The sequence below is a fragment of the Streptomyces sp. NPDC055254 genome, from assembly GCF_053606025.1.
Map to the genome: position 1 here is coordinate 456,906 of NZ_JBSGQV010000001.1, position 41,317 is coordinate 498,222.

40 protein-coding genes and 1 riboswitch (1 of these 41 running past the window's edge) are annotated in these 41,317 nt (G+C 71.6%); of the genes, 24 read left to right on the top strand and 16 right to left on the bottom strand.

Features of this window, described 5'->3' with window-relative positions:
* Nucleotides 1-591: the 5' portion of an ABC transporter substrate-binding protein gene (locus ACWFQ8_RS01985; protein ID WP_453784235.1), read on the bottom strand. The gene continues 369 nt to the left of window position 1, outside the view; 591 of the gene's 960 nt are visible here — the first part of the coding sequence; the start codon lies at nt 589-591; the stop codon falls past the left edge of the window.
* 521 nt (nt 592-1,112) lie between these two features.
* Here ACWFQ8_RS01985 and ACWFQ8_RS01990 point away from each other — a divergent pair.
* The 4 genes from ACWFQ8_RS01990 to ACWFQ8_RS02005 all read left to right on the top strand — a co-directional run bounded on the left by ACWFQ8_RS01990 (nt 1,113) and on the right by ACWFQ8_RS02005 (nt 4,413).
* A complete protein-coding gene (locus ACWFQ8_RS01990) occupies nt 1,113-2,315 on the top strand; it encodes an NAD(P)-dependent malic enzyme (RefSeq protein WP_453784236.1) in 1,203 nt (400 codons plus the stop codon).
* Nucleotides 2,316-2,550: 235 nt separating this feature from the next.
* Complete coding sequence (locus tag ACWFQ8_RS01995; RefSeq protein ID WP_453784237.1) at nt 2,551-3,513, top strand: zinc-binding dehydrogenase; 963 nt, start codon at nt 2,551-2,553, stop codon at nt 3,511-3,513.
* 118 nt (nt 3,514-3,631) lie between these two features.
* Nucleotides 3,632-3,841: a helix-turn-helix domain-containing protein gene (locus ACWFQ8_RS02000; RefSeq protein ID WP_384536013.1), complete on the top strand. Its 210-nt coding sequence runs from the start codon at nt 3,632-3,634 to the stop codon at nt 3,839-3,841.
* Complete coding sequence (locus tag ACWFQ8_RS02005; RefSeq protein ID WP_453784238.1) at nt 3,841-4,413, top strand: Clp protease N-terminal domain-containing protein; 573 nt, start codon at nt 3,841-3,843, stop codon at nt 4,411-4,413. Before ACWFQ8_RS02000 ends, ACWFQ8_RS02005 begins: the two co-directional genes overlap by 1 nt.
* Before the next feature lie 34 nt (nt 4,414-4,447).
* Here the strand turns inward: ACWFQ8_RS02005 and ACWFQ8_RS02010 are convergent, their stop codons facing one another.
* Together ACWFQ8_RS02010 and ACWFQ8_RS02015 are read right to left on the bottom strand one after the other, a co-directional pair.
* Nucleotides 4,448-5,386, bottom strand: a complete 939-nt coding sequence (locus ACWFQ8_RS02010; protein WP_453784239.1) for a helix-turn-helix transcriptional regulator — start codon at nt 5,384-5,386, stop codon at nt 4,448-4,450.
* Nucleotide 5,387: 1 nt separating this feature from the next.
* Nucleotides 5,388-6,323, bottom strand: a complete 936-nt coding sequence (locus tag ACWFQ8_RS02015; RefSeq protein WP_453784240.1) for a DUF4097 family beta strand repeat-containing protein — start codon at nt 6,321-6,323, stop codon at nt 5,388-5,390.
* Nucleotides 6,324-6,490: 167 nt separating this feature from the next.
* On the opposite strand from ACWFQ8_RS02015, the gene ACWFQ8_RS02020 reads away from it, so the two are divergent.
* The gene (locus ACWFQ8_RS02020; RefSeq protein WP_453784241.1) at nt 6,491-7,309 is read left to right on the top strand and encodes a hypothetical protein; all 819 of its coding nucleotides are present in this window, start codon (nt 6,491-6,493) and stop codon (nt 7,307-7,309) included.
* 382 nt (nt 7,310-7,691) lie between these two features.
* Here ACWFQ8_RS02020 and ACWFQ8_RS02025 read toward each other — a convergent pair whose 3' ends face one another.
* Nucleotides 7,692-8,627: a LysR family transcriptional regulator gene (locus ACWFQ8_RS02025; RefSeq protein WP_453784242.1), complete on the bottom strand. Its 936-nt coding sequence runs from the start codon at nt 8,625-8,627 to the stop codon at nt 7,692-7,694.
* 206 nt (nt 8,628-8,833) lie between these two features.
* On the opposite strand from ACWFQ8_RS02025, the gene snpA reads away from it, so the two are divergent.
* Nucleotides 8,834-9,508: a snapalysin gene (snpA, locus tag ACWFQ8_RS02030; protein ID WP_453784243.1), complete on the top strand. Its 675-nt coding sequence runs from the start codon at nt 8,834-8,836 to the stop codon at nt 9,506-9,508.
* Between the two features lie 81 nt (nt 9,509-9,589).
* Here snpA and ACWFQ8_RS02035 read toward each other — a convergent pair whose 3' ends face one another.
* From ACWFQ8_RS02035 to ACWFQ8_RS02045, 3 genes are all read right to left on the bottom strand, one after another.
* On the bottom strand, nt 9,590-10,204 hold the full coding sequence (locus ACWFQ8_RS02035) for a GNAT family N-acetyltransferase (RefSeq protein WP_453784244.1): 615 nt from the start codon (nt 10,202-10,204) through the stop codon (nt 9,590-9,592).
* Nucleotides 10,205-10,328: 124 nt separating this feature from the next.
* Nucleotides 10,329-11,378, bottom strand: coding sequence for a family 2 encapsulin nanocompartment cargo protein polyprenyl transferase (locus ACWFQ8_RS02040; RefSeq protein ID WP_453784245.1), 1,050 nt, complete (start codon nt 11,376-11,378; stop codon nt 10,329-10,331).
* Between the two features lie 41 nt (nt 11,379-11,419).
* Nucleotides 11,420-12,826 (bottom strand): family 2B encapsulin nanocompartment shell protein, encoded by a 1,407-nt coding sequence (locus tag ACWFQ8_RS02045; protein WP_453784246.1) that lies wholly within the window; start codon nt 12,824-12,826, stop codon nt 11,420-11,422.
* Between the two features lie 225 nt (nt 12,827-13,051).
* Here ACWFQ8_RS02045 and ACWFQ8_RS02050 point away from each other — a divergent pair, with 225 nt between their 5' ends.
* The 4 genes from ACWFQ8_RS02050 (at nt 13,052) to ACWFQ8_RS02065 (ending at nt 16,546) form a co-directional block, all read left to right on the top strand.
* Complete coding sequence (locus ACWFQ8_RS02050; RefSeq protein ID WP_453784247.1) at nt 13,052-13,507, top strand: RrF2 family transcriptional regulator; 456 nt, start codon at nt 13,052-13,054, stop codon at nt 13,505-13,507.
* A gap of 163 nt (nt 13,508-13,670) precedes the next feature.
* Complete coding sequence (locus ACWFQ8_RS02055) at nt 13,671-14,867, top strand: globin domain-containing protein (RefSeq protein WP_453784248.1); 1,197 nt, start codon at nt 13,671-13,673, stop codon at nt 14,865-14,867.
* A 154-nt stretch (nt 14,868-15,021) separates the two neighbouring features.
* Entirely contained in the window at nt 15,022-15,612 is a 591-nt protein-coding gene (locus tag ACWFQ8_RS02060; RefSeq protein WP_453784249.1) for an N-acetylmuramoyl-L-alanine amidase, read from the top strand.
* Between the two features lie 37 nt (nt 15,613-15,649).
* The gene (locus tag ACWFQ8_RS02065; RefSeq protein WP_453784250.1) at nt 15,650-16,546 is read left to right on the top strand and encodes a 1-aminocyclopropane-1-carboxylate deaminase/D-cysteine desulfhydrase; all 897 of its coding nucleotides are present in this window, start codon (nt 15,650-15,652) and stop codon (nt 16,544-16,546) included.
* A gap of 279 nt (nt 16,547-16,825) precedes the next feature.
* Here the strand turns inward: ACWFQ8_RS02065 and ACWFQ8_RS02070 are convergent, their stop codons facing one another.
* The gene (locus ACWFQ8_RS02070) at nt 16,826-18,406 is read right to left on the bottom strand and encodes a Na+/H+ antiporter (protein ID WP_453784251.1); all 1,581 of its coding nucleotides are present in this window, start codon (nt 18,404-18,406) and stop codon (nt 16,826-16,828) included.
* A 65-nt stretch (nt 18,407-18,471) separates the two neighbouring features.
* Here ACWFQ8_RS02070 and ACWFQ8_RS02075 point away from each other — a divergent pair, with 65 nt between their 5' ends.
* The 3 genes from ACWFQ8_RS02075 (at nt 18,472) to ACWFQ8_RS02085 (ending at nt 20,401) form a co-directional block, all read left to right on the top strand.
* Nucleotides 18,472-18,732, top strand: a complete 261-nt coding sequence (locus tag ACWFQ8_RS02075; protein ID WP_453784252.1) for a UBP-type zinc finger domain-containing protein — start codon at nt 18,472-18,474, stop codon at nt 18,730-18,732.
* 212 nt (nt 18,733-18,944) lie between these two features.
* Nucleotides 18,945-19,358, top strand: coding sequence for an ATP-binding protein (locus tag ACWFQ8_RS02080; RefSeq protein ID WP_384535975.1), 414 nt, complete (start codon nt 18,945-18,947; stop codon nt 19,356-19,358).
* Nucleotides 19,359-19,375: 17 nt separating this feature from the next.
* The gene (locus tag ACWFQ8_RS02085; RefSeq protein ID WP_453784253.1) at nt 19,376-20,401 is read left to right on the top strand and encodes an RNA polymerase sigma factor SigF; all 1,026 of its coding nucleotides are present in this window, start codon (nt 19,376-19,378) and stop codon (nt 20,399-20,401) included.
* A gap of 132 nt (nt 20,402-20,533) precedes the next feature.
* Here ACWFQ8_RS02085 and ACWFQ8_RS02090 read toward each other — a convergent pair whose 3' ends face one another.
* Nucleotides 20,534-20,977: a hypothetical protein gene (locus ACWFQ8_RS02090; protein WP_453784254.1), complete on the bottom strand. Its 444-nt coding sequence runs from the start codon at nt 20,975-20,977 to the stop codon at nt 20,534-20,536.
* Between the two features lie 107 nt (nt 20,978-21,084).
* Here ACWFQ8_RS02090 and ACWFQ8_RS02095 point away from each other — a divergent pair, with 107 nt between their 5' ends.
* Nucleotides 21,085-22,050, top strand: coding sequence for a diacylglycerol/lipid kinase family protein (locus ACWFQ8_RS02095; RefSeq protein ID WP_453784255.1), 966 nt, complete (start codon nt 21,085-21,087; stop codon nt 22,048-22,050).
* 318 nt (nt 22,051-22,368) lie between these two features.
* On the top strand, nt 22,369-22,626 hold the full coding sequence (locus ACWFQ8_RS02100; RefSeq protein ID WP_003953983.1) for a WhiB family transcriptional regulator: 258 nt from the start codon (nt 22,369-22,371) through the stop codon (nt 22,624-22,626).
* A 180-nt stretch (nt 22,627-22,806) separates the two neighbouring features.
* On the opposite strand, the gene ACWFQ8_RS02105 is transcribed toward ACWFQ8_RS02100, so the two are convergent.
* Both ACWFQ8_RS02105 and ACWFQ8_RS02110 read right to left on the bottom strand, forming a co-directional pair.
* Nucleotides 22,807-24,276 (bottom strand): sensor histidine kinase, encoded by a 1,470-nt coding sequence (locus ACWFQ8_RS02105; RefSeq protein WP_453784293.1) that lies wholly within the window; start codon nt 24,274-24,276, stop codon nt 22,807-22,809.
* 377 nt (nt 24,277-24,653) lie between these two features.
* Nucleotides 24,654-25,247 carry a TetR/AcrR family transcriptional regulator gene (locus tag ACWFQ8_RS02110; protein ID WP_453784256.1) on the bottom strand — a complete coding sequence of 198 codons (594 nt, stop codon included), beginning with the start codon at nt 25,245-25,247 and terminating at the stop codon, nt 24,654-24,656.
* A gap of 83 nt (nt 25,248-25,330) precedes the next feature.
* Between ACWFQ8_RS02110 and ACWFQ8_RS02115 the strand changes: the two genes are divergently transcribed.
* Nucleotides 25,331-26,092, top strand: a complete 762-nt coding sequence (locus tag ACWFQ8_RS02115; RefSeq protein ID WP_453784257.1) for an SDR family oxidoreductase — start codon at nt 25,331-25,333, stop codon at nt 26,090-26,092.
* A gap of 153 nt (nt 26,093-26,245) precedes the next feature.
* Nucleotides 26,246-27,031, top strand: coding sequence for a glucosamine-6-phosphate deaminase (nagB, locus tag ACWFQ8_RS02120; RefSeq protein ID WP_453784258.1), 786 nt, complete (start codon nt 26,246-26,248; stop codon nt 27,029-27,031).
* Between the two features lie 117 nt (nt 27,032-27,148).
* Here the strand turns inward: nagB and ACWFQ8_RS02125 are convergent, their stop codons facing one another.
* The 4 genes from ACWFQ8_RS02125 to ACWFQ8_RS02140 all read right to left on the bottom strand — a co-directional run bounded on the left by ACWFQ8_RS02125 (nt 27,149) and on the right by ACWFQ8_RS02140 (nt 31,949).
* Complete coding sequence (locus tag ACWFQ8_RS02125) at nt 27,149-28,642, bottom strand: glycoside hydrolase family 3 protein (protein WP_453784259.1); 1,494 nt, start codon at nt 28,640-28,642, stop codon at nt 27,149-27,151.
* 7 nt (nt 28,643-28,649) lie between these two features.
* Complete coding sequence (locus ACWFQ8_RS02130) at nt 28,650-29,528, bottom strand: carbohydrate ABC transporter permease (protein WP_453784260.1); 879 nt, start codon at nt 29,526-29,528, stop codon at nt 28,650-28,652.
* Nucleotides 29,525-30,544, bottom strand: a complete 1,020-nt coding sequence (locus ACWFQ8_RS02135; protein ID WP_453784261.1) for a carbohydrate ABC transporter permease — start codon at nt 30,542-30,544, stop codon at nt 29,525-29,527. Before ACWFQ8_RS02135 ends, ACWFQ8_RS02130 begins: the two co-directional genes overlap by 4 nt.
* Nucleotides 30,545-30,668: 124 nt before the next feature.
* Nucleotides 30,669-31,949: an extracellular solute-binding protein gene (locus tag ACWFQ8_RS02140; protein ID WP_453784262.1), complete on the bottom strand. Its 1,281-nt coding sequence runs from the start codon at nt 31,947-31,949 to the stop codon at nt 30,669-30,671.
* Nucleotides 31,950-32,238: 289 nt separating this feature from the next.
* On the opposite strand from ACWFQ8_RS02140, the gene ACWFQ8_RS02145 reads away from it, so the two are divergent.
* The 5 genes from ACWFQ8_RS02145 (at nt 32,239) to ACWFQ8_RS02165 (ending at nt 39,570) form a co-directional block, all read left to right on the top strand.
* Nucleotides 32,239-33,003, top strand: a complete 765-nt coding sequence (locus ACWFQ8_RS02145; RefSeq protein WP_453784294.1) for a GntR family transcriptional regulator — start codon at nt 32,239-32,241, stop codon at nt 33,001-33,003.
* Between the two features lie 130 nt (nt 33,004-33,133).
* Entirely contained in the window at nt 33,134-35,362 is a 2,229-nt protein-coding gene (locus tag ACWFQ8_RS02150; RefSeq protein ID WP_453784295.1) for a carbon starvation CstA family protein, read from the top strand.
* Nucleotides 35,359-35,556 carry a CstA-like transporter-associated (seleno)protein gene (locus ACWFQ8_RS02155; RefSeq protein WP_453784263.1) on the top strand — a complete coding sequence of 66 codons (198 nt, stop codon included), beginning with the start codon at nt 35,359-35,361 and terminating at the stop codon, nt 35,554-35,556. The genes ACWFQ8_RS02150 and ACWFQ8_RS02155 overlap by 4 nt, the downstream gene beginning before the upstream one ends.
* Before the next feature lie 297 nt (nt 35,557-35,853).
* Nucleotides 35,854-35,986: riboswitch (cobalamin riboswitch) on the top strand.
* Nucleotides 35,987-36,151: 165 nt separating this feature from the next.
* Nucleotides 36,152-38,557: a ribonucleoside-diphosphate reductase subunit alpha gene (locus ACWFQ8_RS02160; protein ID WP_453784264.1), complete on the top strand. Its 2,406-nt coding sequence runs from the start codon at nt 36,152-36,154 to the stop codon at nt 38,555-38,557.
* Entirely contained in the window at nt 38,557-39,570 is a 1,014-nt protein-coding gene (locus tag ACWFQ8_RS02165) for a ribonucleotide-diphosphate reductase subunit beta (RefSeq protein ID WP_453784265.1), read from the top strand. Before ACWFQ8_RS02160 ends, ACWFQ8_RS02165 begins: the two co-directional genes overlap by 1 nt.
* A 77-nt stretch (nt 39,571-39,647) precedes the next feature.
* On the opposite strand, the gene ACWFQ8_RS02170 is transcribed toward ACWFQ8_RS02165, so the two are convergent.
* The gene (locus tag ACWFQ8_RS02170; protein ID WP_453784266.1) at nt 39,648-39,863 is read right to left on the bottom strand and encodes a hypothetical protein; all 216 of its coding nucleotides are present in this window, start codon (nt 39,861-39,863) and stop codon (nt 39,648-39,650) included.
* 98 nt (nt 39,864-39,961) lie between these two features.
* On the opposite strand from ACWFQ8_RS02170, the gene ACWFQ8_RS02175 reads away from it, so the two are divergent.
* Nucleotides 39,962-40,930, top strand: coding sequence for a helix-turn-helix domain-containing protein (locus tag ACWFQ8_RS02175; protein WP_453784267.1), 969 nt, complete (start codon nt 39,962-39,964; stop codon nt 40,928-40,930).
* Between the two features lie 138 nt (nt 40,931-41,068).
* Complete coding sequence (locus ACWFQ8_RS02180) at nt 41,069-41,251, top strand: hypothetical protein (protein WP_453784268.1); 183 nt, start codon at nt 41,069-41,071, stop codon at nt 41,249-41,251.
* The last annotated feature ends 66 nt before the right edge of the window (nt 41,252-41,317 follow it).

Below are 41,317 nucleotides of genomic sequence, written 5' to 3' on the forward strand. Positions count from 1 at the left end.
AACCGTCTCGTAGGTCGTGCCGCGCTGGACGGCGACCTTCTTGCCGCACAGGTCGTCGAGGGTCTTGATGCCCTCGGGGTTGCCCTTCTTGACCAGGATGGCGGTGGAGGACGAGAAGTAGTCGACGAAGTCGACACCGGCACCGGTCTTGGCGCCCTTGTCGTCCAGGCCCTCCTGACGGGCCTTGGTGTCGGTCAGCGAGGACATGACCACGTCGCTGCGGCCGGTCTGCATGCTGCCGACCAGCGTGTCGAAGGTGCCCGACTCGAAGGCGAACTTGACGCCGAGCTGCTTCTCCATGGCCGCCGCGATGTCGGGGTCCACGCCGACGATCTTGCCGCCCTCGGTGAACTCCATCGGCTTGTACGTCGCGTCCGTGCCGACCTTGATCACGCCGGCGTCCCGGATCTTCTTCGGCAGCTTCGCGAAGAGCGGCGCGGTGCTGTTCGCCTCGCCCGAGGGGGTGGCGGAGGCCCCGTCGGTCTGGTCACCGCAGCCGGTGAGCATCAGGGCGCCCGCGACCGCGATCGCGCCGACCGCGGCGATCCGGGACCGAGCGGCGGTCGTACGACGGGTGGTGCTTGCGGTCATGAGCGGTTCCTCCGGCAGGTGGAAAAGCATCCGAGAGTGGTCGGGCACGCACCATCGAGTGTCGCGACCTTGTGTGATTAGGGGCATCTTGCCATTCGGACTGACGCATTCAGGCTGCCCATCAGGTCAAAATCAGATAACGGGCGACCCCGGGTACCCGACATGCCTCCGGGGAACGCGTCCCGCGACGGGATGATGCGCCGCCCCAGGCCCCGTACGGCTCACTTTTTGCGGCCCGTCTCGACCATCGGGCGCCTGCTCTTGGACTTTTAACCAAAACCGGGACAAGAGGCTTATGGTCGAGCCGGAATCGACTCGTCTGGGTGAGCGTTCTTCGGGTAGAACAGATCCTTACACCCCTCATCCGGGGCTCAGGGCGCGCGTGCGGCGCGCCCGCGCGTACGAACCTCCCCTTCGCGGAGGCGGGCCAACCGCCGATGCGGAGTACGGACGCGGTGCCTGCCCACCCCTTAACCAGGAGTGGCCAACCCTCACGATTCAAAGACTTAAGGGGCCAAGAAGTGGCAGCGGAGATCGTCAATCCTCGCAGCGACAGCGTGACGGACAACAACCCGGACGCCGTGTTCGCACTGCACCGGGGCGGCAAGATGGCCATTCAGGCCACCGTGCCGGTCCACAACAAGGACGACCTGTCCCTCGCGTACACGCCGGGCGTGGCGAAGGTCTGCAGCGCCATCGCCGAACAGCCCGAGCTCGTGAACGAGTACACCTGGAAGTCCAACGTGGTCGCCGTCGTCACCGACGGCACGGCCGTGCTCGGACTCGGTGACATCGGTCCCGAGGCCTCCCTCCCGGTGATGGAGGGCAAGGCGATCCTGTTCAAGCAGTTCGGTGGTGTCGACGCGGTTCCGATCGCGCTGGCGACCAAGGACACGGACGAGATCATCGAGACCGTCGTCCGTCTGGCGCCGTCCTTCGGCGGGGTGAACCTGGAGGACATCTCGGCGCCCCGCTGCTTCGAGATCGAGCGCCGGCTGCAGGAGCAGCTGGACATTCCGATCTTCCACGACGACCAGCACGGCACGGCCATCGTGACGCTCGCGGCGATGCGCAACGCGGCGAAGCTGACCGGGCGCACCCTCGGCGACCTGCGTGCCGTGATCTCGGGCGCGGGCGCGGCGGGCATCGCCATCGCCAAGATCCTGGTGGACGCGGGCATCGGTGACGTCTGCGTCACCGACCGCAAGGGTGTCGTCTCCGCGGACCGCTCCGACCTGACGGACGTCAAGGCGGAGATCGCGGGGCTGACCAACAAGACCGGGCAGACCGGCTCGCTGGAGCGGGCCCTCGCGGGCGCGGACGTCTTCATCGGCGTCTCCGGCGGCACGGTCGCGGACGCGGCGGTGGCCTCGATGGCGAAGGACGCGTTCGTCTTCGCCATGGCCAACCCGAACCCGGAGGTCCACCCGGACGTCGCGCACAAGTACGCGGCGGTCGTGGCGACGGGCCGTTCGGACTTCCCGAACCAGATCAACAACGTGCTGGCGTTCCCGGGCATCTTCGCGGGTGCCCTCAAGGTCCGCGCCACCCGGATCACCGAAGGCATGAAGATCGCCGCCGCCGACGCCATCGCCGGTGTCGTGGGTGACGAGCTCGCCGCCGACTACGTGATCCCGTCGCCGTTCGACGAGCGCGTGGCCGAGGCCGTCTCCGCGGCGGTCGCGGCCGCCGCCAAGGCCGACGGCGTCGCCCGCCTGGTCTGACCCGTCCGCGTACGAGAACGGGCCGTGCCGCCCCTCCCCCGACGGGGACGGGCGGCACGGCCCGTTCTCGTAGGACCGGGGGACCACGCACGGAGACGGCTGTGACGCCCGTCACCGGCGGCGGGTCGAACGCCGCGAAATGCCCCGCCCTGCGGCTCCGGGCGGCCGCGAACCCCGCGGGTGTGGTGAAAGAGGGACTGGAACCGCCCCCTACCGAGCGGTAGCGTCTGGCCGCATGTTCGCTGCCTACGCCGCCCGAATCGACCGTGACCAGCCGCTGAACGGCCTTGAGCTGGGCGACCGCCCGGCGCCCGAGGCCCGCCCCGGCTGGGTGACCGTGAACGTCAGGGCCGCCTCGCTCAACCACCACGACCTGTGGTCGCTGCGCGGAGTCGGCCTCGGCGAGGAAAGACTCCCGATGATCCTCGGCTGCGACGCCGCCGGGATCGACCAGGACGGCAACGAGGTCGTCCTGCACTCCGTGATCGGCCAGAGCGGTCACGGGGTCGGCCCGGACGAACCGCGCTCGATCCTGACCGAGCGCTACCAGGGGACCTTCGCCGAGCAGGTGACCGTGCCCGCCTGGAACGTCCTGCGCAAGCCGGCCGAGCTGTCCTTCGAGGAGGCCGCCTGCCTGCCCACCGCATGGCTGACGGCGTACCGGATGCTCTTCACCAACGCCGGGGTGCGGCCCGGGGACTCCGTCCTCGTCCAGGGCGCGGGCGGCGGCGTCGCGACCGCCGCGATCGCCCTCGGCAAAGCGGCGGGCCTGCGGGTCTTCGCCACCAGCCGGGACGAGGCCAAGCGCGCGCGGGCGGTGGAGCTGGGCGCGGTGGAGGCGTTCGAGCCGGGCGCGCGGCTGCCGCAGCGGGTCGACGCCGTGATCGAGACCGTCGGCGCGGCCACGTGGTCGCACTCGGTGAAGTCCCTGCGCCCGGGCGGCACCCTGGTCATCTCCGGTGCCACGAGCGGGGACCGCCCGGCACACGCCGAACTGACCCGGATCTTCTTCCTGGAGCTCAAGGTCGTCGGCTCGACGATGGGCTCGAAGGACGAGTTGGAGGACCTGCTGGCGTTCTGCGCGACGACGGGTCTGCGACCGGTCATCGACGAGGTACTCCCGCTGGACCGGGCGCGCGAGGGCTTCGAGAAGCTGGCGTCGGGCGACCTCTTCGGCAAGATCGTCCTGACTCCCTGACCCGAGACCCCGCGACCCCGGCACCCTGTCGCCCGACATCCTGGCGCCCGACCTCCCGCGACCCATTTGTCGTCAACCGGGGTTGACATCCGTCCCGCGTCAACCTAAATTGACATGCATGACGGAAGCTACCGATCTCGCCGAGCGGGCCGGCGACCACGACCCGCGCGTGGGCCTGCGTTCCGTGGCCGCCCTCCGCAGGCTGCTGGAGCAGCTGGAGGCCGTACAGGTACGCAGTGCCCGCGCGCAGGGCTGGTCCTGGCAGGAGATCGCGGCCGAGCTGGGCGTCAGCCGGCAGGCCGTGCACAAGAAGTACGGGAGGCTTTGATGTTCGAACGCTTCACCCCCGACGCCCGGTCCGCGGTCACCGGGGCGGTGACCGCGGCGCAGGATGCGGGGGCCGCCTCGGTCGCCGAGGAGCACCTGCTGCTCTCGCTGCTCGCCCTGGGCACCCTGGACCCGCTGGGCGTGGACCGGGCCGCCGTCGCCGCCGACCTCGCGGCGGCCCGCCGCCGGGGCGGCATGTCGAAGGCGGACGAGGAGGCACTGGCCGGCCTCGGGATCGACCTCACGGAGATCGTCTTCCGCGTCGAGGAGACCCACGGCGAGGGCGCGCTGGCGTCCCCGGCTCCCCGCAGGCGCGGCCTGGGCGCCTCGCTCCGCTCGGCCCTGGGCCGCGCCGACCCGCACGACCGCGCCGGCAGCTACCGGCCGCCCTTCACCTCGGGCTCCAAGCAGGTCCTGGAGCAGTCCCTCCGGATCGCCCTGGGCCGCCACGACCGCCGCATCGGCGCCCTGCACCTGCTCCTGGCGCTGGTCTCCCGCCCCGGCACGGTCTCCGAGGTCCTGGCGGACCACGGGGTCACCTACGGCCGTGCCGAGGCGGGCCTGGCCGCCTGATCCGGAGCCGGGACCGCGCGCCCGGCCCCGCGGCTCAGCCCGTACGGAAGGTTCCCGCGAGGCGGGACGCCGCTTCGGCGAGGTGGGTACGGGCCTCGACCAGCCGGGCCGGGGTCACGCCGTGGTCTCGGGCCGCGTCCCGGACCTCGTCGCGGAAGCGGTCGAGCAGGCGGTCCAGGTCCCGGCCGGGATCGCCGGTGACCGCCAGGTCATCGGCCCAGTCCGTGTCCACCACTCGGTACGCGGCCGGGCCGGCCGCAGCGTGGGGCCCGGAGGCCGTCCCGTCGGGACCGGCGGCGGGGGTGCCGGAGCCGGCCGGCGCCGAACCACCGCCCAGCCAGGCACCCGCCAGGCTGCCCAGGACTCCGCCCGAGCGGGCGAACTGCTCCTGGAGCTGCATGGCGATGCGCTGCACCTCCTCGCGGGCCCGCTCCTGGGCCTCCTTGGCCTGGCGGCGGGCCTGCTGGGCCTCCTCGCGGGCCCGACGGCTCTCGTCCTTGGCGCGGCGGGCCTGCTCCTTCCACTCCTGCTTCGCCTTGCGCAGCTCCTCCTTGGCCGCCTTCCACGCCTCGTCCTCGACCGGGGTCGCCGACGCGGAGGCCGCCGCCCGCATCTCGCGGCGCAGAGCGCCCGCCGCTCCCCGGACGTCGTCACGGATCTCGGCGGCCAATTCGGACACCGAATCGCGGATCTCCAGCTCCAGGTCGGCGAGTTCGCCGCCGCGGTCGGCCAGTTCGGCACGGCCCGCCTCGGTGATGGAGTACACCTTGCGCCCGCCCTCGGTGGCGTGCGTGACCAGGCCCTCGGCCTCCAGCTTGGCCAGCCGCGGGTACACGGTGCCCGCGGAGGGCGCGTAGAGCCCCTGGAAACGCTCCTCCAGCAGGCGTATCACCTCGTACCCGTGGCGCGGGGCCTCGTCCAGCAGCTTGAGGAGGTAGAGGCGGAGGCGGCCGTGGGCGAAGACGGGCGGCATGTCAGAGCACCTTCTTGTCGAGCGCGAGGGGGGTTTCGGCGGAGTCCTGGGTGTCGGCGGCCGGGCGCCGCAGCAGGGCGATCCCGCCCGAGACGGTGGTGGCCCGCAGGGTGCCCGTACCGGAACCGAGGGTGCCGGTGATCCGCTTGGCCCCCAACTGCCCGCTGACCCGCAGGTCCTCGAAGGCGTTGGAGACGCCGCCGGTGGCGGTGTTGGCCTCCACCCGGGCGTCGGCGGGATGCGGGAGCCGGATGGCGACCTGCCCGGAGACGGAGTTCAGCGTGATGTCCACGGGACGGTCGGCGGCCGGGTCGAGGTCCAGGTCGATGAGCATGTCGCCGCTGACCGAGTCGGCCCGTACGCTCACGCCCGCGCCGTCGACCACGGTCAGGCCCCCGGACACCGAGTGGAAGCCGAGGTCGCCCGTCACGGACTGCGCCTCGACGGCGCCGGAGACGGTGTGCGCCTTGACCCGGCCGGACAGGCCGACCAGCGTGGCGTCGCCGGAGACCCCGTTGACCTCGGTGCCGCCGGCGATGCCGGAGACGAAGGCGGTGGCGTCCACCGCGGCCAACCGGACGTGGGTGGCGGCGGGGACGGTGAGGGTGACGACGGCGCTGCGCTCCCAGGCCTTGCGGCCGGAGGCGGAAGCCGCCCAGGCCTTCCAGGGCTTGCCCTCGAACCACTTCTTGAAACCCTGTGCGCCGTTCCAGGGCAGGTCCTCGTAGGAGACGGTAAGGACGCCTTCCTCCTGCACCACGTACAGGGGCGGCCCGTCGATCGCGCTCGCCTCCAGGCGGGCGGGTCCCTCCTCGGCGGCGACGACGTTCACCGTGCCGCTGACGAGTCGGACGCGGAGCTCGGTGACGGGCTCCTCGAAGGTGAGCTTCCGGTCTTCGGCGATGTGCCACGTCGACTGCGACGCCTGCTCTGACATGGTGCTGCTCCTCCTCGTGCGTTCACGGACCGGACTCGACGCACGCAACATATCGCGTCTTATGAACAACACGATATATCGCGGATAGGGGAAGTCAAGTGAAAGTCGGACCAGCTCCTCTTCACCCGCATGGGGTGGGTTTCGGCGATTTGCCCTAGCGTGTGTGCATGCCGATCTCGAAGACCACGGCCGGCGGACTGCTGCTCTGCCGCGCCGAACCGCTCGTCGCCCGACCCGCCGCGCACCTGCTGCGCGTACGCCTCCTGCTCGCCCCGGCCGGCGAATGGAGCGCGCTCGTCCCCGAGGGCAAGCCGTGGCGCGACGGCGAGGAGACCGTGGCGGAGGTCCTCGCCGGCTGGGGCTCAGCAGTTGCGGTCGGCGCCAACTGGCCCGTCATGAGCCTGTGGTGGGAGGACGGCCGGACCGGCTTCGCCCTGTCGAGCGGGTTCCGTCGCACCGCCTCCTACGCGTGGGACGCCGACGGGGCCCCGGTCGGCGAGCCCGACACCATGCGGACGCTGGCGGCCCGGCTCGGCCTGGACCCCGTCCTCGACCTGGAGGAACTGGAACGGCTCACCCGCCCCGACACCGATGCCGCCGTCAACGGCGAGAGCCGCCTGCTCGTCCTGATCGCGCTGCTGGCCCGGGCCGGACTGGCCCTGCCCGCCGGCCTCTCCCCCGGCGAACCGGCCGACCGGCTGCGGGAGGCGGCCCGGTGCGCGCCGGGTGCCGAGACGGTGGAGTGGTCCGGCTGGCGCGACGCGGTGCGGGCGGAGTTGGACGTGGTGGAGGACGGCCCGATGGGCCCGTGGGTGCGGGGGCCGAGGGCCCGGCTCCTGGGCGCCGCCGAGCTCGCCCTCGGGGGGCCGCTGGTGGTGTGGGCCGCGCGGGGCCGCCGGCCGGGGTGGCTGGCGGCGGGTGCGCTGCTGACCGCGCACGGCGCCCTCGCCCTCGCCTACGACCACGCCCGCACCCCCCACCCCTGACCCGGGGCCCCGCCCCGTCCCCGCCGGACCGCCGTCCGGGGCCCCGCCCCGTCGCCGGCGCGGCCGAAGGTGCCCGTACGCGGCGCGGCGCACCGGACCACCCCGCCCCGAACCTCCGGGACTCCGCCCCGCACCCGCGCCTCAATCGCCGGCGGGGCTGGATGTGCCGACCCGGACCCAGAAGTGGCCCGGGCCCGCGCCTCTCGCCGGCGGGGCCGGCCTCCCGGGAACCGCCGCCCCGCAGGGAACCGGCCCCCAGGGGCGCCGACCAGCCGCCCGCCCCCGCCAGGGCAACCACCCCGCAGGGCACCGGTACCGCACCCCGCAGGGGACCGGCACCCCGTAGGGGACCCGCGTCGTCCGCCCCGCCGCCCGCCCAGGGCTACGCGGCTTCCAGCAGCGGACTCGCATGGTGCCTCAGCCACGCCCGGTACGGCGACGCCCGGAGCGCCGCCTCGCGATAGGCAGCGCGGAGGTCCTCGTAGACGTCCGCATGCGCACCCGGCGCGGTCGCCAGCAGCAGCCGCACCGCCAGCGGGTCGCCGGACAGCGGCCGGATCGCCATGTCCTCCCTAGGCCCCGACGTCGGCTGGCACGGAGCCACCGCCTCGCCCGAGATGATCAGCGACGTCGCCGTGTGGTAGTCGGCGTGCAGCACCGGCGGGTCCAGCCCCGCCCCCGCGAACACCCGCCGCAGCCCGTCCCACTCCCCGTCGACGGAGGGGTCCACCGTCCAGCGGTCGGCGGCCAGGTCGCGTAACGAGACCACTTCCTGCCCGGCGGCCGGATGGTCCCGCGCCATCGACACGAACTGCGGCTCCCGCTCCATCAGCACGTGCAGCTGGAGCCCGGCCGGCACCCGCAGCGGGCTCCCCTCCACCTCGTGGACGAACGCCACGTCCAACTGCCCCGCCGCCACCATCCGCAGCAGCGCGTTGGCCGAGACGTCCACGACCAGCGAGGTCTCGGTGTCGGGCAGCCGCCCGTGCAGCCGCCGCAGCCACCCCGGCAGGGCCCGGCTGGCGGTGGAGCCGATGCGCAGCCTCGGCCCGTGGGCCAGCGCGCGGGCCTCCGCCACCAGCGCGGCCATCTCCGCGAGCAGCGGCCGGGCCCGGCCCAGCACGGTGCGGCCGAATGGCGTCGGTCGGCATCCGGTCCGCTCGCGCAGGAACAGCTCGCCGTCCAGGGCCCGTTCGATGCGGCGCAACTGGGTCGTCAGGGAGGGCTGGCTCACACCGAGCTGCCGGGCGGCCTTGTGCAGACTCCCGGCGTCGGCGATGGCGCACAGGGCGCGCAGGTGCCTGACCTCAAGCTCCATGCCCCGAGAGTAGGCCGGTCCCGGTGGACCGCACCAGCCACTGGGAGCCCATCGAATCCCGCCATTCTCACGGAAGTTCATCCGCCGAAAACGTCCCGATAGCCCTGCGTTATCGGTGGCTGACATCATCCCCCGGCGCCTTCGGCTCCTCCAGACTCCGGTACCGAACGACCCACCCCCCACGTCGGATGAGCAGGAGCCCCCACATGCGCCACTCCCGAAAGGCCGTTCTGGCCACCGCGGCAGGCCTCGGCCTCGCCGCCGCCCTCGGCGCCGTCCCCAGCGCCAGCGCGGCCACCGCTCCGATCGTCTCGGGCACCGAGGCGAGTTACACGGCGTACGAGCGTTCCCAGGAGAACGCCACCGCGAACCGGGCCTTCTTCGACGCCGTGCGGCGCTCGGTCGCCGAGCAGCGCGCTGCGAACCCGGGCGCCCTCGCGGTGACCGTCACGTACAACACCCGCAACGCGCCGAGCTTCCGCACCCAGATAGCCCGCTCCACCCAGATCTGGAACAGCTCGGTGACCAACGTCCGGCTCCAGGAGGTGTCCACCGGCGGCAACTTCTCGTACCGCGAGGGCAACGACTCGCGCGGCTCGTACGCGAGCACGGACGGGCACGGACGGGGTTACATCTTCCTCGACTACCGCCAGAACCAGCAGTACAACTCCACCCGGGTGACCTCGCACGAGACCGGCCACGTGCTGGGCCTGCCGGACCACTACTCGGGCCCGTGCAGCGAGCTGATGTCGGGCGGCGGCCCGGGCACCTCGTGCCAGAACGCCACGCCGAACAGCGCCGAGCGCTCGCGCGTCAACCAGCTCTGGGCCAACGGCTTCGCCTCCGGCCTGGACACGAAGGCGGCGGCCACGAAGGGCTGACCCGACGACGGTCCCGGACGCCCCGGCGCCCGGGACCGTCGCCCGCCCGCCCCGGACGGGCGCGGGCGCGGTGGTCGGCGGCTACGCCGCGGCCCCGCCCCTCGGCTTGCGCCACATCGGCCACATCAGCGGCCCGTCGGGCAGCCTCACCGCGTCACCCGTGAACTCCCAGCCGAGCCGCTCGTACAGCCCCTTGCTGCGCTCGCTGCTCGCCTCCAGGTACGCCGGCACGCCCTCGCGGTCGCAGCGCTCCAGTACCGGCCGCATCAGCGCGCTGCCGAGCCCCTCCCCCTGCCGCTCGGGGGTCACGGCGATCATCAACAGGTACTCGTGCTCCTCCGCCGTCGGGTGCACCTCCCCCGTCAGCCGGCCGACCAGCTCGCACCGCTCGTTGTCCGGGTCGGCCGCCGCCCGCATCTTCGCCGGGACCTCGTCCTCGACGGCCTCCGCCCCCGGGTCGCCCGCCGGGATCCGCAGCCACAGCGCGGCCGCCGAGCCGTCCACCGCGTAGTCGATCCGGCCCTCGGCCAGCGCGACGTCCACGAAGACGCCGAGGAACCTGCCGTGCACGGCGGCCCGGTGCTCCGGGTCCGGGAAGACCCAGCTGCTCACCGGGTCGTCGCGGAAGGCCTCGTCCAGCAGCCGCGCGACGGCGTCCCGGTCCGACTGATCAGCCCGACGTATCTCCAGCGCCACTGGTCACACCCTTCACTCACGTGTCAACAACCGGGAGTGATCCTAGAGTTGGCCCGCGAACGGCGTAAGGCCCGTTCCGGCACCGTACGGTGCCGGAACGGGCCGCCCCCGGGCTCCTACGGGCTCACCTGGTGCGGCGCGTGACGAACTCGGCCAGGGCCAGCAGCCCGCCCGCCGCCCCCAGGTCGGGAACGGCCCGCGACAGCTGCTGCACCGCCCGGCCCATCCGGTCCGCGGCATGGGCCTGCGCCCAGTCGCGGCCGCCGGCCCGGTCCACCGCGTCGGCCGCCCTGCGCACGTCGTCCCCGGTCATGGGGCCCGCGTACAGCTCGGCCAGCTCCTCCCCCGCCGCCGTGCCCGAGGTGAGGGCCGCGACGACCGGGAGGGACTTCTTGCGGGCGATCAGATCCGCCCCGGCCGGCTTGCCGGTGTGCGCCGGGTCCCCCCAGATGCCGATCAGGTCGTCGATGAGCTGGAAGGCCAGCCCGGCCTCCCTTCCGAAGGCGTCCATCGCGTCGGCCTCGTCCGGTCCGGCCCCCGCGTACAGCGCACCGAGCGCGCACGCGCAGCCGAGCAGGGCACCGGTCTTGGCCGTGGCCATGGACACGCACTCGTCGAGGGTGACCTCCTCGCGCCGTTCGAAGGCGCAGTCCGCCTGCTGACCGGCGCACAGCTCGATGACGCAGGCCGCGAGCCGGGCCGAGGCCGCCGCCGACGCCGGGTGCGGATCCTCGGCGAGGAGCCGCAGCGCGAGCGCCATCATGGCGTCGCCCGTGATGATCGCGTCCGGCGTGCCGAAGACGGTCCAGGCGGTGGCCCGGCCGCGGCGCCGTACGTCGTTGTCGATGACGTCGTCGTGGAGCAGCGTGAAGTTGTGCGCCAACTCCACGGCGGCCGCGGCCCGTACGGCGTCGTCCGCGGTGCGGCCCGGACCCAGCAGGGCCTGCGCCGCGGCCAGCACCAGGGCGGGCCGGACGGCCTTTCCGGCGTTGCCCGCGGCCGGTGTGCCGTCCGCGTGCTCCCAGCCGAAGTGGTACATCGCGACGCGCCGCATCGAGCCGGGCAGGCTCTCCACCGCCCGGCGGATCTCCGGGTTGACCGTTTCTCTCGTCCGCTCCAGGAGGGCCGTCGCCTCCTGGCCCTCGCCGGTCGTGACCGCCTCAGTGGTCGCCATGGCGTGTCCGTCCCGCCTGTCCGCGTATCCGGCCGGCCGCCTCAGCTCCAGCGGCCGATCTCGACGTTCTCCAGTACGCCCAGCGCGTCGGGCACCAGCACCGCGGTGGAGAAGTAGGCGGTGACCAGGTAGGAGATGATCGCCTGCTCGCTGATCCCCATGAAGCGGACCGACGTGCTCGGCTCGATCTCGTCCGGGATGCCCGGCTGGTGCAGGCCGATCACACCCTGCTCGTCCTCGCCGGTGCGCATGCACAGGATGGAGGTGGTGCGGGCGTCGCTGATCGGGATCTTGTTGCTCGGGAAGATGGGGACCCCGCGCCAGGCCGGCACGTGGTGCCCGCCGATGTCCACGGACTGCGGGTACAGCCCGCGCCGGTTGCACTCGCGGCCGAACGCGGCGATGGCCTTCGGGTGCGCGAGGAAGAACTTGGAGCCGCGCCGCATGCTGAGCAGCTGGTCCATGTCGTCGGGGCTGGGCGCGCCGTCGTGGGGCTGGATGCGCTGGTCGTAGTCGGCGTTGTGGAGCAGGCCGAAGTCGCGGTTGTTGAGCATCTCGTGCTCCTGGCGCTCGCGCAGCGCCTCGACCGTGAGCCGCAACTGCTGCTCGGTCTGGTTCATCGGCTGGTTGTAGAGGTCGGCGACGCGGGTGTGCACGCGCAGAACCGTTTGCGCGATGGAGAGTTCGTACTCCCGCGGGCGGGCCTCGTAGTCCACGAAGGTGCCCGGCAGGACGGCCTCGCCCTGGTGGCCGGCGGAGAGCTCGATGGCGGCCTCGCCGTACTTGTTGGTGCGCTGGGCGGGCAGCGTCCGGACGTGCTCCACGTGCTCGCGCAGCGACTCGACGCGGTCGGCGAGCAGCTGGAAGTCCTGCCGGGTGAGGACGAGGGCGGTTCCGGAGGTGACGGCGCGGGCGGTGTACTCCCAGATCGCCTCCTCGTCGACGAGGGAGTCCTCGCCGAAGTAGGTGCCGTCGGCGACGGTGCGCAGGACGGCGTCCTCTCCGTAGGGGCCCGGGCCGACCTGCTCGACGCGGCCGTGGGCGAGCAGGAACACCCGGTCGGAGCCGCTGCCGAAGGAGGTCAGCTCCTGGCCGGCCTCGAAGTCGATCTGGCTGCACCGCTGGGCGAGTTCGCCGAGGACGTCGAGGTCCTCGTACTCGCGCAGGAGCGGGAGCTCGCCGAGCTCGGCCGGGATGACCTGCACCTGGGTCCCGGTCTTGATGAACTCGACGCGTCCGTCACCGACCGAGTAGCTCAGCCGGCGGTTGACGCGGTACGTGCCGCCCTGGACCGACACCCACGGCAGCATCTTCAGCAGCCACCGCGAGGTGATCTCCTGCATCTGCGGCGCGGACTTGGTCGTGGTCGCCAAGTTCCGTGCGGCGGACGTGCCGAGGCTGCGCTGCGGTGCCTGGATCTCGGATTCGGGACCAGCCTGGACCGACATGTATTTCCCTTTCGATCACTCCATGGGTCTGCGCGGCCAGCCTTCCAGTGCGGAACGTGATGAGACCATTACACAAAAGGGTGGGACTACTCCGTCCGAGTGCTGGGCACTCTAAGGAGTTGAATTCCGCCTCACCCACCCCAGGGGCCCCACGCGTTCCGGCCATCACACCTCTCCTCGCCTCCTAACTTGCATCGAAGATGCAACTTTCCCTACGCTGCGCCCATGCGGCTGACCCGATTCACCGACCTGGCGCTGCGCGTCCTGATGCGCCTGGCCGTCGAGGAGACGGACCTCCCCACCACGCGGGACGTGGCGGCGACCATGGAGGTCCCGTACACCCACACGGCCAAGGTGGTCGCCAAGCTGCAGCATCTCGGCCTCGTCGAGACCCGCCGCGGCCGCGGCGGCGGACTCGCACTGACCTCGGCGGGACGCGCCGCCTCGGTGGGCGGGGTCGTGCGCGAGCTGGAGGGAGCGGGCGACGTCGTCGACTGCGACAGCGCCAAGCCCTGCCCCCTGCGGGGCGCCTGCCTGCTGCGCGGGGCCCTGCACCGGGCGCAGGAGGCCTTCTTCGCCGCGCTGGACACCCTGACGGTGAACGACCTGGTGGCGGCCCCTACGGGCCCGCTGCTCCTGGGCCTCTCGATCGGGGGACCCGGCCGGACCGAACGGCCCTGACCGAACGGCCCTGACCACCCGGGCCGGATGGCCGGTTCCCGCGCCCTACGGCCCCTGAGCCTCATCCGGCGGAGCTCCTCGAACAAAAGTTCACACGGGGCGCCGCACGCTCAAAAATAAGCATCTCCCATGCAAGTTTCCTGATTCCGAGGAGTCCCGCGCCATGCTGTCCGAGACGTCGACCGCTACCGTACGAGCCACCCTGCCCGCCGTCGGAGCGGCCATCGGCGACATCACGGAGCTCTTCTACACGAAGCTGTTCGAGGCCCATCCGGAGCTGATCCGGGACCTCTTCAACCGCGGCAACCAGAACGCCGGCCTCCAGAAGCAGGCCCTCGCGGGCTCGATCGCCGCCTTCGCGACCCACCTCGTCGCCCACCCGGACACCCGCCCCGACGTGATGCTGAACCGCATCGCCCACAAGCACGCCTCCCTCGGCGTCACCCGCGAGCAGTACCCGGTCGTGCACCACCACCTCTTCGCCGCCATCGCCGAAGTCCTCGGCGACGCCGTCACCCCCGAGGTCGCCGCCGCCTGGGACGAGGTCTACTGGCTGATGGCCAACGCCCTCGCCGCCCTGGAGGAGCGTCTCTACGCCGGGCACCGGATCGCCGCCGCAGACGTGTGGCGCGAGTGGACCGTCACCGCCCGGACGAAGGAGACCGCGGACTGCACCACCTTCCACCTCACCCCGGCGGACGGCGCCCCGGCGCCCGCCCACCGGCCCGGCCAGTACGTCTCGGTCCAGGTCGAACTCCCGGACGGCGCCCGCCAGATCCGCCAGTACAGCCTCTCCACCGCCCCCGGCTCCCCGGTCCGCGCGATCACCGTCAAGCGGGTCCACGGACCGGCGGCCGGCGGCCCCGACGGCGAGGTCTCGAACCACCTGCACGCCCGGGTCCGCGCCGGAGACACCCTGCGCGTCTCGGCACCGTACGGCGATCTGGTCCTGCGCGACGGCGACGCCCCGGTGCTGCTCGCCTCGGCCGGCATCGGCTGCACCCCGATGCTCTCGATGCTGGAGCACCTGGCCGCCACCGGGCACACCGCCCCGGTGACCGTCCTGCACGCCGACCGCTCCCCCGCGGACCACGCGCTGCGCGGCGACCACCGCGCGCTGACCCACAAGCTGCCGGCCGCCACGGCCCGCTTCTGGTACGAGGAGGCCGCGGAGCCCGGCGACGGCCTCGGCCGGATCGACCTCGCGGACGTTCCGGTCGCCGCCGGCACGCAGGCCTACCTGTGCGGACCGCTCCCCTTCATGCGCTCCGTGCGCGAGCAGCTGCTCGCCAAGGGCGTCCCGGCAGCGGACGTCCACTACGAGGTGTTCGGCCCGGACCTGTGGCTGGCCTCCGCGTAGCACCCGCGCCCCCGGGAGCCGATCCGGACGGTGTCCGGATCGGCTCGCTCGGCGTACGAAGGCACTAGCCGCGGAAGCGCTCCCTCCCTTACACCGGAGAGTGACGAAGCGGGTACGTACCGTACCCGCTCTCATCGCACGGAAGGAGGCGGCCATGGCCGCACCCATGTCCGCGGGCCGGTTCCTCGAAGCGCTGCGGGCCGAAGGGCTGACCGTCGTGGAGGTCGGCGCCTGGCGCACCCACAACCGCAACCACAGGGGCCCCTGGGGCCCCGTGCACGGGGTGATGATCCACCACACCGTCACGCGCGGCACCCCGTACACCGTCCAGCTGTGCCGCGACGGCTCCTCCGCCCTGCCCGGCCCCCTCTGCCACGGCGTGATCGCCAAGGACGGTCGCGTCCACCTGGTCGGCTACGGCCGCACCAACCACGCCGGCGCGGGCGACTCCGACGTCCTCGCGGCGGTGATCGCGGAGAAGCGCCTGCCGGCGGACGACCGGGCGGACACCGACGGCAACCGCCACTTCTACGGCTTCGAGTGCGAGAACCTCGGCAACGGCGAGGACCCCTGGCCGGCGGTCCAGCTCGACGCGATCGCCCGTGCGGCGGCCGCCGTCTGCCGGGTCCACCGCTGGACGGCCCGCTCGGTCATCGGCCACCGCGAATGGCAGCCCGGCAAGATCGACCCGAGGGGCTTCACGATGAACTCCCTGCGCGACCGCGTCGGCGAACGCCTCAAGTAGGGAGGGCGCCACCCGTCCGACCGCACACAATGGACGGGTGAACGACCCCGACCCGCTGCGCCCCCGCCCGCCGTCACCGCTGCGGGAGATCCACGACGACCGGTTCGCCGCCCGCGGCGTACGGCTGCTGCTCAAGCGGGACGACCTGGTCCACCCGGAGCTGCCCGGCAACAAGTGGCGCAAGCTCGCGCCCAACCTCCGCGCGGCGGTGGAGGCGGGGCGGCGCACCCTGGTGACCTTCGGCGGGGCCTACTCGAACCACCTGCGGGCCACGGCGGCGGCCGGGCGGCTGCTGGGCCTGGACACCGTGGGCATCGTGCGCGGGGACGAGCTCGCCGGACGCCCCCTCAACGACTCCCTGGCCCGGTGCGCGGCGGACGGGATGCGGCTGCACTTCGTCACCCGTTCCGAGTACCGCCGCAAGACCGAGCCCCGGACCCTCGCCCGCCTGCTGGAGGGGGCCGGGGCCACGGACGCCTACGTGATCCCCGAGGGCGGCAGCAACGCCCTCGCCCTGCGGGGCTGCGCGGAGCTCGGCCGCGAGCTGCGGGGGGCGGCGGACGTGGTGGCGGTGGCCTGCGGCACGGGCGGCACCCTGGCCGGCCTGGCCGCCGGCCTGGGCCCGGGGCAGCGGGCACTGGGCGTACCGGTCCTGGCGGGGGGCTTCCTGGCGGCGGAGATACGTTCCCTCCAGCACGCCGCGTTCGGTGGGCCGACGGGGGACTGGTCCCTGGCCGAGGGCCACGACCACGGGGGCTACGCCCGCGTCCCGCCGGAGCTGGCGGCGTTCGCGGCGGACTTCGAGTCCCGGCACGGGGTGCCGCTGGAGCGGATCTACGTGGCGAAGCTCCTGTACGCCGTGACGTCCCTGACAACCGCCGGCGCCTTCCCCCCGGGCACCACCCTGGCCCCCGTCATCACGGGCCGCCCCTGACCCCGCCCCGCGCCTCGAACGCCGGCCAGGCTGAAATCGCCGACCCGGACCCAGAAGTGCCCGAGCCCCGGCGCCGGTCACCCCGCCCCGCACGGCCCCCGCTCTCCCGCCCGGGATCCCGCCCGGCAGGGCACCGGCACCCGCCCGCCCCCCGTCAGGGGCCCGGCGCCGCCCCGCAGGACACCCGCGCCGCCCCGCAGGACACCCCCGCAGTCCTCGCCAGGACACCCCCGCAGTCCTCGCCCGGCCGCCCGCCAGGGCACCCGGCCAGGGTGCCCGTCACGTCGACTCCTCGCGGTACGCCGCCGCCTCCTCCAGATCCAGTCTGCGCAGCAGCCCCCGCAGCATCTCGTCATCGATCCGCCGCCCGTCCCGCAGCGCCACGAACACCTCCCGCTCCGCCGCGATCATCTCCCGGGCCAGCCGCCGATAGACATCGTCCGCGGATTCCCCCGTCTCCGGGTTGACCTCCCCCAGCCGCTCCCACACCGCGTTGCGCCGCCGCTCCAGCACGGTCCGCAACCGGTCGGCCAGCGGCGGCGGCAACGCGTTGGCCGGTTCCGCCAGCAGCTCCGCCAGGCGTTCCTCCGCCGCCCGCGAGGCCTCGCTCTGCGCCTGCGCCTCCGCCAGCGTCTCGGCCCGCACGTCCCTCGGCGGCAGGTTCAGCATCCTGATCAGCGGCGGCAGCGTCAGCCCCTGCACCACCAGGGTCCCGATGACGGTCGTGAAGGTCAGGAACAGGATCAGGTTCCGGTGCGGCACGTACATCGGCACGGAGAAGGCGATCGCCAGCGAGACCACGCCCCGCATCCCGGCCCACCCCACGATCACCGGCGCCTTCCAGTCCGTCCCGGGTTCCCGCTCCCGGATCCGCCGCGACATCCACCGCGGCACGAAGGTCGCCGGGAACACCCACACGAACCGCGACACCACCACCGCGAGGAACACCGCGAGCGCGTACCAGGCCGCGTCCGGGCCCCGGTACTCCCCCAGCCCCTGGAGGACCACCGGCAGCTGGAGTCCGATCAGGGCGAAGACCACCGACTCCAGGACGAAGGCGACCACCTTCCACACCGCCTCCTCCTGGAGCCGGGTGGCGAAGTCGACCTGCCAGTTGCGATGGCCGATGTACAGCGCCACCACGACCACCGCGAGCACCCCGGAGGCGTGCACCCGCTCGGCCGCCGCGTACGCCACGAACGGGATCAGCAGCGAGAGGGTGTTCTGCAGCAGCGGCTCCCGCAGCCGTTTGCGCAGCTGGTGGATCGGCACCATCAGCAGCAGGCCGACGCCGACCCCGCCCACCGAGGCCAGCAGGAACTCCGCGATGCCGCCCGCCCAGCCGGCGCTCACCCCTACCGCCGCCGCCAGGGCCACCTTGTACGCGGTGATGGCGGTGGCGTCGTTCACCAGGGACTCACCCTGGAGGATGGTCGTCATCCGGTTCGGCAGCCCCAGTTTGCGGGCGATCGCGGTGGCGGCCACCGCGTCCGGCGGCGCGACCACCGCGCCCAGCACCAGGGCCACCGGCAGCGTCAGCCCCGGCACCAGCAGGTACGCCGCGTACCCCACGACGAGCGTCGCGAAGAGCACGTACCCGACCGAGAGCAGCCCGATGGGCCGGATGTTCGCCCGCAGGTCCAGGTACGAGCTGTCCACCGCGGCCGTGTGCAGCAGCGGCGGCAGCAGCAGGGGCAGCACGATGTGCGGGTCGAGGACGTACGGGGGCACGCCCGGGACGTACGCGGCGATAAGCCCCGCGGCGACCAGCAGCAGGGGTGCGGGCACGGGCGTGCGGCGGGCCAGACCCGCCACCGCGGCGCTGCCCGCGACCAGCGCCACCAGCGGCAATACCTCCATCGAAGATCCATTCCCATGCGTCGTGGGCCCGCGTGCACCCGCGCCCTGGTCGTACGCTGGCCATCATGAGCGAGTGCACTCACGTTGCCGAACTGCCGCGCCCCGAGCCGGTCCCCACTGCCCTGACCTGTCCCGAATGTCTGGCGCTGGGCAGCCATCCCGTGCAGCTGCGGATGTGTCTGGAGTGCGGGGAGGTGGGTTGCTGCGACTCGTCCCCCCACCGGCACGCCTCGGCGCACCACCGGGAGACGGGGCATCCGGTGATGCGCAGCTTCGAACCGGGCGAGACCTGGCGGTGGTGCTTCGTCGACGGTTCGATCGTCTGAGGCGGGGTAGGTCAACCCTCCGCCGGTTCCCCTGATTTGAACCCCGCAGACCTCTAGCCACTGTGCGTACCCGTGGGCTTACCATCAGTCACGGCAGAGGTACGGCCGGGCCGGGTGCTCTGCATGGGCATCACGAGGGGTGCCGCGACACGATTGCCCGGATCGCGATAGCGTCACCGGCGAACAGAGCTCGTACCACCTTGGAGGTGAGGGTGTCCCAGATCGCAGGCGAGCCCGGGACCCAGGACTTCGTGGAAGTCCGGCTGCCCGCTGCGGGTGCCTACCTGTCGGTGCTGCGGACGGCCACGGCCGGCCTCGCGGCACGTTTGGACTTCACCCTCGACGAGATCGAGGACCTCCGCATCGCGGTGGACGAGGCCTGCGCGATCCTGCTCCAGCAGGCCGTGCCCGGCTCCGTCCTCAGCTGCGTCTTCCGCTTGGTCGACGATTCGCTTGAGGTCACCGTCTCGGCGCCGACCACGGACGGACGCGCGCCGGAGCGCGACACGTTCGCGTGGACGGTCCTGTCGGCCCTGGCCGGCAAGGTCGAGGCCACGGTCGAGGAGGACCGGACAGTGTGCATCAGCCTCTACAAACAGCGCGGCGCGGGGCCAGGCCCGGCGTGAGCGGCGGGGAGATCCCGGTGCGGGGCGGGGATCGGCCCCGGGTACGGCACGAGGTCGACGGCGGCATCCCGGAGCAGCAGCACGCCCGGCCGCACCCGGCTGACGCGGATGCGGAAGACGGCTTTTTGGACTCGGCGGAGCGACGGGCGGGCCCTATGAGCGAGAACCAGCACGACCAGGCACAGCCACCGGAGGCCGCTGGCACGGCTCCGGCGGTGCCGGCTGAACCTCCGGTGCCTCCGGTGCCCCTGGTACCGGCGTTCCCGGTGAGCCACGCCCTGCCCGATCCGCGCGACCGCAGCGGTGCGCGGGCGCTGTTCATCGAGTTGCGGGCGCTGCCCGACGGCTCGACGGAGCGGGCCGAGCTGCGCAACCGGCTGGTGCGGATGCACCTGCCCCTGGTGGAGCACCTGGCCAGGCGGTTCCGCAACCGCGGGGAGCCGCTCGACGACCTGACGCAGGTCGCGACGATCGGCCTGATCAAATCCGTGGACCGGTTCGATCCGGACCGCGGGGTCGAGTTCTCCACGTACGCCACGCCCACCGTGGTCGGCGAGATCAAGCGCCACTTCCGCGACAAGGGATGGGCGGTACGGGTTCCCCGGCGCCTCCAGGAGCTGCGGCTCTCGCTGACCACGGCCACGGCGGAGCTGTCCCAGCAGCACGGCCGCTCGCCCACGGTGCACGAGCTGGCGGAGCGGCTGGGGATCTCCGAGGAGGAGGTGCTGGAGGGGCTGGAATCGGCCAATGCCTACAGCACGCTCTCGCTGGACGTCCCGGACACCGACGACGAGTCGCCGGCGGTGGCGGACACCCTGGGCGCGGAGGACGAGGCCCTGGAGGGCGTCGAGTACCGCGAGTCCCTCAAGCCCCTGCTGGAGGGGCTGCCGCCGCGGGAGAAGCGGATCCTGCTGCTGCGGTTCTTCGGCAACATGACCCAGTCGCAGATCGCCCAGGAGGTCGGCATCTCCCAGATGCACGTCTCCCGCCTACTGGCCCGCACCCTGGCCCAGCTGCGGGAGAAGCTCCTCGTCGAGGAGTGACGTCGTCCCCCCGGACCGGGTCCGGGGGGCGTGACGACCGGGCCCCCAGGGCGGGCGGGGCTCCGGGCGGGCGGGCCCTCATGTCGGGGTGGGCCGGACCTCGGGCCATCGGCCGTCGGACAGGCGGGCCCCTCAAGAAGTGGGGCCGGCCCCGATCCCCAGGGCCTCCGTCGCCGTGGGGTTGACCAGGAGCGCCACGACGGCCACGGCCGCCGCGGCGAGCGCCGCGGCGGCGGCGATCATCGCGCCGCCGGTGCTGTACAGGGTCCAGGCCACGGGCAGGGCCATCAGCTGGGTGATCAGGGCCGGGCCGCGGCTCCAGCGGCGGCCCAGCCGCAGCCCCCGGGCCGCGAGCAGCGGCAGCGCGGCGAGCGCGAGCAGGGTGACCCCGCCGGTCTCGGCCTGTTGCGGGGAGTCGGGGTCGCCGGCGATGCCGACGTAGAGCATGTAGACGCCGAGGCCCGCGAGGGCCAGGCCCTCCAGTGCGGTGAGCGCGGCGGCGGCGGTCAGCCGACGGGGCAGCACGGTGGGCTCGGCGGCGGGGGCGGGGGCGTTCTGCGGCTGCTTCTTACTCACCCCAGCAGGGTAGCCGCGCGCCCGGCGGTCCCGGCAGGACGGGCCTCGGGGGCCGCAAGGGACGGGCAGTAGGGTCAGCTCGTGACGGGGTGGGTAGTCTGGCGCTCATGCGTGCACTTCTCGTGGCCAACCCAGCAGCGACGACCACCAGCGCGCGCACGCGTGACGTCCTGACCCACGCCCTCGCCAGCGAGATGAAGCTGGAGGCGGTGACGACCGAGTACCGGGGACACGCCCGGGACCTGGGACGCAGGGCCGCGCACGAGGGGCTCGACCTCGTGGTGGCGCTGGGGGGCGACGGCACGGTCAACGAGGTGGTCAACGGACTGCTGCACGACGGGCCCGATCCGGACCGGCTGCCGAAGCTGGCGGTGGTGCCCGGTGGATCCACCAATGTCTTCGCCCGCGCCCTCGGGCTGCCGAACGACGCGGTCGAGGCGACCGGCGCACTGCTGGACGCGCTGCGGGAGCGGCGCGAGCGTACGGTCGGCCTGGGCCTGGCGGCCGGTACTCCGGGTACGGAGGACGAGTCGGTTCCGGCGCGCTGGTTCACCTTCTGCGCCGGATTCGGTTTCGACGCGGGTGTGGTGGGCCGGGTGGAGCAGCAGCGGGAGCGCGGCAAGCGTTCCACGCACGCCCTGTACGTACGACAGCTCCTGCGGCAGTTCCTGGAGGAACCGAACCGCCGGCAGGGAACGGTCACCCTGGAGCGCCCCGGAGCGGATCCGGTGAGGGACCTGGTGCTGTCGATAGTCTGCAACACCTCGCCGTGGACGTATCTGGGCAATCGTCCGCTTTACGCCTCTCCCGAGGCGTCGTTCGATACCGCACTTGACGTACTCGCCCTGGACCGTTTGTCAACTCCGGCGGTCGCCCGGTACGCGACGCAGCTCCTGACCTCCACTCCTGAGCGGGGTCCTCATGGCAAGCACGCGGTGTCTCTGCACGATCTGACCGACTTCACCTTGCATTCCAAGGCTCCCCTCCCGTTCCAGATGGACGGCGATCACCTCGGACTGCGGACCAGCGTTCGGTTCACAGGCGTTCGCCGTGCACTGCGTGTGATTGTGTGAGTGGAAGAGCCCAAAGTCCTTTCACTCGAACGTTTACACGCCGGTCCACCCCTAGGAAGTAGGGCTGTGACCTAGTAGACACCGACGAATCAAAAAAAACTTTCCGGAAGGGGTTGTATCCCCGTCCGAGGTTTGCGAATCTCTACATGGCGATCGGGACAGCCCGCACAACCCGGCACCCACACAGATCGCCAGAACCCCTCCACGAAGCACTGACCTCCCGGGCAACTGGGCGATCGCCCTTCCCTCGCGAAGGGATTCGTGAAAGCGTTCACATTCACAAGCAACCTGCCCGCAATACAAGGAGATGGAGCAGCCATGGACTGGCGTCACAACGCCGTTTGCCGCGAAGAAGACCCCGAGCTCTTCTTCCCCATCGGCAACACCGGTCCTGCGCTGCTGCAGATCGAGGAAGCCAAGGCCGTCTGCCGCCGTTGCCCCGTCATGGAGCAGTGCCTGCAGTGGGCGCTCGAGTCCGGTCAGGACTCCGGTGTCTGGGGCGGCCTCAGCGAGGACGAGCGCCGCGCGATGAAGCGCCGTGCCGCTCGCAACCGGGCGCGCAACGCCAGCGCCTGACAACGACTTTCGAGCCTCGACGCGCAGCGCGTAGTACCCGCATGAGCGCTTAGCAACGTGCTCTTGAGCCCCGGACCGGGACGCATCCCCAGCAATCGCTGGTGGTGGCCCCGGTCCGGGGCTCAGTGCTGTGCCGGGTCCGTTCGGTCACGTACGGTGACGTCCGTGCGTGGAGCGGGGTCACTTCTGGGGGCTGGACGGTATGTCGAGGACGACCTTCGTGCCGCGCGGCTGCGCCGGGAGCATGTCGAAGGTGCCGCCGAGCTCACCCTCCACGAGGGTCCGTACGATCTGCAGCCCGAGGTTGCCGGCGCGCTGCGGGTCGAATCCCTCGGGCAGACCGCAGCCGTCGTCGAGCACGGTGATCAGCAGTCGCCCGTCCTTGCGGCCGATGCCGGTCCGGGCCGCGGCGACCTCGACGGTGCCCCGCTCCCCCTGTGTGAAGGCGTGCTCCAGGGCGTTCTGCAGGATCTCGGTGAGCACCATCGAGAGCGGCGTGGCGACCTCGGCGTCCAGGATTCCGAACCGGCCGGTGCGCCGGCAGTCGACCTTGCCCGGGGAGATCTCCGAGACCATCGCGATCACGCGGTCGGCGATCTCGTCGAACTCGACGCGCTCGTCCAGGTTCTGAGACAGCGTCTCGTGCACGATCGCGATCGAACCGACTCGGCGCACGGCCTCGTTCAACGCCTCGCGTCCGGTCTCCGAATCCATCCGGCGGGCCTGCAACCGCAGGAGCGCGGCCACCGTCTGCAGGTTGTTCTTCACCCGGTGGTGGATCTCCCGGATGGTCGCGTCCTTGGTGATCAATTCACGTTCGCGACGTCGCAGTTCGGTGACGTCGCGGCAGAGCACGAGGGAACCGATCCGGATCCCCTTCGGCTTGAGCGGGATGGCGCGCAGCTGGATGACACCACCGTTGCCCTCGACCTCGGTCTCCCTGGGGGCCCAGCCGCTGGCCAGCTTCACCAGCGCCTCGTCCACCGGGCCCCGGGACGGGGCGAGTTCGGTGGTGGTGTCGCCCAGGTGCTGGCCGACCAGGTCGGAGGCGAGGCCCAGACGGTGGTAGGCCGACAGGGCGTTCGGGGAGGCGTACGTGACCACCCCGTCGGCGTCGAGGCGTATCAGGCCGTCCCCGACGCGCGGGGAGGCGTCCATGTCGACCTGCTGGCCGGGGAACGGGAAGGAGCCGGCGGCGATCATCTGGGCGAGGTCGGAGGCGGACTGGAGGTAGGTCAGCTCCAGTCGGCTCGGTGTACGCACAGTGAGCAGGTTGGTGTTGCGCGCGATCACGCCGAGGACCCGGCCCTCGCGGCGCACCGGGATGGACTCGACGCGGACCGGCACCTCCTCGCGCCATTCCGGGTCGCCCTCGCGCACGATGCGGCCCTCGTCGAGCGCGGCGTCGAGCAGCGGTCGGCGGCCGCGCGGCACCAAGTGACCCACCATGTCGTCCTGGTACGAGGTGGGACCGGTGTTCGGGCGCATCTGCGCGACCGACACGTAGCGGTTGCCGTCGAGGGTGGGGACCCACAGTACGAGGTCGGCGAAGGACAGGTCGGAGAGCAGCTGCCACTCCGAGACCAGCAGGTGGAGCCACTCCAGCTCGGTTTCGCTGAGAGCGGTGTGCTGGCGGACGAGGTCGTTCATGGAGGGCACGTGGCGAGCGTACCCCGGGTACGGCACATGACTTTCCCCACGAGGACTACTCAGGAGTATCCAGGAGGGGCCGGGGCCGCGTACTGTTGGAGGAAGTGACGGTATTCCAGGTGCCGTCATTGGATAGACAGAAGAGAATGGTCTAGTCCACAATTGTAAAGCTTCCGCCCTCCCCGCACAGGAGGACGGATCGAGGTAACCGCGCGCTCTGCCCTGACCGCGCAGGCACCTCCCCCCGGCCGGAGGGAACCGCACACCCGCCGGCCGTAAGTACTCCGGGCTACGGTGCCGGACGGGCTGAGGGTCCCGTCCTGGCACCGTGGCCCAGAGGAAAGCATCGATCGGGGCGGGAAAAGCCCCCGCGGGACTCAGGCCGGCCAGGCCGCCAGGGCCCGCCGCGCCACCGCCTCCAGCTCCTGCCGGCTCGCCCCGTCGCGCGCCTGCTGGGACATCCCCTGGAGCACCGCCCCCGCGTACCGGGCCAGCGCCCGCGCGTCGGCGTCCTGCGGCAGCGCGCCGGCGGCCACATCGGCCCGGATGCGGCTCTCGAACATCTCCAGGTTGGCGTTGCGCAGGCCCCGCAGGGCCTGCGCCACCTCGTCGGAGGTGGTGTTGATCGCGGCGCTGATCACCATGCAGCCCCGCGGGTGGGCCGGGTCCGTGTAGATCTCGGCGGCCTCGCGCAGGACGCGCTCCACCGCCTCGCGGGCGGTGGGCTCCTCGGCGAGCGCCGCGCGCGCGAAGTCCGCGTACCGGCTCCCGTACACCACCACGACCTCGTCGAAGAGCGTGCGCTTGTCGCCGAAGGCGGCGTAGAGGCTGGGCGCGCCGATGCCGAGGACGCGGGTGAGGTCGGCGATCGAGGTCGCCTCGTAACCGCGCTCCCAGAAAGTGAGCATCGCCTTGTCCAGCGCCGCGTCACGGTCGAAGGAGCGGGGCCTGCCGCGCTGTCCGGTCACCATGCGTCGATTCTATAGCGCCCGCTAGGGAATCTGGTACGTTCCTTTCTGTAGCGACCACTAGAGATAATGGAAGGGGGCGCGCCATGGGCGTGCTCAAGGGGAAGACGGCTCTGGTCACGGGCGGCAGCCGGGGCATCGGACGGGCGGTGGCGCAGCGGCTGGCGCGGGACGGGGCGCTGGTAGCGGTGCACTACGGGCACAACGCGGCGGCGGCGCGGGAGACCGTGGACGCGATCGTGGCAGCCGGGGGCCGGGCCTTCGCCATCGGGGCGGAGCTCGGGGTCCCGGGCGACGCGCAGGCCCTGTGGGCGGCCTACGCGGCGCACCCGGAGCACACGGAGCACGTCGACGTCCTGGTCAACAACGCCGGGGCGGCCACCTTCGCCGGTATCGCGGAGACCGACGAGGAGGCGTACGACCGGATCCACGCGCTGAACGCCAAGGCCCCCTTCTTCGTGATCCAGCAGGGGCTGGACCGACTGCGCGACGGCGGGCGGATCGTGAACGTGACCGGCACGCCGCACATCGCGCTGCCGGCGATCCTGGCCACGGTCATGGCGAAGGGTGCGGTGAACACCCTGACCAGGTCGCTGTCGGCCGCGCTCGCCCCGCGCGGGATCACGGTGAACTCGGTGGGTCCCGGGATCACCGAGACCGACCTGAACGCGGCCTGGCTGGCGGATCCCGCGGCCCGGGCCCACGCGGGCTCACGCTCCGTCTTCGGCCGGACCGGCACGGTGGAGGAGGTCGCGGACGTGGTGGCCTTCCTGGCCTCGCCGGACTCCCGCTGGGTCACGGGGCAGCACCTGGACGCGACGGGCGGCCTGCAGCTCGCGCTGCTGTGAGCGGAGGCCTCCCGGCCCACGGTCCGGGAGGCCGCGGCCGCCGATCCGGACCACGATGGAAGTGGGCGCGGAGCCGGGCGCGACAGGCCCCGTTCTGCTAGATTGGTCTATACCACAAGACGCGCACACCTCTTTCAGATCGGCAGGCCCCGCGTGGAAGTTGTCATCGTCCCGGACGCCAAGGCAGGCGGCGAGCTCATCGCGGAGGCCATGGCCGCCCTGGTCCGCCGCAAGCCCGACGCCCTGCTGGGCGTGGCGACCGGCTCGACCCCGCTGCCCGTCTACGAGGCCCTCGCGGCCAAGGTCGCCGCCGGCGAGGTGGACGCCTCCCGGGCCCGTATATGCCAGCTCGACGAGTACGTCGGCCTCCCGGTCGGGCACCCCGAGTCCTACCGCGCCGTGGTGCTGCGCGAGGTCGTGGAGCCGCTGGGACTGTCCGAGGCCTCCTTCATGGGCCCGGACGGATCGGCCGCCGACATCGTGGGCGCCTGCGAGGCCTACGACCGGGCGCTCGCCGAGGCCGGCGGCGTCGACCTCCAGCTACTGGGCATCGGCACGGACGGCCACATCGGCTTCAACGAGCCCTGCTCCTCACTGGCCTCCCGCACCCGGATCAAGACGCTGACGAACCAGACGCGCCTCGACAACGCGCGCTTCTTCGACGACGACATCGAGCAGGTGCCGCACCACGTCATCACCCAGGGCATCGGGACCATCCTGGACGCCCGCCACCTGGTGCTCCTGGCCACCGGCGAGGGCAAGGCCGAGGCCGTCGCGCAGACCGTCGAGGGCCCGCTGTCCGCGCTGGTCCCGGCCTCGGCGCTGCAGCTGCACCCGCACGCGACCGTCGTCGTGGACGAGGCCGCCGCCTCGAAGCTGAAGCTGGCGGACTACTTCCGGCACACGTACGCCGACAAGCCGTCCTGGCAGGGTCTCTAGCCCTACCGGTACGCAGAAGGGCCGGCCCCCCGGGGTCCGGCCCTTCTGCGTACGTGGTGGGGAGCGCCGCTGCGCGGGGTGCGGGGCGGTGCCCCCGGCAGCGGCGCCGCGGGGGCGCTAAGCCCCCGCGATGACCTCGGCGGCGGCGCGACCGCTGACGCGCGAGGCGCCGTGCGTGGCGATGTGCAGGGCGCCGCGCGGCTCGGCGCGCGGCAGGCCCATCTCGACCACGACCGTGTCCGGCCGGGCCGCGACCAGGGCGTCGAGCGCCTCGGTCATCCACGGGTGGCGGTGCGCGTCACGGACCACGGCGACGACCGTGCGGTCGCCCGCCGCCGCCAGGATCTCCCCGGCCACGGCGCCCTGGGGGTACGTGCCCGAGGCCGTCCCCGGTACCAGCGCGGCGAGTTGGGCGGCCACCCCCCACGGGGTCTCGTCGCCCACCGCGATGTTCGCGACCGGGGTCAGCGTGGCCACGTACGGCGGCGCGGCGAGCGGGGTCGGGACGCCGGTGACGGTCACCGCGCGGCGGGCGGCGGTCAGGCCGATCCCGGACGCGCCGCTCCCCTCCTGCCGCGCGTCCGGGCGGACCAGCCGGGTCCACGCGGCCAAGGACCGCACCCGGGCGGCCGCTTCGGCGAGGCGCTCCTCGGGCAGCGTGCCCTCGCGGACCGCCGCGACCAGCGCGTCGCGCAGCCGCAGTACGGTCGCCTCGTCGGCGAGCCCACCGCCGACGCAGATGGCGTCGGCGCCGGCCGCGATGGCCAGGACCGAACCGCGCTCGATGCCGTACGTCCCGGCGATGGCGTTCATCTCCATGCCGTCGGTGACGATCAGGCCCTCGTAGCCGAGTTCCTTGCGCAGCAGGCCGGTGAGGATCTGCGGGCTGAGCGTGGCGGGCCGGGTGGGGTCGAGGGAGGGCACCAGGATGTGCGCGCTCATCACGGCCTTGGTGCCGGCCGCGATGGCCGCCTTGAAGGGGACGAGCTCGCGGGCCTGGAGGGTGTCGAGGTCCACGTCGATGCGGGGCAGCGCGTGGTGGGAGTCGACATTGGTGTCGCCGTGGCCCGGGAAGTGCTTGGTGCACGCGGCGACGCCGGCGGCTTGGAGGCCCTCGACGTACGCGGCGGTGTGCCGGGCGGTCAGGTGGGTGTCGGCGCCGAAGGACCGGACACCGATGACGGGGTTGTCCGGGTTGGAGTTGACGTCCGCGGACGGGGCCCAGTTGAGGTTGACCCCGCACGCGGCGAGGCGGCGGCCGAGCTCGCGGGCGACGTCCCGGGTCAGGCCGGTGTCGTCCACGGCGCCGAGGGCCAGGTTGCCGGGGAAGGACGAGCCGCCCCGGACCTCCAGGCGGGTCACGTCGCCGCCCTCCTCGTCGATGGCGACCAGAACGTCGTCGCGCTCGGCGCGCAGCTGCGCGGTGAGCACGGCGAGCTGCTCGGGCGAGGCGATGTTGCGGCCGAACAGGCCGACGGCGGTGAGGCCCTCGCCGACCTGGCGCAGCAGCCAGGCAGGGGCGGTGGTGCCTTCGAAGCCGGGCTGGAGGACCGCGAGGGCGTCCCGGGTGACGGCGTCGTTCGCGGCCGTGCGGTGCGCAAGGACAGTCATGGTGCCGTTATCCCTTCACGGCGCCGGCGGTCATGCCGCCGACGGCCTTGCGCTGGAGGAAGATGAAGATCAGCAGGACCGGGACCGCGAAGAGCGAGGACGCGGCCATGGTGGCGCCCCAGTCGTTGCCGAAGGCCGACATGAACTCGGTCAGCCACAGGGGCAGGGTCTGCGCGGACTTGTCCTTGTTCAGGATCAGGACCATCGCGAACTCGTTCCAGGCGGTGATGAAGCCGAAGAGCGAGGTGGACATCAGACCGGGGGCCAGCAGCGGGAAGATCACCTTGCGGAAGGCCTGGCCGCGGGTGCAGCCGTCGATCTGGGCGGCCTCCTCCAGCGTCACCGGGACGGCGGCGATGAAGCCGCGCAGGGTCCAGATGGTGAAGGGGAGGATCATCACGAAGTAGATCGCGGTGAGCAGCGGGAGGCTGTTCAGCATCTCGCTGTCACGGGCGATCATGTACATCGCGATGACCATGACCTCCCAGGGCGCCATCTGCGCCATCATCACGGTGAGGACGAGGCCCTTGCGGCCCTTGAACCTCATCCGGGCGATGGCGAAGCTCGCGGCGAGGGCGACGAGCAGGGACAGCGTGACGGCGCCGACGGTGACCAGGACGCTGTTGGTGACGTACGTCCAGAAGTTGGGGACTCCGGTGGCCTTGGTGAAGTTCTCCAGCGTCGGGGTGAAGACGAAGACCGGGTCCTTGGTCAGCATCTGGCTCGACGGTTTGAGGGCCGAGGAGAACATCCAGTACACGGGGAAGACGAAGACCAGGGCGAGGAGGAGCGCGCCGAGGTTCTTGGCCACTGCTGCGGGGCGGACCGGCTTGCGCGTGCGGAGCTGCTGCGCGGGCTTCGGCGCGGTGGTGGGGGTGCTGCTCACTGCTCCTCCTCCTGCTTCAGGATCAGGCGGAAGTAGAAGGACATGACGACCACGAGGATCAGGATCGTCAGGACGGAGATCGCGGCGGCGAGGCCGTAGTGCGCCTGGCTCTGGCCCTCGACGTAGGCGAAGACCGGGAGGATCTCGGAGGCGCGGTCGGGGCCGCCCTTGTTCATGGCGTAGACCTGGGTGAAGGCCTTGAAGACCCAGATCACCTCAAGGAACGTGGTGACGAGGAAGAACGGCTTGAGGTTGGGGAAGACGATCTTCCAGAAGGTCTGCCAGCCGTTGGCGCCGTCCATCCGGGCGGCCTCGTACAGCTCGGCGCCGACCGTGGTCAGTCCGGCGTACATGTTGAGCGCGACGAAGGGGATGGAGCCCCAGACCACGAGGATCGTCACGATCGTCAGCGTGGACAGGCCCGTCTGCATCCAGTTGTGCTGCTCGTAGCCGGCGAAGCCGGCGCTGCGCATGACCCAGTTCATGACGCCGAACTGCTCGTCGAAGAGCCACCGGAAGACCTGCACGGAGGCGACGATCGGCATGGCCCAGGCCATCACCAGCGCCATCGACAGGACCAGGCGCATCTTCTTGCCGAGCCGGTTCAGCAGGATGCCGATCAGGGAGCCGATCAGCATGATCAGCGCGACGTTGGCCGCGGTGAAGACGAAGCTGCGGACGACCACGGTCCAGAAGTCCGCGTCGCCGATCAGCTCGACGTAGTTGGAGAAGCCGGTGAAGGGGTACTTCCGCTGGATGAACTCGACCTTGTTGATGTCCTGGAAGGACAGGATCACGTTCTTGATCAGCGGGTACAGCAGCAGTGTCGCGAGGGCGAGCACCGCGGGCCCGACCAGCAGGTAGGGCAGCCACCCCGACGGGAGTGACTTTCCGCCCCCGCGAGGAGACTGGGGACCGGGACCGGTCGGGGACGCGGTCTCCTCGGGCCGTCCGGCGGACTTCTGTGGTGCGTCCTGTGGAGCGTCGGTCATCGCTCCCTGGGAGTGCACGGTCATGGCGTGGCTTCCTCGCGGTTGACTGTGGAGTCAAAGACGCGACCGGGGGCACGGCAGGCGGCTGGCGCCTGCCGTGCCCCCGGTGCGATCACACTGCTGGGTGGTGCGGAACTGCGGTGTGGGACTACTTGTTGATGCGGTTCGCGATTTCCTTGTCCGCGTCCGCGCCCGCCTTGGCGGGGTCCTCACCGTTCAGGACCTTGGTCATGAACTCCTTGATGGGGTTCGGCTCGGTCTCGACGTTCGCCCAGCCCGCGGTGACCGGAGTGATCTTGCCGTTGATGCCGGCCTTGCCCATGGCCTCGGCGAAGGAACCGGCGGCCGGGGTGAAGTTCGCGCCGGCCTGGTTGGGCAGCAGCGCACCCTTGGTCTCGGCGGCGTACTTGGTCATCTGGTCCTTGCCTGCGGCGAGGGCCAGCCACTCCTTGGCGAGATCCTTGTTCTTGGAGCGCTCGGCGACCGCGAGGTTCGAGCCGCCGAGGAAGACGGTGCCGGTCTTCGCGGCGGTCTTGCCCGGGATCGGGAAGTAGCCGAAGTCGGCTTCCTTGCCCGCCGCCTTCAGGGCCTTCTCCGCGCCGCCGGCCTCCCAGCCGAGACCGATCCAGGAGGCGACGCCGCCCTTGGGGACGATGTCGGTGGACTGCTGCGGGTTGGCCTCGTCCTTGTCCTTGGGGGCGGTGGAGAAGGACTGGATCTTCTTGTAGAACTCGATCGCGGAAGCGGCCTGCGGGGTGCCCAGCCCGCCCTTCCACTTGCCGCCGTCCTTGACGGCGAGCTCGCCGCCCTCGTCCCAGACGAGACCGGCGAGGACGTACCAGCTCTGGCCGGGCAGGTAGATCGGCTGCGACGCCGGGTCGGCCGCCTTCAGCTTCTCCAGACCGGCGACCCACTCGTCGCGGGTCGTCGGCGGGGTGACGCCGGCCTTCGCGAAGGCCTTCTTGTCGTAGATGACGACGCGGCTGGCGGCGTACCACGGCGCGGAGTAGAGCTTGCCGTCGACCTCGGCCGAGGCGAGCATGCTCTTCTGCCAGGCGTCGGCCCCGAGCTCGGCCTTGTCGCCGCTCAGGTCCGCGAGGCCGCCGGTGACCGCGTAGCCGGCGGTCTGGGTGTTACCGAGCTCGATGACGTCCGGAGGGGTGTTCTCGGAGAGGGCCGTGGTGACCTTCTCCTGGATGCCGGTCCACTTCTGCTCCTCGACCTTGACCGTGACACCGGGGTGCTTGGCCGAGAACTCCTTGTTGACCTCGTCGATCCAGGCCTTCGGCGCGGAGCCGTCCATCACCCAGACGGTGATCTCCTTGGGGCCCGCGTCGGCCTTGGCCTTGTCGTCGCCGCCGTTGCCGCACGCCGCGACTCCGGCCATCATGCCCGCGACACTGACCGCCACGATGAGCTTGCGCTTCACGCCACCCTCCTCAGGGATGCCTGCCTGCACTTCCCTTGCCCGCCGCGGTGACATACGCGAAGTACTGCCGTGGGGCCGGGATCTGATCCATATTGGTTTAGACCAGTAGCTGGAGCTTGGCCTAGACCTTTAGGGGTGTCAAGGGTCTAATGAGCGGGTGCTCGGTCCGTTATCGGACCGACACCTGGGGAGAGATAAGGCCTGTCCCCCCGCACGTGTCACGATGTGACCGCACATATCGGAGGAGCCGGTGACGGCAGCGAAACTGGAGTCGGGAAGGCGGGCGGCGATGGCCACCGAAGGGGCGATCACGGAGCCGGAGGGCGGGGCAGCCACTCGCACGGCGCGCGTTCCCAAGTACTACCGACTCAAGCGGCACTTGCTCGACATGACCGAAACCCTGCCGCCCGGCACCCCCGTGCCGCCGGAGCGCACGCTCGCGGCCGAATTCGACACCTCCCGGACCACCGTCCGGCAGGCGCTCCAGGAACTCGTCGTCGAGGGCCGGCTGGAACGCATCCAGGGCAAGGGCACCTTCGTCGCCAAGCCCAAGGTCTCGCAGGCGCTGCAACTGACCTCGTACACCGAGGACATGCGGGCCCAGGGGCTGGAACCCACCTCCCAGCTCCTGGACATCGGCTACGTGACGGCCGACGACACCCTCGCCGGACTGCTCAAGATCACCACCGGTGGCCGGGTCCTGCGCATCGAACGGCTCCGGCTGGCCAGCGGGGAGCCGATGGCCATCGAGACCACGCACCTCTCGGCCAAGCGCTTCCCCGCCCTGCGCCGCTCGCTCGTCAAGTACTCCTCCCTGTACACCGCTCTCGCCGAGGTGTACGACGTCCATCTCGCCGAGGCCGAGGAGACGATCGAGACCTCCCTGGCCACCCCGCGCGAGGCCGGGCTGCTCGGCACCGACGTCGGCCTGCCGATGCTGATGCTCTCGCGGCACTCGCTGGACGCCGCCGGGGAACCGGTGGAGTGGGTGCGGTCGGTGTACCGCGGGGACCGCTACAAGTTCGTCGCCCGGCTCAAGCGCCCCGCCGTCTGACCGCCCCGTCCGACCGCCCCGCCGGCGCCCCGTTTGACGGACCGGTTTGCGGACAGGGGCTTACGTTCACCGGCTCCTCTCCCGTAGATTCCCTGCGCTCACGCAGATGATCTACGAGGGGACGAGGATCATGCCGGAACCGGTAGCAACGGGAACAGAACGGGACGCGGCGAGTCCGGGCAGCAGGCCGGGCTCGCCGTCTCCGAAGGCCATCGCCGCGTGGGTGCTCGTCGGACTCGTCGGCGCCATCGGGTGGGGCGTGCTCGCCCTCTCCCGCGGCGAGGAGATCTCCGCCGCCTGGCTCCTCGCCGCGGCGCTGGGGTCGTACGCCATCGGCTACCGCTTCTACGCCCGCTTCATCGCGCGGCGCGTACTGAGGGTCGACAAGACCCGCGCGACGCCCGCCGAACGCCTTGACAACGGTGTCGACTTCCACCCCACCGATCGCCGGGTGCTCTTCGGCCACCACTTCGCCGCCGTCGCCGGCGCCGGGCCGCTGGTCGGACCCGTGCTCGCCGCGCAGATGGGCTACCTGCCGGGGACCATCTGGATCGTCGCGGGCGTCATCTTCGCGGGCGCCGTCCAGGACATGGTCACGCTGTTCTTCTCCACCCGCCGCGACGGCCGCTCGCTCGGCCAGATGGCCCGGGACGAGATCGGCCCCGTCGGCGGAGCCGCCGCGCTGGTCGCCGTGTTCGCCATCATGATCATCCTGCTGGCGGTGCTGGCGCTGGTCATCGTCAACGCGCTCGCGCACTCCCCCTGGGGCGTCTTCTCGATCGGCATGACGATACCGATCGCCCTCTTCATGGGCTTCTACCTCCGCGTGCTGCGCCCGGGCCGGGTCACCGAGGTCTCCGCCATCGGCGTGGCCCTGCTCCTGCTCGCCATCGTCTCGGGCGGCTGGGTCGCCGAGTCCTCCTGGGCGGACACCTTCACCCTGGAGAAGGAGACGCTGGTCATCTGGATGGTGGCCTACGGCTTCTTCGCCTCGGTCCTGCCGGTGTGGATGCTGCTGGCGCCCCGCGACTACCTCTCCACCTTCATGAAGGTCGGCACCATCGCGCTGCTGGCGCTGGGCGTGGTCATCGCGATGCCCACGCTGAAGATGCCCGCCGTCACCGACTTCGCCACCCGCGGCGACGGCCCGGTCTTCGCCGGCTCGATGTTCCCGTTCGTCTTCATCACCATCGCGTGCGGGGCCCTGTCCGGATTCCACTCCCTGGTCTCCTCGGGCACCACGCCGAAGATGATCCAGAAGGAGACCCAGGTCCGGGTCATCGGCTACGGCGCGATGCTCACCGAGTCCTTCGTCGCGATCATGGCGATGATCGCGGCCTGCATCATCGAGCCCGGCCTCTTCTTCGCCCTGAACTCCCCTCCCGGCGTCATCGGCACCACCGTCGAGACCGCCTCGCAGGCAGTGACGAACTTCGGCTTCGCCATCAGCCCCGAGGCCCTCGCGCAGGCCGCGAAGGACGTCGAGGAGACCAGCCTGCTCTCCCGTACCGGTGGCGCGCCGACCTTCGCACTCGGAATGTCGGAGATCTTCTCGGCCGTCATCGGCGGCACCGCGATGAAGGCCTTCTGGTACCACTTCGCCATCATGTTCGAGGCGCTGTTCATCCTGACGACGGTCGACGCCGGTACCCGCGTCGGGCGGTTCATGCTCCAGGACACCCTCGGCAACGTGCACAAGTCCTTCAAGGACGTGAGCTGGAAGCCCGGCGTCTGGTTCGCCAGCGCGATCGTCGTCGGCGGCTGGGGATACTTCCTGTGGGTCGGCATCAAGGACCCGCTGGGCGGCATCAACCAGCTCTTCCCGCTGTTCGGCATCGCGAACCAGCTGCTCGCCGCGGTCGCCCTGGCGGTCTGCACCACGCTGCTGGTCAAGTCCGGGCGGCTCAAGTGGGCCTGGGTGACGGGCGTGCCGCTCGCCTGGGACGTGTCGGTCACGCTCACCGCGAGCTACCAGAAGATCTTCTCGCAGGACGTGAAGGTCGGCTTCTTCGCCCAGCGCGACAAGTACCAGGCGGGCATCGACGCGGACAAGGTGCTGCCGCCCGCGAAGACCATGGACGAGATGCACACCGTGGTCACCAACGCCACCGTGGACGGCGTGCTGTCGGCGCTGTTCGCGGTCCTGATCATCATCGTGCTGATCGACGCGGCCCGGACCTGCTTCAAGGCCATCGCCCACCCGCAGTCCGTGAAGCTCTCCGAGGTCCCGTGGACCGAGTCGAAGATCATCGCGCCGGCCGGCCTGATCCCGACCGCCGAGGAGCGTGCGGAACTCTCCGCCGCGGGCCTCGACTCGAACGGCGGCCGGGTGAAGGAGCAGGAGCCCGCGGCCTCATGAGCGCGCTGCGGGCAGTCCTGGCCAAGACCTGGTTCTACCTGCGGGAGTTCTCGGGAGAGGCCGCGTACGACCGCTACCTCGCCCACGCCCGCTCCCACGACCCGGACGCGGAGGTCCTGACCCGCAGGGCCTTCGAGCGCGCCCGCACGGACTCCCGCGAGGCGGACCCCCGCGAGGGCTTCCGCTGCTGCTGAGGCCGTACGCACGGCTCCGCGGCCACGAACGGGTCGTCACCTCCCCACCAGGAGGCGGCGGCCCGTACGCGTGCGCGCGCTCCGTGTGCCCGGGGCGCCCCGGGACGCGGCCGGCGCACACTCGGCGGGACCGCCCCCGAGGCCTGCCTCGCCGACCGGCACCCTCGACTTCGACGAGCGGGACCCGGCCCCGATCGAGGGCCCGGCGCCGCTCACCCACCGGCCCCCGCTCCGTGGGTACCGGCTCGCACCGTAGCCACGCCGACACAACATGTGGGGGCTACCGCAGACACCCGCCCCCACATGTATGCTCATGGCTGCTGTCGCCGCAGGGGAATCCGGTGCGAATCCGGAACTGTCCCGCAACGGTATGAAATGCGCTGATCAGTGCATCGCAAGTCCGAGGACCTGCCGACAGCGCGCCCGGCTCGACCGAACCGGGTGTCGTACGTCCGGGCCTCGCGGTTGGGCCGAGGGACGCCATGCGGTGCACGTACTGCCTGCCCTGTCCGGGCCGACGCGTGCCCAGTTCCGCATGCGCCCGCTCGCGCGCCGCTCCGCCGATGACCGGACCGAGCGAGGGAGAGCTCCCCCCGTGACCATCGCGCCTTCCGCACCGCGCTTCGAGTCCGTCGACACCGAGACCGCGGCCGAGCCCGGGGGGCCCGGGGCCGCTCTGCTGCGCACCCTGACCGAACTCACGGCGGACCTCCCCGACACCGACCCCGGCCGGGTCGCCGCCGCCGCGCTGCGCGGCCGCAGCTCCGTCGCCGACGAGGCCGAGCTGCGCGGCCTGGCCACCGAGGCCGCCGCCGGTCTCATCTCCGAGGACCCCGCGTACTCCCGGCTCGCCGCCCGGCTGTTGACGCTGGCCGTAGCCGACGAGGCCGCGAGCCAGGGTTCCACCTCCTTCTCCGCGTCCGTCGAGGTCGGCCACCGCGAGGGGCTCATCGCCGACCGCACGGCGGAGTTCGTCCGCACCCACGCGAGCCGGCTGGACGCGCTGGTCGAACACTCCCTGGCCGAGGGCGCCGACGACCGCTTCGGCTTCTTCGGCCTGCGGACCCTGCACAGCCGCTACCTGCTGCGCCACCCGATCACCCGCCAGGTCGTGGAGACCCCGCAGTACTTCATGCTGCGCGTGGCCTGCGGTCTCGCCGAGGACCTGAGCGTCCAGGCCGTCGAGGAAGTCGCCTCGCTGTACCGCCTGATGAGCCGCCTGGACTACCTGCCGTCCTCCCCCACGCTCTTCAACTCCGGCACCCGGCACCCGCAGATGTCCTCCTGCTACCTGCTGGACTCCCCGCTGGACGAGCTCGACTCGATCTACGACCGCTACCACCAGGTCGCGCGCCTGTCGAAGCACGCCGGCGGCATCGGCCTCTCGTACTCCCGCATCCGGGCCCGCGGTTCGCTGATCCGGGGCACCAACGGGCACTCCAACGGCATCGTGCCGTTCCTCAAGACCCTCGACGCCTCCGTCGCCGCCGTGAACCAGGGCGGCCGCCGCAAGGGCGCCGCCGCCGTGTACCTGGAGACCTGGCACGCGGACATCGAGGAGTTCCTGGAGCTCCGCGACAACACCGGCGAGGACCAGCGCCGTACGCACAACCTGAACCTCGCCCACTGGGTGCCGGACGAGTTCATGCGCCGCGTGAACGCCGACGCCGACTGGTCGCTGTTCTCCCCGGCCGACGTCCCCGAGCTGGTGGACCTGTACGGCGACGACTTCGACGCCGCGTACCTGAAGGCCGAAGCCGCCGGGCTCGCCAAGAAGTCGATGCCCGCCCGCGACCTGTACGGCCGGATGATGCGCACCCTCGCACAGACCGGTCAGGGCTGGATGACCTTCAAGGACGCCTCCAACCGGACCGCGAACCAGACCGCTCTGCCCGGGACCGTGGTCCACTCCTCGAACCTCTGCACCGAGATCATCGAGGTCACCAACGACGGCGAGACGGCCGTCTGCAACCTCGGCTCGGTCAACCTCGGCGCGTTCGTGCTGAGCGAGTCCGGCGAGATGGACTGGGAGCGGCTCGACGAGACCGTCCGCACCGCCGTGACGTTCCTCGACCGCGTGGTGGACATCAACTTCTACCCGACCGAGCAGGCCGGCCGTTCCAACGCGAAGTGGCGCCCCGTGGGCCTGGGCGCGATGGGCCTGCAGGACGTGTTCTTCAAGCTGCGGCTGCCCTTCGACTCCGCCGAGGCGCAGGCCCTGTCCACGAAGATCTCCGAGCGGATCATGCTGGCCGCGTACGAGGCCTCCTGCGACCTCGCCGAGCGCAACGGCCCGCTCCCGGCCTGGGCCGAGACCCGCACCGCCCAGGGCGTGCTGCACCCGGACCACTACGGTGTCGAGCCGACCTGGCCGGAGCGCTGGGACGCGCTGCGCGCCCGCGTCGCGAAGTCCGGCATGCGCAACTCCCTGCTGCTCGCCATCGCTCCGACCGCGACGATCGCCTCGATCGCCGGCGTCTACGAGTGCATCGAGCCGCAGGTGTCCAACCTCTTCAAGCGCGAGACGCTGAGCGGTGAGTTCCTCCAGGTCAACGCCTACCTCGTGGACGAGCTGAAGGAGCTCGGCGTCTGGGACGCGCAGACCCGTGAGGCGCTGCGCGAGTCCAGCGGCTCGGTCCAGGGCTTCGGCTGGATCCCCGCCGAGGTCCGCGAGCTGTACCGCACGGCCTGGGAGATCCCGCAGCGCGGCCTGATCGACATGGCGGCGGCCCGCACCCCGTACCTCGACCAGTCGCAGTCGCTGAACCTGTTCCTGGAGACGCCCACCATCGGCAAGCTCAGCTCGATGTACGCGTACGCCTGGAAGAAGGGCCTGAAGACCACGTACTACCTGCGCTCGCGTCCGGCGACGAAGATCGCCCGTGCCGCGTCGGGCGCGGCCGCCGTCCCGGCCGCCGCCACTCCCCTTCCGCAGGCCGTCGACGCCGACGCGCTGGCCTGCTCCCTTGAGAACCCCGAGTCCTGCGAGGCCTGCCAGTAATGAGCTCCACCCAGAAGAACCTGCTCGACCCGGGCTTCGAACTGACCCTGCGTCCGATGCGCTACCCGGACTTCTACGAGCGCTACCGCGACGCGATCAAGAACACCTGGACGGTCGAGGAGGTCGACCTCCACTCGGACGTCGCCGACCTGGCGAAGCTGACGCCCTCCGAGCAGCACATGATCGGCCGGCTCGTCGCGTTCTTCGCGACCGGTGACTCGATCGTCTCGAACAACCTGGTGCTGACCCTCTACAAGCACATCAACTCCCCCGAGGCGCGTCTGTACCTGTCGCGCCAGCTGTTCGAGGAGGCCGTGCACGTCCAGTTCTACTTGACGCTGCTCGACACCTACCTGCCCGACCCGGACGACCGGGCGGCCGCCTTCGACGCGGTCGAGGAGATCCCCTCCATCCGCGAGAAGGCGCAGTTCTGCTTCAAGTGGATGGACTCGGTCGAGAAGATCGAGCGGCTGGAGTCGGCGGCCGACCGCCGCCGCTTCCTGCTGAACCTGATCTGCTTCGCCGCGTGCATCGAGGGGCTGTTCTTCTACGGCGCCTTCGCCTACGTGTACTGGTTCCGTTCGCGGGGCCTCCTGCACGGTCTGGCCACCGGCACCAACTGGGTGTTCCGCGACGAGACCATGCACATGAACTTCGCCTTCGAGGTCGTGGACACGGTCCGCAAGGAGGAGCCGGAGCTCTTCGACGAGGCCCTCCAGCAGCAGGTCACGGACATGCTGAAGGAGGCCGTGGAGGCGGAGCTGCAGTTCGGCCGCGACCTGTGCGGTGACGGCCTGCCGGGCATGAACACCGAGTCGATGCGCGAGTACCTGGAGTGCGTCGCCGACCAGCGTCTGGTCCGGCTCGGCTTCCCTCCGGTCTACGGCTCGCAGAACCCGTTCTCCTTCATGGAGCTGCAGGGCGTCCAGGAGCTGACCAACTTCTTCGAGCGCCGCCCGTCGGCCTACCAGGTCGCCGTCGAGGGCACGGTCGACCTGGACGAGGACTTCTAGGCCGGGCCGCCGTCCCCGCCCACGGGAGAGATCCTCGTGGGCGGGGACGGCGCTTCTGCCTCGTGGCGGGCTCCGGTTCACTTGCCGGGCGCGTGCCGCAGCGCGATGCGGGCCGGACGCGGGCCGGCCCCTTCCCGTCTGTGCCCGTCCCGGACGATCTGCGCGCGGTGCCGGGCGGCGCGCAGCTGCCGGTCGATCCGCCGGTCCCGGACGATTCCGTAGAAGGCCGGGGCGAGCAGCAGGGCGGCGGCCGCCAGGACGATCAGGTAACTCAGGACCTCGTTCGTGTTCATGACCCCACTGTCCGCGCGGGAGCGAAAACCGCACAGTGGCAGGACTGTCACAGGAGACCGAATTACTGCCACTATGGAGGGATGCTGAAGGTACTCCCGTGCTGACCAACGTCGCCGTGGCCGTCGTCAACGGCGTGGCCCCCTTCGAGCTGGGCATCTTCTGCGAGGTCTTCGGGATCGACCGCAGCGAGATGGGCCTGCCGACCTATGACTTCGCCGTCTGCGCCGCGGAGGACAATCCGACGCCCGTCGGGGACGGGCACTTCGCCCTCACCCTCCCGTACGGGCTGGAGCGGCTGGAGGAGGCCGACCTGATCTGTCTGCCGGCCGACCGCGACGCCGCCTCCCGCACGTACCCCGATGCGCTGCTGGCCGCCCTGCACCGGGCCGTGGACCGCGGCGCGCGGCTGCTGAGCGTGTGCAGCGGCGCCTTCCTGCTGGGCGCGGCCGGGCTCCTCGACGGCCGGCGCTGCACCACGCACTGGATGCACGCCCCGGAACTGACCCGGCGCTATCCGCGCGCCCTGGTCGACCCCGACGTGCTGTACGTGGACGAGGGGCAGGTCGTCACCGCCGCCGGTACCGCCTCGGGGATCGACGCCTGCCTGCACGTCGTCCGCCGGGAGCAGGGCGCGGAGGTGGCCAACACCATCGCGCGCCGGATGGTCGTGCCGCCGCACCGGGACGGCGGGCAGGCCCAGTTCATCGCGCGGCCGCTGCCGCGCACCTCCTGCGACACCGTGGGCGAGGTGATCGATTGGATGGCCCGCCACCTGGAGGACGAGATCACCGTCGAACAGCTCGCGGAGCGTGCCCACATGTCCCCGCGCACCTTCGCCCGGCGCTTCCTCCAGGAGACCGGCACCACCCCGTACCAGTGGGTGCTGCGCCAGCGGGTACTGCTCGCGCAGGAGCTGCTGGAGTCCACGGACGACACGGTCGACGCCGTCGCCGGCCGGTGCGGCTTCGGCAACGCGGCCGCCCTGCGCCACCACTTCCTGCGGACCCTGGGCACCACCCCGAACGCCTTCCGCCGCGCCTTCCGGGGGCCGCGCGCCGCCGCGTGATGGCCGAGAACCGCAGGCAGTTGTCCCGATCCACCCCCGTGCGTAGTCGAGTGGTGGCGTACGGTGAACGGGCTCGGGCCGGCCGCTCCGCACAGTGGTCCCGCCGCGCACCTCTGACCACAGCCCTGGGGGGCCCTCATGTCCCGTACCGCCCGCATCATCACCGCCGCCGCGTTCGCCGTCCTGCTCGTCGGCGGCGCGGCCGCCACCGCCGCCGCGGACAGCGGCTGGGGCGACGCGCCGGCCGACAGCGGCTGGGGTTCGGCCCCCGCCGGGAACGCGGCGGACTCCGTCCCGCGGGACCCGGCGCCGCAGGGGTGAGCAGCGCCGCTGGTGTCGCGGGCCTTCTACCCGTACACGCAGTTCCGCAGCGGCACGGGCCCCGGC

Bases quoted from the DNA above. Each gene is read 5' to 3' on its own strand.
- ACWFQ8_RS02045 (WP_453784246.1), bottom strand. From the start codon at position 12,826: ATGTCGGTCCAGGCTGGTCCCGAATCCGAGATCCAGGCACCGCAGCGC.
- ACWFQ8_RS02155 (WP_453784263.1), top strand. From the start codon at position 35,359: ATGAGCGCGCTGCGGGCAGTCCTGGCCAAGACCTGGTTCTACCTGCGG.
- ACWFQ8_RS02055 (WP_453784248.1), top strand. From the start codon at position 13,671: ATGCTGTCCGAGACGTCGACCGCTACCGTACGAGCCACCCTGCCCGCC.
- ACWFQ8_RS02075 (WP_453784252.1), top strand. From the start codon at position 18,472: ATGAGCGAGTGCACTCACGTTGCCGAACTGCCGCGCCCCGAGCCGGTC.
- ACWFQ8_RS02005 (WP_453784238.1), top strand. From the start codon at position 3,841: ATGTTCGAACGCTTCACCCCCGACGCCCGGTCCGCGGTCACCGGGGCG.
- ACWFQ8_RS02135 (WP_453784261.1), bottom strand. From the start codon at position 30,544: ATGACCGTGCACTCCCAGGGAGCGATGACCGACGCTCCACAGGACGCA.
- ACWFQ8_RS02070 (WP_453784251.1), bottom strand. From the start codon at position 18,406: ATGGAGGTATTGCCGCTGGTGGCGCTGGTCGCGGGCAGCGCCGCGGTG.
- ACWFQ8_RS02110 (WP_453784256.1), bottom strand. From the start codon at position 25,247: ATGGTGACCGGACAGCGCGGCAGGCCCCGCTCCTTCGACCGTGACGCG.
- ACWFQ8_RS02170 (WP_453784266.1), bottom strand. From the start codon at position 39,863: ATGAACACGAACGAGGTCCTGAGTTACCTGATCGTCCTGGCGGCCGCC.
- ACWFQ8_RS02020 (WP_453784241.1), top strand. From the start codon at position 6,491: ATGCCGATCTCGAAGACCACGGCCGGCGGACTGCTGCTCTGCCGCGCC.
- ACWFQ8_RS02115 (WP_453784257.1), top strand. From the start codon at position 25,331: ATGGGCGTGCTCAAGGGGAAGACGGCTCTGGTCACGGGCGGCAGCCGG.
- ACWFQ8_RS02015 (WP_453784240.1), bottom strand. From the start codon at position 6,323: ATGTCAGAGCAGGCGTCGCAGTCGACGTGGCACATCGCCGAAGACCGG.
- ACWFQ8_RS02025 (WP_453784242.1), bottom strand. From the start codon at position 8,627: ATGGAGCTTGAGGTCAGGCACCTGCGCGCCCTGTGCGCCATCGCCGAC.
- ACWFQ8_RS02180 (WP_453784268.1), top strand. From the start codon at position 41,069: ATGTCCCGTACCGCCCGCATCATCACCGCCGCCGCGTTCGCCGTCCTG.
- ACWFQ8_RS02100 (WP_003953983.1), top strand. From the start codon at position 22,369: ATGGACTGGCGTCACAACGCCGTTTGCCGCGAAGAAGACCCCGAGCTC.
- ACWFQ8_RS01995 (WP_453784237.1), top strand. From the start codon at position 2,551: ATGTTCGCTGCCTACGCCGCCCGAATCGACCGTGACCAGCCGCTGAAC.
- ACWFQ8_RS02010 (WP_453784239.1), bottom strand. From the start codon at position 5,386: ATGCCGCCCGTCTTCGCCCACGGCCGCCTCCGCCTCTACCTCCTCAAG.
- ACWFQ8_RS02150 (WP_453784295.1), top strand. From the start codon at position 33,134: ATGCCGGAACCGGTAGCAACGGGAACAGAACGGGACGCGGCGAGTCCG.
- ACWFQ8_RS02125 (WP_453784259.1), bottom strand. From the start codon at position 28,642: ATGACTGTCCTTGCGCACCGCACGGCCGCGAACGACGCCGTCACCCGG.
- ACWFQ8_RS02095 (WP_453784255.1), top strand. From the start codon at position 21,085: ATGCGTGCACTTCTCGTGGCCAACCCAGCAGCGACGACCACCAGCGCG.
- ACWFQ8_RS02060 (WP_453784249.1), top strand. From the start codon at position 15,022: ATGGCCGCACCCATGTCCGCGGGCCGGTTCCTCGAAGCGCTGCGGGCC.
- ACWFQ8_RS02050 (WP_453784247.1), top strand. From the start codon at position 13,052: ATGCGGCTGACCCGATTCACCGACCTGGCGCTGCGCGTCCTGATGCGC.
- ACWFQ8_RS02000 (WP_384536013.1), top strand. From the start codon at position 3,632: ATGACGGAAGCTACCGATCTCGCCGAGCGGGCCGGCGACCACGACCCG.
- ACWFQ8_RS02040 (WP_453784245.1), bottom strand. From the start codon at position 11,378: ATGGCGACCACTGAGGCGGTCACGACCGGCGAGGGCCAGGAGGCGACG.
- ACWFQ8_RS02105 (WP_453784293.1), bottom strand. From the start codon at position 24,276: ATGAACGACCTCGTCCGCCAGCACACCGCTCTCAGCGAAACCGAGCTG.
- snpA (WP_453784243.1), top strand. From the start codon at position 8,834: ATGCGCCACTCCCGAAAGGCCGTTCTGGCCACCGCGGCAGGCCTCGGC.
- ACWFQ8_RS02145 (WP_453784294.1), top strand. From the start codon at position 32,239: ATGGCCACCGAAGGGGCGATCACGGAGCCGGAGGGCGGGGCAGCCACT.
- ACWFQ8_RS02165 (WP_453784265.1), top strand. From the start codon at position 38,557: ATGAGCTCCACCCAGAAGAACCTGCTCGACCCGGGCTTCGAACTGACC.